Annotated in this window: 44 protein-coding genes and 5 pseudogenes; 38 read left to right on the top strand and 11 right to left on the bottom strand. The window is 64.8% G+C overall.

The window, feature by feature from the left end:
• The 5 genes from AC630_RS26505 to AC630_RS26485 form a co-directional block, all read left to right on the top strand.
• Positions 1-402 (top strand): Holliday junction DNA helicase RuvB C-terminal domain-containing protein (locus tag AC630_RS26505; RefSeq protein ID WP_283808453.1); only part of this gene is annotated, 402 nt, incomplete at its 5' end.
• A 114-nt stretch (positions 403-516) separates the two neighbouring features.
• Positions 517-1,383, top strand: a complete 867-nt coding sequence (locus AC630_RS26500) for a DUF6869 domain-containing protein (protein WP_074121371.1) — start codon at positions 517-519, stop codon at positions 1,381-1,383.
• 105 nt (positions 1,384-1,488) lie between these two features.
• Positions 1,489-2,406 (top strand): metallophosphoesterase, encoded by a 918-nt coding sequence (locus AC630_RS26495; RefSeq protein ID WP_074121369.1) that lies wholly within the window; start codon positions 1,489-1,491, stop codon positions 2,404-2,406.
• Positions 2,407-2,520: 114 nt separating this feature from the next.
• Positions 2,521-2,925: a tol-pal system-associated acyl-CoA thioesterase gene (ybgC, locus tag AC630_RS26490; RefSeq protein WP_074121374.1), complete on the top strand. Its 405-nt coding sequence runs from the start codon at positions 2,521-2,523 to the stop codon at positions 2,923-2,925.
• A gap of 79 nt (positions 2,926-3,004) precedes the next feature.
• Positions 3,005-3,472, top strand: coding sequence for a nuclear transport factor 2 family protein (locus tag AC630_RS26485; protein WP_074121368.1), 468 nt, complete (start codon positions 3,005-3,007; stop codon positions 3,470-3,472).
• A 155-nt stretch (positions 3,473-3,627) separates the two neighbouring features.
• On the opposite strand, the gene AC630_RS26480 is transcribed toward AC630_RS26485, so the two are convergent.
• Both AC630_RS26480 and AC630_RS48095 read right to left on the bottom strand, forming a co-directional pair.
• On the bottom strand, positions 3,628-4,347 hold the full coding sequence (locus AC630_RS26480) for a type 1 glutamine amidotransferase (RefSeq protein ID WP_074121366.1): 720 nt from the start codon (positions 4,345-4,347) through the stop codon (positions 3,628-3,630).
• 38 nt (positions 4,348-4,385) lie between these two features.
• Positions 4,386-4,505: pseudogene (locus AC630_RS48095) on the bottom strand (LysR family transcriptional regulator); the annotation flags it as partial.
• Positions 4,506-4,518: 13 nt separating this feature from the next.
• Between AC630_RS48095 and AC630_RS26470 the strand changes: the two are divergent.
• From AC630_RS26470 to AC630_RS26450, 5 genes and pseudogenes are all read left to right on the top strand, one after another.
• Positions 4,519-4,815, top strand: a pseudogene (locus AC630_RS26470) (ABC transporter permease); the annotation flags it as partial.
• Between the two features lie 8 nt (positions 4,816-4,823).
• A complete protein-coding gene (locus AC630_RS26465; RefSeq protein WP_074121363.1) occupies positions 4,824-5,960 on the top strand; it encodes an NAD(P)/FAD-dependent oxidoreductase in 1,137 nt (378 codons plus the stop codon).
• Between the two features lie 32 nt (positions 5,961-5,992).
• Positions 5,993-6,289 (top strand): (2Fe-2S)-binding protein, encoded by a 297-nt coding sequence (locus AC630_RS26460; RefSeq protein ID WP_028140357.1) that lies wholly within the window; start codon positions 5,993-5,995, stop codon positions 6,287-6,289.
• Positions 6,286-7,704, top strand: coding sequence for an FAD/NAD(P)-dependent oxidoreductase (locus tag AC630_RS26455; protein ID WP_074121362.1), 1,419 nt, complete (start codon positions 6,286-6,288; stop codon positions 7,702-7,704). The genes AC630_RS26460 and AC630_RS26455 overlap by 4 nt, the downstream gene beginning before the upstream one ends.
• Positions 7,705-7,940: 236 nt before the next feature.
• Positions 7,941-9,554 (top strand): ABC-F family ATP-binding cassette domain-containing protein, encoded by a 1,614-nt coding sequence (locus tag AC630_RS26450; protein ID WP_074121361.1) that lies wholly within the window; start codon positions 7,941-7,943, stop codon positions 9,552-9,554.
• Between the two features lie 56 nt (positions 9,555-9,610).
• Here AC630_RS26450 and AC630_RS26445 read toward each other — a convergent pair whose 3' ends face one another.
• Positions 9,611-10,939, bottom strand: a complete 1,329-nt coding sequence (locus AC630_RS26445) for a dicarboxylate/amino acid:cation symporter (protein ID WP_074121359.1) — start codon at positions 10,937-10,939, stop codon at positions 9,611-9,613.
• A 126-nt stretch (positions 10,940-11,065) separates the two neighbouring features.
• Between AC630_RS26445 and AC630_RS26440 the strand changes: the two genes are divergently transcribed.
• From AC630_RS26440 to AC630_RS26405, 8 genes and pseudogenes are all read left to right on the top strand, one after another.
• A complete protein-coding gene (locus AC630_RS26440) occupies positions 11,066-12,385 on the top strand; it encodes a solute carrier family 23 protein (protein WP_074121358.1) in 1,320 nt (439 codons plus the stop codon).
• Positions 12,386-12,458: 73 nt separating this feature from the next.
• Positions 12,459-13,295 carry an SDR family oxidoreductase gene (locus AC630_RS26435; RefSeq protein ID WP_074121356.1) on the top strand — a complete coding sequence of 279 codons (837 nt, stop codon included), beginning with the start codon at positions 12,459-12,461 and terminating at the stop codon, positions 13,293-13,295.
• Between the two features lie 99 nt (positions 13,296-13,394).
• Positions 13,395-14,216 carry an NAD-dependent protein deacetylase gene (locus AC630_RS26430; RefSeq protein WP_074121355.1) on the top strand — a complete coding sequence of 274 codons (822 nt, stop codon included), beginning with the start codon at positions 13,395-13,397 and terminating at the stop codon, positions 14,214-14,216.
• Between the two features lie 140 nt (positions 14,217-14,356).
• Positions 14,357-16,441 (top strand): hydantoinase/oxoprolinase family protein, encoded by a 2,085-nt coding sequence (locus tag AC630_RS26425; RefSeq protein WP_074121354.1) that lies wholly within the window; start codon positions 14,357-14,359, stop codon positions 16,439-16,441.
• 2 nt (positions 16,442-16,443) lie between these two features.
• Complete coding sequence (locus AC630_RS26420) at positions 16,444-18,102, top strand: hydantoinase B/oxoprolinase family protein (RefSeq protein ID WP_074121353.1); 1,659 nt, start codon at positions 16,444-16,446, stop codon at positions 18,100-18,102.
• A 446-nt stretch (positions 18,103-18,548) separates the two neighbouring features.
• Positions 18,549-20,265 (top strand): annotated as a pseudogene (locus AC630_RS26415) (pyrroloquinoline quinone-dependent dehydrogenase).
• A gap of 133 nt (positions 20,266-20,398) precedes the next feature.
• On the top strand, positions 20,399-20,725 hold the full coding sequence (locus tag AC630_RS44260) for a c-type cytochrome (protein ID WP_245330522.1): 327 nt from the start codon (positions 20,399-20,401) through the stop codon (positions 20,723-20,725).
• A 36-nt stretch (positions 20,726-20,761) separates the two neighbouring features.
• Positions 20,762-21,529, top strand: a complete 768-nt coding sequence (locus tag AC630_RS26405; RefSeq protein ID WP_074121350.1) for a substrate-binding periplasmic protein — start codon at positions 20,762-20,764, stop codon at positions 21,527-21,529.
• An 81-nt stretch (positions 21,530-21,610) separates the two neighbouring features.
• Here AC630_RS26405 and AC630_RS26400 read toward each other — a convergent pair whose 3' ends face one another.
• The gene (locus AC630_RS26400; RefSeq protein WP_074121349.1) at positions 21,611-22,255 is read right to left on the bottom strand and encodes a glutathione binding-like protein; all 645 of its coding nucleotides are present in this window, start codon (positions 22,253-22,255) and stop codon (positions 21,611-21,613) included.
• A gap of 116 nt (positions 22,256-22,371) precedes the next feature.
• On the opposite strand from AC630_RS26400, the gene AC630_RS26395 reads away from it, so the two are divergent.
• A complete protein-coding gene (locus AC630_RS26395) occupies positions 22,372-23,016 on the top strand; it encodes a TetR/AcrR family transcriptional regulator (RefSeq protein ID WP_074121347.1) in 645 nt (214 codons plus the stop codon).
• A gap of 65 nt (positions 23,017-23,081) precedes the next feature.
• Here the strand turns inward: AC630_RS26395 and AC630_RS26390 are convergent, their stop codons facing one another.
• Together AC630_RS26390 and AC630_RS26385 are read right to left on the bottom strand one after the other, a co-directional pair.
• Entirely contained in the window at positions 23,082-25,049 is a 1,968-nt protein-coding gene (locus tag AC630_RS26390) for a methyl-accepting chemotaxis protein (protein ID WP_074121346.1), read from the bottom strand.
• Positions 25,050-25,182: 133 nt separating this feature from the next.
• Positions 25,183-26,148 (bottom strand): 2-hydroxyacid dehydrogenase, encoded by a 966-nt coding sequence (locus tag AC630_RS26385; RefSeq protein WP_074121344.1) that lies wholly within the window; start codon positions 26,146-26,148, stop codon positions 25,183-25,185.
• A 144-nt stretch (positions 26,149-26,292) separates the two neighbouring features.
• Here AC630_RS26385 and AC630_RS26380 point away from each other — a divergent pair, with 144 nt between their 5' ends.
• The 4 genes from AC630_RS26380 to AC630_RS26365 all read left to right on the top strand — a co-directional run bounded on the left by AC630_RS26380 (position 26,293) and on the right by AC630_RS26365 (position 29,117).
• Positions 26,293-26,661 carry a YciI family protein gene (locus tag AC630_RS26380; protein ID WP_074121342.1) on the top strand — a complete coding sequence of 123 codons (369 nt, stop codon included), beginning with the start codon at positions 26,293-26,295 and terminating at the stop codon, positions 26,659-26,661.
• Positions 26,658-27,986: an RNA polymerase sigma factor gene (locus AC630_RS26375; RefSeq protein WP_074121340.1), complete on the top strand. Its 1,329-nt coding sequence runs from the start codon at positions 26,658-26,660 to the stop codon at positions 27,984-27,986. The genes AC630_RS26380 and AC630_RS26375 overlap by 4 nt, the downstream gene beginning before the upstream one ends.
• Positions 27,987-28,126: 140 nt before the next feature.
• Positions 28,127-28,663, top strand: coding sequence for an SRPBCC family protein (locus tag AC630_RS26370; RefSeq protein ID WP_074121339.1), 537 nt, complete (start codon positions 28,127-28,129; stop codon positions 28,661-28,663).
• 40 nt (positions 28,664-28,703) lie between these two features.
• Positions 28,704-29,117, top strand: a complete 414-nt coding sequence (locus tag AC630_RS26365; protein WP_074121338.1) for a VOC family protein — start codon at positions 28,704-28,706, stop codon at positions 29,115-29,117.
• Between the two features lie 108 nt (positions 29,118-29,225).
• Here the strand turns inward: AC630_RS26365 and AC630_RS26360 are convergent, their stop codons facing one another.
• The 4 genes and pseudogenes from AC630_RS26360 to AC630_RS26345 all read right to left on the bottom strand — a co-directional run.
• Positions 29,226-29,600 carry a hypothetical protein gene (locus tag AC630_RS26360; protein ID WP_074121337.1) on the bottom strand — a complete coding sequence of 125 codons (375 nt, stop codon included), beginning with the start codon at positions 29,598-29,600 and terminating at the stop codon, positions 29,226-29,228.
• A gap of 725 nt (positions 29,601-30,325) precedes the next feature.
• A complete protein-coding gene (locus AC630_RS26355) occupies positions 30,326-30,763 on the bottom strand; it encodes a hypothetical protein (protein WP_074121335.1) in 438 nt (145 codons plus the stop codon).
• A 161-nt stretch (positions 30,764-30,924) separates the two neighbouring features.
• Positions 30,925-31,713 (bottom strand): SDR family NAD(P)-dependent oxidoreductase, encoded by a 789-nt coding sequence (locus AC630_RS26350; protein ID WP_074121334.1) that lies wholly within the window; start codon positions 31,711-31,713, stop codon positions 30,925-30,927.
• Positions 31,714-31,987: 274 nt separating this feature from the next.
• Positions 31,988-32,266: pseudogene (locus AC630_RS26345) on the bottom strand (methyl-accepting chemotaxis protein); the annotation flags it as partial.
• A 217-nt stretch (positions 32,267-32,483) separates the two neighbouring features.
• Here AC630_RS26345 and AC630_RS26340 point away from each other — a divergent pair.
• From AC630_RS26340 to AC630_RS26320, 5 genes are all read left to right on the top strand, one after another.
• On the top strand, positions 32,484-32,849 hold the full coding sequence (locus AC630_RS26340) for a nuclear transport factor 2 family protein (protein ID WP_074121333.1): 366 nt from the start codon (positions 32,484-32,486) through the stop codon (positions 32,847-32,849).
• Positions 32,850-33,040: 191 nt separating this feature from the next.
• On the top strand, positions 33,041-33,445 hold the full coding sequence (locus tag AC630_RS26335; protein WP_074121332.1) for a YciI family protein: 405 nt from the start codon (positions 33,041-33,043) through the stop codon (positions 33,443-33,445).
• Between the two features lie 49 nt (positions 33,446-33,494).
• Positions 33,495-33,857, top strand: a complete 363-nt coding sequence (locus AC630_RS26330; protein WP_074121331.1) for a hypothetical protein — start codon at positions 33,495-33,497, stop codon at positions 33,855-33,857.
• Between the two features lie 127 nt (positions 33,858-33,984).
• On the top strand, positions 33,985-34,725 hold the full coding sequence (locus AC630_RS26325; protein WP_074121329.1) for a TetR/AcrR family transcriptional regulator: 741 nt from the start codon (positions 33,985-33,987) through the stop codon (positions 34,723-34,725).
• A gap of 121 nt (positions 34,726-34,846) precedes the next feature.
• Positions 34,847-35,332: a DUF2852 domain-containing protein gene (locus AC630_RS26320; RefSeq protein ID WP_074121328.1), complete on the top strand. Its 486-nt coding sequence runs from the start codon at positions 34,847-34,849 to the stop codon at positions 35,330-35,332.
• 126 nt (positions 35,333-35,458) lie between these two features.
• Here the strand turns inward: AC630_RS26320 and AC630_RS26315 are convergent, their stop codons facing one another.
• Positions 35,459-36,637 (bottom strand): acyl-CoA desaturase, encoded by a 1,179-nt coding sequence (locus AC630_RS26315; protein ID WP_074121326.1) that lies wholly within the window; start codon positions 36,635-36,637, stop codon positions 35,459-35,461.
• Positions 36,638-36,967: 330 nt separating this feature from the next.
• Here AC630_RS26315 and AC630_RS26310 point away from each other — a divergent pair, with 330 nt between their 5' ends.
• The 10 genes and pseudogenes from AC630_RS26310 to AC630_RS26265 all read left to right on the top strand — a co-directional run.
• A complete protein-coding gene (locus AC630_RS26310; protein WP_074121325.1) occupies positions 36,968-37,729 on the top strand; it encodes a serine acetyltransferase domain-containing protein in 762 nt (253 codons plus the stop codon).
• A gap of 30 nt (positions 37,730-37,759) precedes the next feature.
• Positions 37,760-38,470 carry an SDR family NAD(P)-dependent oxidoreductase gene (locus tag AC630_RS26305; protein ID WP_074121324.1) on the top strand — a complete coding sequence of 237 codons (711 nt, stop codon included), beginning with the start codon at positions 37,760-37,762 and terminating at the stop codon, positions 38,468-38,470.
• A 473-nt stretch (positions 38,471-38,943) separates the two neighbouring features.
• Entirely contained in the window at positions 38,944-39,660 is a 717-nt protein-coding gene (gene tolQ / locus AC630_RS26300) for a protein TolQ (RefSeq protein ID WP_074121323.1), read from the top strand.
• A 41-nt stretch (positions 39,661-39,701) separates the two neighbouring features.
• On the top strand, positions 39,702-40,151 hold the full coding sequence (tolR, locus tag AC630_RS26295; protein WP_028173005.1) for a protein TolR: 450 nt from the start codon (positions 39,702-39,704) through the stop codon (positions 40,149-40,151).
• A 3-nt stretch (positions 40,152-40,154) separates the two neighbouring features.
• Entirely contained in the window at positions 40,155-41,126 is a 972-nt protein-coding gene (gene tolA / locus AC630_RS26290; protein WP_074121322.1) for a cell envelope integrity protein TolA, read from the top strand.
• Between the two features lie 23 nt (positions 41,127-41,149).
• On the top strand, positions 41,150-42,535 hold the full coding sequence (tolB, locus tag AC630_RS26285; protein WP_208867050.1) for a Tol-Pal system beta propeller repeat protein TolB: 1,386 nt from the start codon (positions 41,150-41,152) through the stop codon (positions 42,533-42,535).
• Between the two features lie 255 nt (positions 42,536-42,790).
• Complete coding sequence (locus AC630_RS26280; RefSeq protein WP_074121321.1) at positions 42,791-45,121, top strand: putative bifunctional diguanylate cyclase/phosphodiesterase; 2,331 nt, start codon at positions 42,791-42,793, stop codon at positions 45,119-45,121.
• 191 nt (positions 45,122-45,312) lie between these two features.
• Positions 45,313-46,038, top strand: a complete 726-nt coding sequence (locus tag AC630_RS26275; RefSeq protein WP_074121320.1) for an N-acyl amino acid synthase FeeM domain-containing protein — start codon at positions 45,313-45,315, stop codon at positions 46,036-46,038.
• A 304-nt stretch (positions 46,039-46,342) separates the two neighbouring features.
• Positions 46,343-46,831 (top strand): peptidoglycan-associated lipoprotein Pal, encoded by a 489-nt coding sequence (gene pal / locus AC630_RS26270; RefSeq protein WP_074121319.1) that lies wholly within the window; start codon positions 46,343-46,345, stop codon positions 46,829-46,831.
• A gap of 190 nt (positions 46,832-47,021) precedes the next feature.
• Positions 47,022-47,527, top strand: a pseudogene (locus AC630_RS26265) (tol-pal system protein YbgF); the annotation flags it as partial.

Below are 47,527 nucleotides of genomic sequence, written 5' to 3'. Positions count from 1 at the left end.
CCGCGCATCGCCGGCCGCCTGTTGCGCCGCGTGCGCGATTTCGCCTCGGCGGCCGATGCCGACAAGATCGACCGCAAAATCGCAGACCACGCGCTGAGCGCGCTTGAGGTCGACGCCGCGGGCCTGGACGCCATGGACCGCCGCTATCTCACGACCATCGCGCTCAACTATGGCGGCGGCCCGGTCGGCGTCGAGACGATGGCCGCAGCGCTGTCCGAGCCGCGCGATGCGATCGAGGACATCATCGAGCCCTACCTCATCCAGTGCGGCTATCTCCAGCGCACCCCGCGCGGCCGCCTGCTTACCTCGCATGCCTTCCGCCATCTCGGCATCGCCGAGCCGTCGCGCGACGCGGCAGCACAGTTCGGCCTGTTCGGCACCGATCAGGCCGAGGACGACTGACTGCCGCAGCCGGTGAACCCACGAGTTTCACTCCGTCACTAATGCGAACGCGCGGCGATCGGGGTCGCCGCTCACGCACATGACTTGAGGGGAACGACATTGGAGTGGGGAGACATGGGGCAGACTGACGCGACATTGCTGGACTCAATCGCGGCTGCGCCGCAGCTGCGCACGCCCGACGAGACCGAGGCGTTTCTGGATCCGATGCCGCTTGGCGAGCTGGCGTCGATGTGGTGTGCGCTTCAGCGCGTCAGCCGCCGCGACCAGGCCGGCAGCATCTGGGCCATCAAACTCTATTTCGATCATTTGCCGCATCGCCGGCCGCACGGAGCGCTCGATCTCGTGCTGGAGGTCCTCAGGACCGAGGCCGACAAGCCCACGGTGATGCAGCTCAACGACAAGTTCCTGCTGGCGCTGTTCTACGCACACGGCGAGGAGATGATGGCGCGGGTCGAGCACGAGGCCGCGCACAATGACCGGCTGCGCTGGCTGCTTGGGGGCGTGCATTTTGGTCCCGACGATCCCTTGAGGCCGCGCATTGCAAGACTTGCCGACAGCGAGGCCTGGCACGCCGACCACCTGGCGCAGCGCACGCCGCGCGAGCCGCTCGATTGCGCCAATATGTCGGTTGCCGAACTCGCCCGCGCCTGGGTCGAGCAATATTCAAGGTCCGAACGCGACCAGGACGACAATCTGTTCGCGATCATGGATTTCGAGCGCGACCTGCGCGAGGACGATCCCGACAAGATGATCGACTGGATCCTTCAGATCTTGAAGATCGAGTCCAATCCGGTGCTGCTGTCGCTGCTGGCCGCAGGCCCTCTTGAAGACGTGATCAGCGTCGGGACGATCGACCGCATCGAGCGCGAGGCGCGCGCCGACTCACGGTTCCGTGAGCTGCTCGGCGGCGTCTGGTACTACCGCGCGTCCGGCGAATTGAAGACGCGGCTGGATGCACTGGTCGGGCAAGGCCGCCGGTAACCATCCGGCAGACATCTGCACGCGGGTGCAGATGGTCTGCACGAGCGCACCCCAATTCCGCTTCAATCGGACGGCATCAAGAGGCTGCATCAGAAGCGGGCTTCCATGATCTCGCGCCGTCACCTCATCCGTTCCATCGGCGGTCTGTCCGCCCTCGGCGTCTCGACCGCGGCCTATGGCGTCGGCGTCGAGCCGGTGCTGCGGCTCCGCGTCACCCGCTATCATCCGACGCCACGGCAATGGCCGGCGGATCTTCCGCTGAAGATCGCGGTGATCGCCGACATTCATGCCTGCGACCCATGGATGTCACTGGAGCGGATCGAGGCCATCGTCGATCGTACCAACGCGCTGAACGCCGACCTCATCGTGCTGCTCGGCGACTATGTCGCCGGCATTCGCCAGGTTACGCGCATCATTCCGTCGAGCGAATGGGCCAGGGTGCTGGCCGACCTCAAGGCGCCGCTTGGCGTCCATGCCGTCATGGGCAATCACGACTATTGGGACGACAAGACCGTGCAGCGGATGGGGCGCGGACCAACGGTGGCGCATCGTGCGCTGGAGGCGGCCGGGATCCCCGTCTACGAGAACGACGCCGTGCGTCTCACCAAGGATGGCCGATCGTTCTGGCTTGCCGGCCTCGGCGATCAGCTCGCCTACTATCCGGCGCAGCGCTATCGCCGCTTGCAGCGCTTCGGCGCCGACGATCTTGCGGGCACGCTCGCGAAGGTTACTGACAACGCGCCGATCATCCTGCTCGCGCACGAGCCCAACATCGCGGCGCGCGTCCCCGCGCGCGTCGCGCTGCAACTGTCCGGTCATACCCATGGCGGCCAGGTTCGCCTGCTCGGCTGGTCCCCGGCGGTTCCGACGCAACACGGCCTTCGGCTCGCCTATGGCCATCTGCGGCTGAAATGCGACGTCATCATTTCCGGCGGCCTCGGTTGCAGCATCATGCCGGTCCGCGTCGGCGTGCCGCCGGAAATCGTCGAGGTGACGCTGGGGCGGGGGGCTTTGGCGGCGTAGCGGCGCTTGCGCGGCCGGCCGTTTTTGCGCAAAACGGACTGGTTACCGAAATGCGAAGAGGCTCGCGACGTGACAGCTCATCTCGACGGCGAGGTCCGCGACGGCCGCCACCACATGCAGGTCCGCGTCTACTACGAGGACACGGATTTTTCCGGCATCGTCTATCACGCCAATTATCTCCGCTTCATGGAGCGCGGGCGGACCAATCATCTGCGGCTGATGGGAGCCGAGCAGCAGGCGCTGTTCGAGCAGCCCGCGACGGAAGATGCCGGCTTCGCCTTCGTGGTGCGCTCGATGCATCTGGATTTCCTCAAGCCTGCGCGGATGGACGACGTGCTCGACGTCGTAACCTGGCCGATCGCGGTGAAGGGCGCCTCCATCATGCTGGCGCAGGAGGTGCGGCGCGGCGAGGATGTGCTGGTGAAAGCCGAGGTGCGCGTCGCCTTCATCAGCGGCGGCCGCGCGCAGCCGATCCCGAAATCGATCCGTACGCTAATGAAGGCCGATCTGATTTCGTGATCGCCCGATAGGTGATGCCCTATCGACTCCACCAACTGCGGCGATAGATTTGCGGCCCCGATCGATCGATGAGGCCATCATGTCGCGCCCGCCGCTTCCGCCCTTCACCCGAGAGACCGCCGCGCAAAAGGCCCGCATGGCCGAGGACGCCTGGAATTCGCGCGACCCGGCGCGCGTTGCGCTCGCCTATACCGAGGACAGCCGCTGGCGCAATCGCTCGGAAGTCTTCCATGGCCGAGAAGCCATCGTCGCGTTCCTCACCCGCAAATGGGAGAAGGAGCAGGACTACCGCCTGATCAAGGACCTCTGGGCCTTCGACGACAACCGCATCGCCGTGCGCTTCCAGTACGAATGGCACGATGCGAGCGGCCAGTGGTATCGGTCCTACGGCAACGAGCAGTGGGAATTCGACGAGCACGGCTTGATGAGACGGCGCGAAGCGTCGATCAACGATATCGCCATCGCGGAGAAGGAGCGCCGGTTTCACTGGCCGGCGCCGGGGCCGCGGCCCGCGGACGTGCCGGGGCTGGGAAACGATCCGTTCTGAGCCGGGACATCATTCTCAACCCTCATGGTGAGGAGCCGCCACCGGGTCCGCGCAATGCGCGGCCCGATGACAGGCTCCGCGGCGTCTCGAACCATGCAGGCCCTACTGCTGCATCTCGGCCTCTATCCTTCGAGACGCGCGCAAGAGCGCGCTCCTCAGGATGAGGGGACAGGTCTGCGTGCGAGAAACCTCGTGATCGCCCCACCCAGCTTCGCGTGGTCCATCGGCTGCGCCAGTGACTCCCTCGCCGTTGCAACGACATCATCCGGCGCCTTTCCGTCGCGCAGCTCGCAGCACAACTGCGCGAACTCCACGTTGAATTCCGGATGCGGCTGCACGGTCAGCGTGGTGCCGTTTGCATAGAGCAGGCCGGCATGCGGGGTGAAGTCGGACGAGAGGATCGTCAGCGCGTCGTGCGGGGCCTCGATCACCTGATCCTGATGCGAACAGGCGATGGCAATCTCTTCGCCGTCAATGACGCCGTTGTCCGCCAACACGCGATAGACGTGCCGTCCAATGCCCCAACCATTATCCGACTTGCGCACGGTGCCGCCGAGTGCCTGCGCGATCAGTTGATGGCCGAAGCAGACGCCGACCATTGGCGTCTTGTTTGCGTAAGCGGTGCGAACGAAGTCTTCCAGCGGCGCGATCCAGTCGAGCCCGTCATAGACGCCGGCGGCCGCGCCGGTGATCAGGATGGCCTCGAGCTTGCGCGGGTCGGGAAGCGCATCGCCATTCGGGATGCTGACGATCTCGACCGTGGCCGCCAGGTCCTCGGCGCGGACCATGCGCTCGAACATGTCCGGAAACGAGCCGTGGCGCTCGCGATATTTTTGCGGGACCTGTCCGGTCTCGATGATGGTAATGCGTGCCATGTGCCCTCAGGTAAAGGGTTGCGCGTGCGGTCGCAAGCTTAGTCTCTTTCTGCCTCATGTCGCTGGTGTGGCGCTGTGCGCTCCAGCAGCGCACTCTCCCGGCGCACCTCGTTGAGAAAGGCCTTGGCCAGGCGCGACAGCGGCTCGGCTTCCGACCACCCTGTCTTGCTCGGGCCGACGCTGTTCCGCCGCGTGACGCTGCCGCTGATCCTGCCCGGCGTCATCAGCGGCTGGGCGCTGGCCTTCATCCAGTCTTTCGACGATCTCGGCATGACCGTCTTTCTCGCAGCACCCGGCACCGAGACGTTGCCGGTGCGCATGTTCCTCTGTATCCAGGACAACATCGATCCGCCGGTGACGTCGGTCTCGGCCTGCGTGATCGCGATCACCATGACCGCCGTCATTCTGCTCTACCGCTTCTACGGGCTCGACCGCGTGCTCGCCGGCAGGTGCGATACGGGACGATAGGAGAACCCATGTCCAGGGATTATGACGTCGCCGTCGTCGGCGGCGGACTGCTTGGCTCCGCCATTGCCTGGGGCCTCGGCCGGCTCGGCAAGAGCGTGGCCGTGCTCGACGAAGGCGACATCACCAAGCGTGCCTCGCGCGCCAATTTTGCGCTGATCTGGGTTCAGAGCAAAGGGCTCGGCATGCCGGCCTACACGGTCTGGACCGTGCGGGCGTCGGAAGCCTGGGGCCGGCTCGCGTCGGAGCTGAAGCAGCAGACCGGGCTCGACGTCAGCCTGCAGCAGAATGGCGGTTTTCATCTCGCGCTCGGCGAGGACGAATTCGGCCAGCGCGCCGATTTCGTCAAGCGCATGCACAATCAGGTCGGCGCGGCCGATTACAAGATGGAGATGTTGCCGGCGTCCGAGGTCAAGAAGGCGTTGCCGCTGATCGGTCCCGAGGTCTCCGGCGGCAGCTATTGTCCGCTCGATGGCCACGTCAATTCGCTGCGCACGTTCCGCGCCTTCCACACCGGCTTCAAGGCGTTCGGTATCGACTATTTTCCGGAGCGTCCGGTCTCGGCGATCAGCAAGAGCGGCGGCGAATTCCGCCTGACCACGCCGAAGGGCGAGCTCCGCGCCGCCAAGGTCGTGCTGGCCGCAGGCAACGCCAACCAGACGCTCGCGCCGATGGTCGGCCTCCATGCGCCGATGGGTCCGACCCGCGGCCAGATCGTGGTGACCGAGCGCACCATGCCGTTCCTGCCGCATCCGCTGACCACGCTCCGCCAGACCGACGAAGGCACGGTGATGATCGGCGACAGCATGGAGGACGAGCTCGACGACCGCGCGCTCAAACTCTCGATCAGTGGCGTGATGGCCGATCGCGCGCAGCGCATGTTCCCGCATCTGGCGCGGCTAAATTTGGTCAGGAGCTGGGCCGGTATCCGCGTCATGCCGCAGGACGGTTTTCCGATCTACGACCAGTCGGAGACGCATCCCGGTGCCTTCGTCGCCTGCTGCCATTCCGGCGTGACGCTCGCATCCAACCACGCCTTCGAGGTCGCGCGCATGGTTGCGCAAGGAGCGCTCGAGCCTGAGCTGGTCGGCGCGTTCTCGGCCAGCCGCTTCGGCGGCGCGGGCGCGGCGAACAACAGCGGCTATTAGAGATTTTGAGGAAGGAGCCAAGAGGCATCCCCATGTTCAGACGATCCGAACAGGACAAGCGACCGCAGGTCGAAATCTTCGTCGACGGCGTGGCCGTCGCGGCGCGCCAGGGCGACACCGTCTCCGCCGCGCTTTTGGCCTCCGGCCGCGACGCGCGGCGCTCCACCGCAGTGAGCGGCGCGCCGCGTCTACCCTATTGCATGATGGGCGTGTGCTTCGATTGCCTCGTCACCATCGACGGCGTCGGCAATCGCCAGGGCTGCCTCGTGCCCGTCGCCGAGGGCATGCAGATCGAGATCCAGAAGGGCAAGCGGGAGATCGGAAAATGACTGTCGCTCCCAAGCGCGAAGCTTACGACGTGGTGGTGATCGGCGCCGGGCCCGCGGGTCTTGCCGCTGCTGCGACATCCGCCGAAGCCGGCCTGTCGACGCTGCTGCTCGACGAGAACATCGGCCCGGGCGGCCAGGTATTTCGCGCCATCGCCTCGACACCCGTGACCGAGCGCAATCAGCTCGGCGCCGACTATTGGGTTGGTGCTGATCTCGTGCGGACGCTGCGCGCGAGCAACGCCGAAATCATTCAGCGTGCCACGGTGTGGAGCCTCGATCGCAACCTTGAGATCGCGGTCTCGATCGGCGGCGCCTCCGCCTTCGCTAGGGCGCAGCGCGTGATCCTCGCGACCGGTGCGCTCGAGCGGCCGTTTCCGATTCCCGGCTGGACGTTGCCGGGAGTGATGACCGCGGGTGCGGCGCAAACGATGCTGAAGTCCTCGGCGCTGGTCCCCGACGGTCGCACAGTGATCGCAGGGCAGGGGCCGCTGCTCTGGCTGCTTGCCGCGCAAATCCTCCGCCTCGGCGGCCGCATCGACCGCATCCTCGACACCACCGAGCGTGGCAACTATTTCGCTGCGCTGCCTCACGCCTTCGCCTTCCTGACCTCGCCTTATTTCGTCAAGGGCCTGTCGATGATGCGCGAGGTGCGGGCCAAGGTGCGGGTTGTCTCCGGCGTCACCGAGCTTGCTGCGGCCGGTGACGGCCAGCTCGCGAGCGTGAGCTATGTGGCCGGCGGCAAGCGCGAGACCATTCCCGCGGATCTCTTGCTGCTGCATCAGGGCGTCGTGCCCAACGTCAATCTGGCGATGGCGGCGGGCGTCGAGCATCGCTGGGATGATCTGCAATTGTGCTGGTCGCCGGTGCTCGATGCGAGCGGCAACTCATCGGTCGCCGGCATCGCGATCGCCGGCGACGGCGCCGGCATCGGCGGTGCGACAGCCGCCGTGGTTCGCGGCCGCATCGCGGCACGCGCGGCAGTGGAAGCACTGGCGCCCGCGGCCGCTGCGAAACTCGCGCCGATGGCGCAGCTCCGTGCCGAGCTCGCCAAGACCGAGCGCGGCCGCATGTTCCTCGATACGCTGTTTCGTCCCGCGCCGCAGTTCCGCATTCCTGCCGGCGACACCATCGTTTGCCGCTGTGAGGAGGTGACCGCGAAGGACATTCTCGATGCCGTTGCGATCGGCGCGACCGGGCCCAATCAGCTCAAGGCCTATCGCCGCACCGGCATGGGCCCGTGCCAGGGCCGGCTCTGCGGCCTCACCGTCACCGAGCTGATGGCGCAGGCGCGCGGCAAGACCCCGCAGGAGATCGGCTATTACCGGCTGCGCGCGCCGGTCAAGCCGATCACGCTCGCCGAACTTGCCGCCGTCCCGAAAAGCGAAGCAGACGTCAAGGCGGTGGTGCGCGGATGACTGGGAACGTGGATGCGATCGTCGTCGTCGTCGGCGCGCTGATCGAGGTGGTGGTCACCGCGCTCAAGGGCTGATGGCACAGACCGACCGGGGACGTCAGCGCTCCACGCGCTGTCGTCCCTTCAGGCTTGATCTTGCTCGTCTGCGAGGCTAGTTAGAGACCTCAATCAGGATATTCGCAGCTATGGACATGACCCCGACCGCAAAGCCGACCTGCCTTGCTCACGGGGAATTCCATGCCTGCTTCAATCATTCTGTCGAATCTGTCGCTGTCCACGCCTGACGGCCGTCCTCTTCTCTCCAATATCGATCTGACATTCGCGTCCGAGCGGACCGGTCTGGTCGGCCGTAACGGCGTCGGGAAATCCACGCTGCTTGCGTCGATTTCGGGGGAGCGCGTGCCCCAGTCCGGGCGCATTCTTGTCAACGCGACCATCGGCCTGCTGCGCCAGGACGTTCAACCGCTTGCGGACGCGACAGTGGCCGATCTGTTCGGTGCACGGCAAGCGCTGGAGCTGCTTCGCCGCGCGGAGCGGGGCGATGCCTCGGCCGACGACATCGCCACGATCGACTGGGCCCTCGAAACGCGGCTACAGGCCGCCCTCGCGCGCCTCGGGTTCGATGCTTCTCCCGACACGGCGCTATCCCGTCTGTCCGGCGGCCAGACGACGCGCGTTCGCCTTGCCGCACTGGTGTTCGCCGAGCCCGACTTCCTGCTGCTGGACGAGCCCACCAACAATCTCGACCGGGATGGACGCAAGGCGGTGACCGATCTCCTCGCCGCCTGGCGCGGCGGTGCGATCGTCGTCAGTCACGACCGGGGCCTTCTTGAAACCATGGATGCGATCGTCGAGCTGACGTCGCTCGGGGCAACGCGATACGGCGGCAGTTGGAGCAGCTACCGGGCGCAGAAGGCCGTCGAGCTCGCAGCCGTCAGGCACGACCTCGCGCATGCCGAGAGGCGCCTGTCCGAGGTCGACGGGAAGGCACAGGAGGCCGCGGAGAGGAAAGCGCGCAAGGACAGCGGCGGCAGGAAGAAGGGTGCGAAGGGAGACATGCCGCGCATCCTGGCCGGCGGGCGCAAGGATCGGAGCGAGGATACCGGCGGAAAGACTGCGCAAATTGCCGAGCGGCGGCGCGCGGAGGCGCTCGATGCCGTCGACACGGCGCGTCGGCGCATCGAGATTCTTCAGCCGCTCTCCGTCAAACTGCCCGCGACGAACCTGCCGGCGGGCAGGGAGGTGCTTTGGCTCGACGGGGTCAGCGCCGGCTATCGGCCGGAGCAGCCGGTCTTGCGCGATCTCTCGTTCGCCATCGTCGGACCGGAACGGGTCGCGCTGGTCGGGCCCAACGGCTCCGGCAAGACGACGCTGCTGAAGCTGATCGCGGGCGAGCTGCAACCTTTTTCGGGCACCGTGCGGGTCAAGCCCGACTTCGCGGTGTTCGACCAGAAGGTCAGCCTGCTCGATCCTTCGATCTCCATTCTGGAGAACTTCCGCCGTCTCAATCCGAAAGCGGACCCGAATGCCTGCCATGCCGCGCTGGCCCGGTTCATGTTTCGCGCCGATGCCGCCTTGCAGATCGTTGCCAGCCTAAGCGGCGGGCAAATGTTTCGCGCGGGCCTCGCCTGCGTGCTGGGCGGACCAGCGCCGCCGTCCCTGCTGATTCTGGACGAGCCGACCAATCATCTGGACATAGCGTCCATCGAAGCCGTCGAAGCGGGCTTGCGGGCCTATGACGGCGCGCTGCTCGTCGTCAGTCATGATGAGGCGTTCTTGCAGGCAATCGGGGTTACGCGCCGGCTCGATCTCGCCACCAAGGTGCTGCGCGCCAAGGACGGGATCATCTGATCCCGCCTTACCGTAGCAAAGGAACCGGGCTGCGCCTGCCTTCGATCTGCGCAGCCTCATGCGCTGCCGCCGGGCTCCAGTGCTTCGCCGATCTCCAGCGGATGGGCCATGGTCTCGTGCAATGCGTCGCGATCGAGCTCGCCTTCGGAGATGCTGATGACGACGCAGGCGACACCGTTACCGATCAGATTGGTCAGCGCGCGGCATTCGCTCATGAACTTGTCGATGCCGACCAGGATTGCGATCGACTGGATCGGGATGTCAGGCACGATCGAGAGCGTGGCCGCAAGCGTGATGAAGCCGGCGCCGGTCACGCCCGAGGCGCCCTTCGAGGTGATCATGGCGACGCCCAGAATGCCGAGCTCCTGCCAGATGGTCAGATGCGTGTTGGTCGCCTGCGCCAAAAATAGCGTTGCCAGCGTCATGTAGATGTTGGTGCCGTCGAGATTGAAGCTGTAGCCGGTTGGAATCACGAGGCCGACCACCGAGCGTGAGGCGCCGAGATGCTCCATCTTCTGGATCATCTGCGGCAGCACCGTCTCAGACGACGAGGTGCCGAGCACGATCAGCAGCTCATCCTTGATGTAGGCGATGAAGCGCAGGATCGAGAAGCCGGCAAGCCGGGCGATCGAGCCCAGCACGATCAGCACGAACAGGATGCTGGTGAGGTAGAACGTGCCGATCAGGGCTGCGAGATTGAGCAGCGAGCCGAGGCCGTAGGCGCCGACGGTGAAGGCCATCGCGCCGAAAGCGCCGATAGGCGCGACGCGCACGATGATGCGGATGATGCCGAAGAACATCTTGGCGGCCTTGTCGATCGCGTCCGCGATCGGCTCGCCGGCCTTGCCGAGGAAGGCGATGGCGAAGCCCGAAAGGATCGAGATCAGCAGCACCTGAAGCAAGTCGCCGCGCGCAATCGCGCCCAAATAGCTGTCGGGAATGATCGCCATCAGATGGGCGACGATACCCTCTTCCTTGGCCTTGGTGACGTAGGTTGCCACCGACCTCGGATCGATCGTGGCCGGATCGATGTTGAAGCCGGATCCGGGCTGAAGGGTTCTGCCGACCAGCAGGCCGGCCGCGAGCGCAACGGTCGAGACCGTCTCGAAATAGATCAGCGACTTCAGCCCGACCCGGCCGACGCGCTTGAGGTCGCCCATCGAGGAGATGCCGTGCACCACGGTGCAGAAGATCACCGGCGCGATCATCATCTTGATCAGCGCGATGAAGCCGTCGCCGAGCGGCTTCAAGGCCTTGCCGAGATCGGGGTAGACGTAACCGATCAGCACCCCGAGCACGATCGCGATCAGCACCTGGACGTAGAGGACCTTGTACCACGGCTGATGCCGGCGATGGATGGCTGGCTGGACCGCGACTTGTGTCATATGGTGTGCCCCGGAACGCATTGATCTTGAATGATTTGCATCATGTGATGGCCGCCGTGGAGGCGACAATCACATTTTTGTCGGATCGCACGAAGATCGATCGTTGCACCGCAACTGGGGGGGAATATGTCGACTGCAACAAGCTCGGACGAACAGACGCAAGGCTACTTTCCGCGTTGGACGTTGAAGACCTCGGGGGTGATCATGCCCGAGGAGCGATTGCCGCTCGGCCAGACCATCGTCTCCGGTCTCCAGCATTGCGTCGCAATGTCGGGCTCAACGATCATCGCGCCGCTGCTGATGGGGTTCGATCCCAATGTCGCGGTCCTTTTCTCCGGTATCGGCACGCTGATCTTCTTCGTCATCGTTGCGGGGCGCGTGCCGAGCTACCTCGGCTCGAGCTTCGCGTTCATCGCCGTCGTCATCGCCGCCACCGGCTATGCCGGGCATGGACCGAACCCGAACATCTCCGTCGCGCTCGGCGGCATCATCGGGGCTGGCGTGCTCTATGGCGTGATTGCGTTGGTCGTGATGTGGTTGGGGGTTGGCTGGGTCGAGCGGCTGATGCCGCCGGCCGTCACCGGCGCTGTGGTCGCCGCGATCGGCCTCAACCTCGCGCCCGTGGCGGTCAAGGCGGTGAGCGCCGGCGCGTTCGACACCTGGATCGGGCTCGCGACCGTTCTGATCATCGGCGTGGTTGCCGTTGCTGCTCCGGGCCTGTGGCGCCGCCTGCCGATCATCCTCGGCGCGATCGGCGGATATCTTTTGTACTTGCTGTTCGCGAATGGCCTCGGCTTCGGCAAACCGATCGACTTCGCGCAACTCTCGGCCGCGCCCTGGCTCGGCCTGCCGAACTTCACCACGCCGACCTTCCAGGCCGATGCGATCTTCCTGATCGCGCCGGTTGCGATCATTCTCGTTGCCGAGAACCTCGGTCACATCAAGGCCGTCGGCGCCATGACGGGCCGGAGCCTCGATGGCTATCTCGGCCGCGCCCTGCTCGCCGACAGCCTCGCGACGATCGTGGCGGCCTGCGGCGGCGGCACCGGTGTCACCACCTATGCCGAGAACATCGGCGTCATGGCGGCGACGAAAGTCTATTCGACTTTGCTGTTCGCGTTCGCGGCCACGGTGTCGATCCTGCTCGGCTTCTCGCCGAAATTCGGCGCGCTCATCCTGTCGATTCCCGGTCCCGTCATCGGCGGCCTCTCGATCGTGCTGTTCGGATTGATCGCGGCGATGGCCGGGCGGATCTGGGTCGAGAACAAGGTCGACTTTGCAAATCCGGCGAACCTGATCACCGTCGCCGTGGCGCTGACCGCGGGGGCCGGCGACCTCACGCTCAAATTCGGTGCGTTCACGATCGGCGGGATCGGCACGGCCACCTTTGGTGCCATCATTCTTTATCAGATCCTGACCTCGCCGCTGGCGCGTCGCGCGGAATGAATCCCAGACCTGCGCTGACGAGATGGAACAAAACTGCCGGTTCCGTCGATGACGATCATTCCGGAGAAAGCCCATGCCGCAGACCGATCGCTCACCCCCGTTTCCCTCGCGCCTCGTCGGCCAATACGCGCTGGTGACCGGCGCTTCCCAAGGCATCGGCCGCGCCGTCGCCATCCGTTTCGCCCAGGAAGGCGCGACCGTTGCCATCAACTATTTCGAAAATGCGGAGCGGGCGGAGGAGACGCTCGCGCTCGCTCGGACAGCTTCGAGCGATCGCGGCCACGGCCGGCTCGATCACTGCATCGTCAAGGCCAATGTCGGCAATGAGCAGGACATCGTCACGATGTTTGAAACGATCTTGGCGCGCTGGAAGCGCCTTGATTGTCTCGTCAACAATGCCGGCTTCCAGAAGGAATCGCCAAGCGATGCGCTCGACGTCGAAACCTATCGCCGCATCATCGACGTCAATCTGAATGGCGCCGTGCTCTGCGCGCAGAAGGCGCTCGCGCATTTCGTGGCGCGCGGCGGTGGCGGCAACATCATCAATTGCTCGAGCGTCCACCAGATCATTCCGAAGCCCGGCTATCTCGCTTATTCGATCAGCAAGGGCGGCCTGGCCAATCTGACGCGCACGCTGGCGCTCGAATTCGCCGGCCGCGGCATTCGCGTCAACGCGGTCGGGCCGGGCGCGATCGACACGCCGATCAACGCGGCCTGGACTGGCGATCCCGCAAAGCGCGGCGTCGTCACCAGCCACATTCCGCTGGGCCGCGTCGGGACCCCGGAAGAGATCGCGGCCGTGTTCGCCTTCCTCGCCTCGGATGACGCGAGCTACATCACAGGGCAGACCATCTATGCCTGCGGCGGCCTGACGCTCTTTCCCGAATTCCGCGAGAATTGGGCGAGCTAGGTGTAGTCTTCAGGAAGCGACCTCGTTCTATCGCGGGGGCGTGCCGCCGGAGCGACGGTGATCTGGCAAAACGCCGCGGTGCAAACTACATCATGTGCCATGACAAATGCTCCGCTGGCAAACCCTCCGCTCCAGGATTTCGTCGACCGGCACGAACGTCTGTTCGTGCTGACCGGCGCCGGCTGCAGTACCAATTCGGGCATTCCCGACTATCGCGACAGCCACGGCAACTGGAAGCGGACCCAGCCGGTCAACTTCCAGGCCTTCATGTCGGAAGAGCCTACGCGCCAGCGCTATTGGGCGCGCAGCCTGATCGGCTGGCGACGCTTCGGTCAGGCGCGTCCGAACGATGCGCATCATGCGCTGGCCCGCCTCGAGGCGAACGGGCGGTGCGGGATGCTGCTGACCCAGAACGTCGACCGGCTGCATCAATCCGCCGGCCACCGGCAGGTGATCGACCTGCACGGCCGGCTCGATCTGGTCCGCTGCATGGGCTGCGGCGGCAAGACGCCGCGCAATGAATTCCAGGAGGCGCTTGGCCGTGCCAATGCGGAGTGGCTGACGCTCGATGCGGCCGATGCACCGGACGGCGACGCTGATCTCGAGCACGCCGACTTCTCGTCGTTCAAGGTGCCGGCGTGCGAAGCCTGCGGCGGCATCCTCAAACCCGACGTCGTGTTCTTCGGTGAGAACGTTCCCCGCGATATCGTCGCCACGGCGCAGGATCACCTGGAGCAGGCCGACGCGATGCTGATCGTCGGCTCCTCGCTGATGGTCTATTCCGGCTTCCGCTTCGTGCAGATGGCGGCGCGCCGGCAGATTCCCATTGCGGCGGTCAATCTCGGACGCACCCGCGCCGACGATCTCCTGACGCTGAAGGTGGAGGAGCGCTGCGAGGCGGCACTTGCATTCCTGCTCTGAGCGGCCGGCGTCGCGAGCACTCTCCTATCGCATAGGTGCCACGAAACCGGCCCCGGCGGCTTCACCATTTGCGCCGCCGCTGGTATGAAAATTGCTGCGGTTTCGACCCCAGTCTGACGATCAGCACGGAGAATTTTGGAATGCTTGAGGGAGCCGAGGTGCGCCTTGCCGTGGATATCGGCGGCACGTTCACCGACATCGTGCTGGACGTGGGTGAGGTGCGCAAGACGCGCAAGGTGTTGACCACGCCGCAGCGGCCCGAGCAGGCGGTGCTGGACGGGATGCGTCTCATTCTCGCTGACGCGCGCGCGCATGTCAGCGACATCGACGTCTTCATTCACGGCACCACGCTCGCGACCAACGCCATCATCGAGCGGCGCGGCGCCAAGACGGCGCTGATCGCCACGAACGGCTTCCGCGACGTGCTCGATATCGGCACCGAGAGCCGCTACGACCAGTACGATCTCAGCATCGACAAGCCGAAGCCGCTGGCGCCGCGATCCCTGCGCTTCACCGTCCCCGAGCGCATCGACGCCCATGGCGCGGTCCGCCTGCCGCTGGATGAGGCCGCGGTGCGCGCGCTCGCGCCGAAACTGCGTGCGCTGAACGTCGAGAGCGTCGCGATTGCCTTCCTGCACTCCTACGTCAATCCCGAGCACGAGCGCCGCGCGGCCGCGATCCTCGCCGAAGAGATGCCCGGCATCTCCGTGACGGTGTCCTCCGCCGTGTGCCCGGAGATCCGGGAATATGAGCGCACATCGACCGCCGTCGCCAACGCCTATGTGCAGCCGCTGATCGACGGCTATCTCGCCCGCATGGCCCACGCCTTGCAGGTCGAGCAGTTCCGCGGCGCGATCTATCTCGTCACGTCCGGTGGCGGCGTGACGTCGATCGAGACGGCGCGGCGTTTTCCCGTGCGTCTCGTCGAGTCCGGCCCTGCCGGCGGCGCGATCTTCGCGGCGCAGATCGCGGCGCGCCTCGGCGAGCGCAAGGTGTTGTCCTTTGACATGGGCGGCACCACCGCAAAAATCTGCCTGATCGAGAAATTCCAGCCTGAGACTTCGCGCGTGTTCGAGGTCGATCGTGCGGCGCGCTTCCTCAAAGGCTCCGGCCTGCCGGTGCGCATCCCCGTGATCGAGATGGTCGAGATCGGCGCCGGCGGCGGCTCGATCGCGCATGTCGACGCGATGAAGCGCGTCACCGTCGGGCCCGAGAGCGCCTCGTCGGAGCCCGGGCCCGCCTGCTACGGCCGCGGCGGCCAGCGTCCGGCGGTGACGGATGCGGACGTAGCCCTCGGCATGATCGATCCCGACGCCTTTGCGGCCGGCACGATCAAGCTCAGCCCCGAGCTTTCGAAGCAGGCGCTGCTCCGCGACGTCGGCGAGCCGCTGGGTCTGTCGGCGGAAACCGCGGCTTATGCCGTGCATGAGGTCGTCTGCGAGAACATGGCGAGCGCCGCGCGCGTGCATGCGGTCGAGCGCGGTGAGATTGTCGGCCAGCATACGCTGATCGCGTTCGGCGGCGCCGCGCCGTTGCATGCGGCGCGTGTGGCCGAGAAGATCGGCGTCTCCAGGGTGATCGTGCCGTCGAATGCCGGTGTCGGTTCTGCCGTTGGCTTCCTCGCGGCTCCCATCGCCTATGAGCTGGTGCGCAGCCGACACGTCCGGCTCGACGATTTCGACACCGAGGCGGTTTCCGATCTCTTGCAGGAGATGGCGGTCGAAGCGCGCGCGCTGGTCGAGCCCGGCGCAGCCGGCGCACCGGTGCGCGAGCGCCGCGCCGCCTTCATGCGCTATGTCGGCCAGGGCCACGAGATCACGGTCGAGCTGCCGAACCGGCGGTTGACGGGGAGCGATCTCGCCGGCCTGCGCCAGAAGTTCGAGGCGGACTATTCTGCGATGTTCGAGCGGCCGATCCCGGGCGCCGCGATCGAGGTCCTGAGCTGGTCGGTGCTCGCGAGCACCGAGGCGCGCAATCCGCCCGCGGTTGCGGCCGTCGCGCGCAAGCCGGCGGGTAAGGCCTCCGGCAGCCGCAAATTCTTTGACGGCCGCGCAGGCGAGGTGATTGAGATCCCGCTCTATCGCCGCGAGGACATGGCGCCGGGCACGACCATCGCAGGTCCCGCCGTGATCGCAGAGGACGAGACATCAACCTTCGTCTCCACGAGTTTTGACGCCCATATCGACGGTGCCGGCAGCATCGTCATGGAACGAAAGGCGGCCTAATTATGAGCAAGGCAAGCGGCGCGAGCCTGATCGACCTTCAGATCATGTGGCACCGGCTGATCGCCGTGGTCGAGGAGCAGGCGCAGGTGCTGCTCCGCACAGCCTTCAGCCCGATCGTGCGCGAATGCGGCGACCTCTCCGCCGGCGTGTTCGACCTTAGGGGACGGATGCTGGCGCAGGCGGTGACCGGCACGCCCGGTCACGTCAATTCGATGGCGGAATCGGTCAAGCACTTCATCGCACATTTCCCGCTTGAGACGATGAAGGAGGGCGATGCCTACATCACCAACGACCCCTGGATGGGCACCGGCCATCTCAATGATTTCGTCGTCACCACGCCGTGCTTCAAGGACGGCAAGGTCGTCGCGCTGTTCTCCTGCACCAGCCATCTGATGGACATTGGCGGCATCGGCTTCGGACCCGACGCCACCGACGTGTTTATGGAGGGGCTCTACATCCCCATGCTGAAGCTGATCGACCAGGGCGTCGTCAACGAGACGCTGATGGCGATGATCCGTACCAACACGCGGCTGCCGATCGACACCGAGGGCGACACCTATTCGCTGGCCGGCTGCAACGACGTCGGCTGCGAGCGCCTGGTCGAGATGATGGCTGAGTTCGGCATCGACACGCTCGACGAGCTCGGCGACTACATCTGCGACCGCTCGCGCGAGGCCGTGCTTGCCGAGATCGCGAAGCTGCCGAAGGGAAGCTGGCGCAACAGCATGGTCGTCGACGGCTATGACGCGCCGGTCACGCTGGCCGCGACGCTGACGATTTCGGAAGAGGGCATTCATGTCGATTTCGACGGCACCTCGGCCGCATCGAGGTTCGGTATTAACGTTCCCTTGTCCTATACGACGGCCTACACCGTGTTCGGCCTCGGCTGTGTCGTCGCATCGCAGATCCCGAACAATGCCGGCTCGCTCTCGCCGCTGACGGTGTCGGCGCCCGCGGGCGCGATCCTCAATGCGCCAAAGCCCGCGCCTGTCGCCTCCCGCCACATCATCGGCCAGATGCTGCCCGACGTGGTGTTCGGCTGCCTGCGCCAGATCATTCCGGAGCGCGTCCCGGCGGAAGGCACCTCGTGCCTGTGGAATCTCAACGTCCGCGGACAGACCCGCTCGGGCGTCGGCGGCAATTACGGGTTCTCAATGGCCGTGACCAGCAACGGCGGCACCGGCGCGCGCTTCGGCAAGGACGGGCTCTCCGCCACCGCCTATCCCAGCGGCGTGCGCGGCACGCCGGTCGAGATCGCGGAGACGCAGACGCCGCTGATGTTCTGGCGCAAGGAGCTGCGTCCGGATTCCGGCGGAGCAGGGCGCACCCGCGGCGGCCTCGGCCAGATCATCGAGGTCGGCACGGGCATCGACGCGCCCTTCGACATCCTGGCGGCGTTCGACCGCATCGATCATCCGCCACGCGGGCGCGATGGCGGCCGGGATGGCGAGGCCGGCTATGTCGGCCTGAAGTCCGGACAGAAGATGCGTGGCAAGGGCTTTCAGACCGTTCCGCCGGATGATCGGCTGGTCGTGATGACACCCGGCGGTGCCGGCATCGGTGCGCCCACGATGCGCGATCGCGCGGCGGTGAGGGACGATGTCGAGAGCGGGCTGGTGTCTTCAGAAAATGCCCTGGCGATCTATGGGCACGCGGGGTGAGGTGGCTCTATCGCCTGCGTCGCCGTTCTATCTCGTCATGATGATCTCGACTTCGTGCTGCTGCTGCTGCTGCTGCTAACGATCGGGCCGGGCAGTGACGCGATCGTGCCGAAAGTGCTTTGCGACTTGCCCGCTTCAGTCCGGGATTTGTCGATTGAGACAAAACGGCAGCGTTGCTGCCGTTTCAAATTCGCCCTCGCGCGTCAAATTCACGCCGTGCGCGCATTCCGTCTTTGCACGCACTGTGATCCGGCGTACGCTATGCCTGCTAGCAGAAGTACAACAGCAACCACTCCAGTGAACGTAGCTCCTTTGGCGATGTGCGCCGAAAGAGGGGGACATCTGTTGGCGGTTCGGAGAACTATCGACGTGTACTGAATTGCAAATACCCCTCGCACCGGCGCTTGCAAGACGCAATCAACAGACACAAGCGGGAGGAAGTGCACATGAGGAAGCAATGGCTTAACTCGGGCTTACCTGTTCTCGTCGCTGCGACACTTGCGACGTCGGCGGCGTGGGCTCAAGCCGTGGATACTGCCCGGATCGATGCCGCCGGTCAGAACGATTGGCTCACCTATCACGGCTCGTACAAGTCGTATCACTACAGCCCCCTCTCACAGATCAACGCCGGCAATGTGAGCAATCTGGGTGTCGCCTGGATCCACATCCCCGGACGTTCGACGCGAGGGCTGCAATCGATGCCGCTCGCGGCCGATGGCGTGCTCTACTACACCGGCTCCTATAGCCGCACCTTTGCGCTGAACGGCGCTACCGGCGAGGTGATCTGGTCCTACTTCCCCGAGCTGGATGAAGCCTTGATCGCGCGGCAGACCCATTCGCCCTACAATCGCGGCGTCGCACTCGGCGAGGGAAAGGTCTATGTGGGGACAATGGATGGCCGTCTCATCGCGCTCGACATGAAGAGCGGAAAGGTCATGTGGGACACCAAGCTGATCGATTCCCAGAAGCTGACCGTTGGGTTCACCGGAGCGCCGCTTTATGCCAAAGGCACGGTGGTGATCGGCGCGCAGGGGGGCGAATGGCCGGGCCGGGGCCCGATCTTCGGTGTTGATGCTGCCACCGGCAAGAAGAAATGGGAATTCCTGACGGTTGCCGGCACCGACGAGGCCATGAAGACCTGGGGCAATGACTCCTGGCGTACCGGCGGTGGCGGCGGCTGGATGCCGGGTACCTACGATGCCGAGAACAACGCGGTCCTGTGGGGCACTGCCAATCCGGCGCCGCTCTACGACTGGTCGGGGGCCGACTACAAGACGCAAGGCGCGCGTCCGGGAGACAATCTCTACACCACCTCGGTGATCGCGCTCGATATCGATACCGGCAAGCTGAAATCATATCACCAGGAACTGCCTCACGACGCCTGGGACTTCGATAGCGCGGTCGGCGAGTTCGTGATGCTCGATCGCGACGGCCAGAAATACGTCGTCCATCCGAACAAGAGTGGATACATCTTCGTCTATGACCGCAACCTCGGCGTCAAGAACGTCTGGCGGATCACGCAGAACAGCAATTTCGTCAAGGACATTGATCCCAAGACGGGTGCGCTGATCGGCCGTCGCGACTTCTCCGCCGGCAAGGTTTCCGAGCCGTTGTGCCCGCACATTTCCGGTGGGGTGAGCTGGAACTCCGGTTCGTACAACCCGAAGACGGGGCTCTATTACAAGCTCGGCCAGGAATGGTGCATGAACCTCGAAGTTCAGAAGACGACCCCGATCGTTGCTCCTCAGGCCCAGCTCAACATCGGCGCCGACTTCAAGATCACGCCGCCCCCCCGGCGGAGAGATCTATGGCCATCTCGACGCGCGCGACCCCATCACCGGCGCCAAGAAGTGGGAAGTCCGCTTCCCTGAGCCACCGCTCGGAAGCGTATTGTCGACCGGAGGCAATCTGGTGTTCGTGCCGGATTCGCGAGGCACAGTTCATGCCTACGATGCCGACTCCGGCGCCGAGCTGTGGAGTCACGGCGACGGCACCGGCCATCAGGGCGGCATCATCAGCTATGCCGTCAACGGCAAGCAGTACGTCGCCGTCGTCGCCGGCTTCGGCGGCATGGCTTCGGATGACTACGCGCCGACCTTCGGCGGTGTCTACAAGAGCATGCCGCGCGACGACGGCGCGCTCGTCGTCTACAGTCTGAGATAAGGCCATCGTGACGCCGGGAGGGAGCGACGTGACGCCGCTCCCTCCCATCGAAGCGGAGCTGATGCGCCGCGACGCATTGGATTCCTGAGAGGTAGGTTTAGCCGGTATGCGATTGGCTCGGGACATCACGACGTTGTCGACGTCGACACTTGCCGCGCTTCTCACGATTTCAGTCTTGCCTTCTCGCGCGCAGCAGCCTCCTCCGCCCGCGCCGGATAGTGGACAGGTCGATGTCGGACAGTTGTTCGCGACGACCTGTGGCTGGTGTCACTCCGACGGCGGTCGCGCTGCCGGCAAGGGACCGCAGCTCATGGACACCAAGCGGGATGACGACTTCATCCGCAACCGCATCAAGAACGGTAAGGAGGGCGCGATGCCCGCCTTCGGCGAAACGTTCAGCGATGCGCAGATCGACGATATTATCAAGTACATCCGCGCCCTGAAGCCACACGAAGGCTAAACCGGGAAACCAGTACTGATCTGCACCGGAAATCTCATGAAGACCTGTCTCCTCCTCGTGGTCGGCGCCCTGCTCGGACTTACCAATGTGGCGCAGGCCCGTTCCCTTGATGCGATCCGCGAGTCCGGCGCGCTCGGACTGTGCGCCCACCCCAACTCGCTGCCCTTCGCCAACAAGGCCGGTAACCCTCCGGGGTTTCAGATCGAGTTGGGCCACGCGCTCGCGCGCGAGCTTGGCGTCTCGCTCAGGCCCGATTGGATCATCACACAGTACCAGATGCGCAGCGCCGGCTGTGACATCGTGCTCGACATCATCGCCGATCGCGAGGCGCAAGGCGAAACCCGCTTGAGGATATCTAAACCGTACTATCGCACGGGCGTCGCGCTCGCGGTGCCGTCCTCCAGCGCGCTGACCTCGTTCAAGAGCCTCAACGAATCTACCAAGGTGGGAGTGCAGGTCGGATCCGTCGCAGCCATGATCATCGGTCAGCGGCGCGTACCAACATCGACGTTCGGCTTCGAGACCGACAGCCTCGATGCGGTGTCAAATCATGACATCGATGCCGCCGCGGTCACGCCCACCGCGGCGAGCTATTTCAATCTGACGCATCCGGACAAGGCACTCCGAATACTGGATCGCGACGAGAGCGTGGCCGATCTCAACTGGAATGTCGCTGTCGGCATGGTCCGTCCGGATGATGCGCTGCGCGAAGCCATCGACCGGGCACTGGAACGGCTGCGCAACGACGGTACAATCGACCGGATATACGGCCACTATGGGATCGTGCTGCAAGCGCCGAAATAGCTGAATTGCTCGAAAGAACGACGCCTTCCCGGCCCAGCCGGGACGACGTCGCTATGTGAAACATCAGATATGGCTTCGGCCTTAGGCTGCCGCCTTCTTCCGCGCCTGCTCGGCCTTGTACAGCTCGAACTCTTCCGCAATCGCCTTCGCGATCGAGGGGCGCTGGCGCAGGCGCTCGTAATAGGCCTTCAGGTTCGGCCATTTCGCAAGCTCGATCGGCGGCGTCGCCATGGTCCAGTTGATGACCGTGACGAGATAGGCGTCAGCCACACTGAAATGGTCGAGCAGGAAGTCGCGTCCCTCCAGGTACTTGTCGAGATAGTCGAGCCGCGACAGGTTCTTCTCCAGCACGTAGGCTTTTGCTTCCTGCGGCGCCTTGCGGTCGAGCACGGGGACGAACAGGCCCTTGTGTAGCTCGGTGCCGATGAAGCAGAGCCATTGATGCAGACGCGTGCGATCAATGCCCTGTGCTGCGCCCAGACCAGATTGCGGGAAGCGGTCTGCGACATATTGCAGGATCGCCGCATTCTCGGTCAGCACCACGCCTTCATCGGTGCGCAGCGTCGGCACGAGGCCGATCGGGTTCACGTTACGGAAGTCGGAGCCGTCGCTCAGCACCTTCTTCGTCGGCGGATCGACTTCGAGATAATTCGCCTCGGCGCCGGCTTCGTACAGCGCAACGCGGGTCGCCATCGAACAGGCGAGCGGCGAGAAATAAAGATCCATCTTGGGGCTCCTTGGGCAATTCCTTGGTGTGACTTTTGGAGTGTCGCTCAACCTGGCCAGATTGATTTTTGTACTGTCTTGCATAATATATCGTCGGTCAAGGATTAAATTGCGAAATGGTACAAAAATCGAAGCCGCCGGCTGTGGCCACTCCCCCCAAGCGTCGCGGCCGCCCGCGCGCCTACGAGCCCGACGTCGCGCTTGGCAAGGCACTCGATCTGTTCCGCCGGCAGGGCTTTGCTGCGACCTCGCTCGACGATCTCAGCGAGGCCACCGGCATGAACCGGCCGAGCCTCTACGGCGCCTTCGGTGACAAGCGCGAGCTCTACATCAAGAGCTACCAGCGCTATCGCGAGGAAGCCCGCGCCGCGATGGTGGAGATCTTTCGCCAGGAGATGCCGGTGCGCCAGAGGCTGGAGCGCATCTTCGCCTCGGCGCTGAACATCTACCTCTCCGGTGAGAGCGGTCCGCGCGGCTGCTTCACCGTGGTGACCGCGGCCTCCGAAGCGGTGGGTGATCCCGAGATCCGCGCCATGGTGCTCGAGGGCCTCACCGAACTCGACAAGGCTTTTGCAAGTTGCTTCCGCCGCGCAAAAGAAAAAGGCGAGTTGCCGGAGAGCGCCGATCCCGCCGTGCTGGCCCAGCTCGCCTCCGCAACCGTGCACACCATCGCCATCCGCGCGCGCGCGCGTGTCCCGCGCAAGGATCTGGAAGCGATCGTGAAGGGCGCGATCGATGTGATGGTGGGCGCCAATAGCTAGGCCGTCGATCCGGACCAGCGCAGCGCCGGGACGACACCGAGAAAGTAGCGCGATCCCGCGCCTGACTACGCCGCCCGGATATGCGCGAGGAAGCGATCGACCTCGTCGCGAAGCCGTTGCGATTGCTTCGACAGTTCGACCGCCGAGCCCAGTACTTCCTCCGCCGCCGTTCCCGTCGCTGCGATGCCGTCGGTGACGCCTGCGATGTTCTGCGAGACTTCGCCGGTGCGGGCGGCGGCCTGCTGGACATTCTGCGCGATTTCCTGCGTCGCTGTGCCCTGCTGGCTGACGGCGGCCGCGATGGCTGCGGAGATCTCGTCGACCTGCTGAATCGTCGCACAGATCGACTGGATGCCGTCAACTGCGCCGGTGGTCTCGCCTTGTACCGCCGTCACTTGCGCGCCGATCTCCTCGGTCGCCTTTGCGGTCTGTGTCGCCAGCGCCTTGACCTCCGACGCCACCACCGCAAAGCCGCGGCCGGCCTCACCGGCACGCGCAGCCTCGATGGTCGCGTTCAGCGCCAGCAGATTGGTTTGCCCCGCGATGCCGTTGATGAAGGAGACGACGTCGCCGATCTTCTGTGCCGCGTCCGCAAGGCTCTGCACGCGCGCGTTGGACCTTTGTCCGTCACTCGCGGCCTTGCCCACCACCTCGGTGGCATGCGCGAGACGGCGGCTGATCTCGCTCATCGACGACGACAGCTCTTCGGCCGCGGCCGCGACCGTCTGCACGTTCTCCGAGGCCAGCGCGGAAGCCGAGGACACCGCATGTGTCTGCGCCTTCGATTGCGCGACGATGGCCGACATCGACCGTGCCGTCTGCTCCATCTCGACCGCCGCGGAGGATACAGTGGCGACGACCTCGCTGATGCTCGCCTCAAAGCTGTCGGCGAGCGCGGCGAACGCCCGCCGCTTCTCCCGCTCGGACTGTGCCACGGTGTCGGCCTGCTGGGCCTGGAGGCGGTTGAAGCTCACGGCGTTGTCGCGGAACACCGCGACCGCCTTCACCATCGCGCCGACCTCGTCGTTCGCCTTGCTGGCGGGAATGGCAACGTCGAGACGGCCGTCTGCGAGCTCGCGCATGACGCTCGTGATCGACAGGATCGGATGCGAGATGCTGCGGGCGATGAGATAGCCGACGATTGCGGCGAGCCCGAGCCCGAGCGCGGCGATGCCGAGCGAAAGCCACCACGCGCGATCGGCGGAAGCGACATAGTCGGCATTGTCCATCACCAGCTCGACGGCGCCGAGCGGCTTGCCGGAAAAGTCCTTGATCGGTCCGAGCAGCGCGGCGACCGGCGTGTCGTCGAGCTTGGCCTGTCGCACCGTGAACTCGCCGCCGGCGGCGCGACCGTAATTGGCCGCATCGAAGAAGCTCTTGCCCTTCAACGTGCCGCCGAACAGCTTGAAGCCCGAGCCGTCCGCGAGGTGGAAGGCAATGTCGACATGGCGGTTGAGCTTGAAGTCGTCGAGGAAGGACTGGCCGAAGGTCAGGCCGAACTCCACGGAGCCGAGATGCTTGCCGGCTTGCGCTATCGGCACCACGCCGCGGATGCCGAGCCCAGCCACGCCGCCTTCGAGGCCGACGACAACCTTGTGCTCCTGGTTGGCGACCAGAACAGTCTTGCGGAAGCTTGAGAGGTCGTCGCCGAATTTGGCGGGCTGGTGGATACGCAGGAACGAGGTTGCTGGCGCCACATGAAACTGGAACTGGTCGACGCCGTATTCCGACTTGGTCGCGGCAAAGACCGGCCCGAACAGGCCGACCAGGGCGTTGCGGTCCTGCTTGGCCATCGCGTCCTGCGTGGCAGGCATCGCGGCCACGACGGCGCTCATGGCGGCAGCGCGGTGAGATTCTTCCGCAATCCGCGACAGCAGCGCATCATAATGGCTGCGCAGCTCGCGCTGGTCGGCGCGGTCGATGATCCCGGCGATGATCCACATCGCCCCGAGCACGGCAAACAGCGCGGTCGCCGCCGCGGTGACCGCCAGGGCAACCGTGATCCGCATCCTGAGGCCGAGGCGCGCGCGCATGTCCGACTCGTTCTTTGAGCGTTGGTTAAGAACGCCTACCAAATTCTCGCTAAGAGAGGGTGAACGGGGAGGCACGGCTAGTGGTTGTGGTCGGTGGGCCGCCGGGCACAAAGGTGTCGTCCCGGCCGAAGCTCTAATACCCCCGCGCCCGGTCCACCACGTTCTCCAGCGCACCGCCCGCCTCGAACCGGGCGATCTGCTCGGCGACATAGGCCGAGATCGCGTCCGCATCGGTGTCGGCCGCGTTGTGCGGAGTTAGCACCACCTTCGGGTGGGTCCAGAACCGGCTGTCCGCCGGCTGCGGCTCCTGCACGAACACGTCGAGCGAGGCGGCGCCCAGCGTACCGTCGTCGAGGCAGGCCAGGATGTCGGCTTCGTTCTGGAGGCCGCCGCGGCCGGCATTGATCAGCACCGGCGCGCCGAGCGGACTCTCGCGGTTGAGTTTTGCGAAGACGTCGCGGTTGAGAATGCCGTGCGTCTCCGGCGTCAGCGGCAACAGGCAAACCAGGATGTCGGTCGCGCGCAGGAACGCGTCGATCTGAGCGCTGCCTTGGAAGCATTCGACGCCCTCGATCGTGCGCGGGCTGCGACTCCAGCCGGTGACGCGGAAGCCGAGGCGCCGCAGCACATCGGCCGCGTCAGCGCCGAGCGTGCCCAATCCCATGACGCCGACCGTGACCGCGCTCGCCGGCCACTGATATTTCGGCTCCCAGCGCTTCTCGCGCTGCGACTGGCGTAGGTAAAGCTCCTGGCGATGGTGCATCAGCACGTGCAGCACGACATATTCAGTCATGCGATTGGTGAGATCCGGCACGGCGACGCGAACCAGCGGCACGTTTGGCAGGCTCTTGTCCGCCATCAGCGCATCGACGCCCGCGCCGAGATTGAAGATGGCCCGTAAATTGGGGAAAGAGCCGAGGTCACCCGGCACCGGCTTCCACACCGCGGCATAGTGCACCTCGGCGGGATCGAGCCCGGCATCGGGCAGCAGCACCACGCGCCGTCCGCCGCAGACCGCATCGAACCGGACCTTCCAGCGCTCCGGCAGCCAGTTCTGCTGCGTGCTGTTGATCAGGACGGCCAGTGTGCCCATGGTCATTCGAAGTGCCTCGTCGGGTTCCGGTTTTGAAGGCCTTCCTTGGCACGATCAGCCGGATTTTTCTCGCAAATTTTTTCCGCAGCGCTGTCGGGGCGAGGCATAGTGGATCGTCTTCACAACAAGAGTTGAGGGAAGGTGCTGCCCATGCTTTATGCGATCCTTTGCTATCACGACGAGGACTTCGTCGGCTCCTGGAGCAAGGACCAGGACGAGGCCGTGATGAAGAAGCTCGCCGTGGTTCAGGAAGGTCTCGCGAAGCAGGGGCGGCTCGGCCCGGTGGCGCGGCTGCTGCCGACCACGGCGGCGGCGACCTTGCGCAAGGAAGACCCGCCGCTGGTGCTCGACGGTCCCTATGCCGAGACCAAGGAGCAGTTGCTCGGCTTCTACATCGTCGACTGCAAGAACCTCGACGAGGCGCTCGACGTTGCGCGCGACCTTGGCGCGGCCAATCCCGGTGGCGCTTATGAGGTGCGTCCCGTCGGCGTGTTCCGGCCCGGAGGGAATTTGACGTGAGCGAGACCGATACCGCCTGGATCGAGACCGCGCTGACCTCGGCGCGTCCGCAGGCGGTCGGCGCGCTGCTGCGCTATTTCCGCGATCTCGATACGGCCGAGGAGGCTTTCCAGAACGCCTGCCTGCGCGCGCTGAAAACCTGGCCGCAGAACGGGCCGCCGCGCGATCCCGCGGCCTGGCTGATCATGGTCGGCCGCAACGTTGCGATCGACGAGGTTCGCCGCGCCCGCAAGCAGCAGCCGCTGCCGGAGGATGACCAGGCGATCTCCGATCTCGACGATGCTGAAGGCGCGCTCGCCGAGCGGCTCGACGGCTCGCACTACCGCGACGACATCCTGCGGCTGATGTTCATCTGCTGTCATCCGCAATTGCCGGCGACGCAGCAGATCGCGCTCGCGCTGCGGATCGTCTCGGGCCTCACGGTGAAGCAGATCGCGCGCGCCTTCCTGGTCTCGGACGCGGCGATGGAGCAGCGCATCACGCGCGCCAAGGCCAAGGTCGCAGCGGCCGGGACGCCGTTCGAATCGCCAGGCGCGGTCGAGCGCTCCGAGCGGCTGGCCGGCGTCGCGGCGATGATCTACCTGATCTTCAACGAGGGCTATTCGGCCAGCGGTGACACCGCCGAGCTGCGCAAACCGCTCTGCGAGGAGGCGATCCGGCTGGCGCGGCTGCTGCTGCGGCTGTTCCAGAGCGAGCCGGAAATCATGGGGCTCACGGCGCTTATCCTGTTGCAACATGCACGCAGCGCCGCGCGCTTTGCCGCGGACGGCTCGCTGATCCTGCTGGACGACCAGGACCGCTCGCTGTGGAACGGCACCATGATCGCGGAAGGCCTCGCTCTGATCGACAAGGCGATGCGCCATCGCCGCAGCGGTCCCTACCAGATCCAGGCCGCGATCGCCGCGCTGCATGCCCGCGCCTCGACACCCGAGGAGACCGACTGGACGCAGATCGACCTGCTCTATGGCGCGCTCGAGGTGGTGCAGCCTTCGCCGGTGGTGACGCTCAACCGCGCGGTCGCGGTCTCCAAGGTGCGCGGGCCGCAAGCCGCGCTCGATCTGATCGAGCCGCTGGCGCCGAAGCTTGCCAATTACTTCCATTTCTACGGCGTGCGTGGCGCCTTCCTGATGCAGCTCGGCCGCAACGACGAAGCCCGCATCGCCTTCGACCGTGCCATCGCGCTCGCCAACACTTCGGCGGAAGCCACCCACATCCGCATGCACATTGATCGCCTGATCCGGGACAGTCAGCCGAAGGGGGGGCGAGCGCGCGTTAGCTGGCGTCATTCCGGGGCATCGCGAAGCGATGAGCCCGGAATCCATTGATCCTCAGAGAGGGTAGCTCGATGGATTCCGGGCTCGATGCTTCGCATCGCCCCGGAATGACAATGAGGCAAAAAATCATCTACCTCCTGTCGGCCCCAGCCACCCTCCTTCGTCCTAAGCCCGTATCGAGGGAGTCATTCATGCTGAAAGCCATTGCCATCATCGCCGTCGCGCTCGCGGTCGGAATTGTGGCCGTTCTCGTCTTCGCCCTCACCAAGCCCGACACGTTCCGCGTCGAGCGCTCGCTCGCCGTGAAGGCGCCGGCTGATGCGATCTATCCGCTGGTTGCCGATTTCCACCGCTGGACGGGCTGGTCGCCCTACGAGGACCGCGATCCCGCCATGAAGCGCACCTTCGGCGGAACCGCGGTCGGCAAGGGCGCGACCTACGCCTGGGATGGCAACAACAATGTCGGCGCCGGGCATATGGAGATCCTCGAGGCAAACACGCCGTCAAAGCTGCGCATCAAGCTCGATTTCGAGCGTCCCTTCGAGGGGCACAACACCGCCGAATTCACGTTTGTGCCGCAAGGCGATGCCACACTGGTCACATGGGTGATGTACGGTCCTGCCCCGTTCATGTCCAAGGTCATGCAGGTCTTCCTCAACATGGACAGCATGATCGGCAAGGACTTTGAGGCCGGCCTCGCCAGCTTGAAGAAGCTCACCGAGAAGTAACGCCCTCACATCGCTCAGGGAAACGAAGAGGAGAGAAACGATGCTCAATCCCTATCTGTTCTATCAGGACACCTGCGAAGCGGCGTTCAATTTCTACGCCACGGTTCTCGGCGGCAAGATCGACGCCATGATGCGTGTCTCGGACGCGCCGCCGGACATGCCGGGCGCGGCTGGCCGCGAGAAGACGATCATGCACGCGCGGATGTCGCTGCCCGGCGGAAGCGTGCTGATGGCCTCCGACGCGCCGCCCGAGCACTTTCACAAGCCGCAGGGCTTTTCGATTTCGCTCACGCTGACCGATGCGGCGGAAGCCGAGCGCAAGTTCAATGCGCTCGCCGATGGCGGCACGGTGACCATGCCCTTCAGCAAGACATTCTGGGCCAAGGGCTTTGGCATGTGCGTCGACAAGTTCGGCATCCCCTGGATGGTGAATTGCCCGGCAGAGGGAATGTGACAGGCGCGATCGCCTGCTGCGCCACGCTTGATCCCTCTCCCTGCCGTTACGGGAGAGGGACACCTATAAAGTCGTGAATGTCGGACGGCCGATCGGCTGTAGGCCTTCTCACCGGATCGATCCGGTTACGTCCTCGCTGGGCGGCGACGACTGAACGCAGCGAGGGCAGATCACGAGCTTCGTGCCGAGCTGCCTGTCATTCTCCGCCTCGATCTCGTCGTGGACCGCCCACCATGCGTCGGAGTAGGGGCGCAGGGTGCCGAGCACTCTTTCCCGTTCCTGATTCGGACCGCTCTCTGCAGCAGTGTGAGTCGGCGCGCGCCGTTTCGAGACTGAAGGCCGGTTCGAGGCTCGGTTCGGGGCTCGGTTCGGGTCTTGGCCGAGGCCATCCCATGCGATTGGGCGACGCTCCTGCGCCGGCGCTACTGCGCATCCCATGAGCGCTGCGCAAAAAGTGAGCAAGACAAAGCCGAGTCGCATCATGCCGGACCTTTGGTGCGGTACGCGACACGCAAAATCCGCGTGGGAAGGTTTGCATCGCGCCGGTTAAATGGAACTTAAGGCAAACGGGGTGGCCGGCATGGCAGAACATGGAGTCTCGATTCGCATCACTTTGCGAGAGCAGTGAGGCCGCTTCGTGAAATGATGCGGACCGCATCGCACAACAACTGGCGCAATATTAAGCTGTGAACTCCGCGCAGAATCGATAATAATTAGTTCATAAACTTTACAAATTGGGGTGGGCGTAACTTGGAAGGGGAGCGACCGATGGCAGCGGCGCTACAGATCAATTTTGCACTTTGGGGCATGCTCATCTGCGCAAGCCTGGAATTGGCGCAGACGATTCAGAGCTTCTATTAGGCCGGACGCAGCGAGCGACCGGCGCATTTGCGCCGCCGAGTCTGCCTGTTAGCTCACGAGCAATGCGAGGAGCGTGAAGCTGACGCTCGCGATCACTGCTGAGATCTAGTCTAGCGATCACTGCTGAGATTATGACGACCCCCGCGGCCATCGCGCCCCGGAGCGGCCTCAGCTTGGCCGGCACCATCATAGACGGTCGGGAAAAGCCGGAAACCGCTTAAATTGGGCAGGCATTGCGAAGCGCTTGAGCGGATTCAGCGCCCGGCGAGTCGGAATTCTGCAGGATTGCCCAATCGCCGGACAGGAGCGGATTCAACCCGGTCCTACTGCTGACGGCCGCCAGATCCTTATCGGCAGCGCGCATAGATCGCGGCGAGGTCGCGCCCTCTGAGCAAAAGCAACCGCGAGGTGAGGCCGCCGTGGCGGTCGATCCAGTCGCGCACCGGGCCGGGATAGGCAGCAAGCACCGCTTCGGATGCTTCCGGTTCGGCATAGAAGCGCCCGCGCCGGTCGACCGAGCGCGCCGCATGGAAGCCGAGCACGGCGCGTTTTGTGACGCAGATGCGATTGCCCGGCACGATGCTCAGCACCAGCGTGCAGGCGGACAGGCAGGGACCGTCGATCACCACGCGGTCGCCGCTCTCGCGCACCTTCTCGAACAGGTCGAGGAACGGTCCGACCCGTCCGCCCGGGCTCTCGATGATGCGGACTTCGGCTCTTACAGGCACGGGCGCGAGCAGGGCCGCGGCCAGCATCAAGGTTTTGGTGAAAGTGACGCGTCGCATGAAGCACTCCACAAACTCGATCCCGTAGGGTGGGCAGAGCCACCGGGTCGCGCGAATGCGCGCCCGATGACAGGCTCCGCGTGCCTACCAAAGCGCCGCGCGTCCGGAACGATGGTGGACACGGCACTTTCGCGCCTTTGCCCACCTTACAATTCTCCTGCCTACCCGTTTCGGCGCTGGCCGCGCAGCGTCGGCAGGCCGATACCCGCCGCATCGAACCCGCCATCGACGGCCAAAATTTGGCCGGTGATGTAGCTCGCACGCGCCGAGCACAGGAAGTAGATCGCTTCGGCGAGTTCCTCTTCCAGGCCGTAGCGGTTGAGCGGAATGGCGTCGTGATAGTCGGCGCGGATCTCCTTGGTGTGCACCTGCTTCGCCATCGCGGTGTCGACCGGTCCCGGCGCGACCGCGTTGACGCGGATGTTGAGCGAGGCGAGCTCGACCGCGAGTTGCTTGGTCAGGTGCGCGAGTCCCGCCTTGCTGGTGCCGTAGGCGGAGCGCAACGTCGAGGCGCGCACGGCCGAGATCGAGGTGATGTTGACGATCGCGCCGCCATTGCCGTCGCGCATCAGCGGCACCGCGGCCTTGGTGCACAGGAACGGGCCGGTGAGGTTGACGTCGAGCACGCGGCGCCAGTCGGCCTCCGACGTCTCCATCATTGGCGCGAACACGGCGATCCCGGCATTGTTGACGAGCGCGTCGAGCCGGCCGAACTGCCGCTCGATCGTCGTCATCGCGGCGCCGACCGCGGTCGCGTTCGAGACGTCGCAGGTCAATGCCAGCGCTGCCTCGCCCCGGCCGAGCTCGACGATCGCACGGCCGAGCAACTCACCCTCGATGTCGAGCAGTGCCACGCGCCAGCCTTCGGCCAGGAATTTCTTGGCGGTCGCAAGTCCGATGCCGCGCGCGGCTCCGGTGACGAGGGCGACTTTTTGCGGGGCTTGCGGCATCGGCTGATCTGTCCTGTGTCGAAAGGGGTGGTCGCGCGCGGGCGCGCGCTCCTTCTACTGCGCTTTCGTCCCGGCGAGAAAGACCCTGGCGAGAGCCGGTTGATTGCGCGCACCGTCACCCTGAGGTGGCCGCGAAGGGGCCCTCGAAGGGCGACGGCCCGGCCGCATCGGGCCGATTCATTCTTCGAGGCTCACCGTGCTTTGCACGGTGAGCACCTCCAGCGACAACCGCTTCGCGGTTGCGCGGGGATGACGGGGGAGTATCTGGGAGAGCCTACGATAGCTCCGCCGACGCGCGCTGTATGTTGGCCGACATGTCCGCCGTCACGATGCTCTGCTCCTCGACCGCGGCGGCGGTGGAAGCGATGAACTCGCTGACGCCGGCGATCGCGGCCTTGATTGCGGTGAGCGAGCTCGCGACGTCTCCGGCGATGGTGTTCGGCGCGTTGATCTCCGCGGAGATCGTATCGGTCGCCTGCTTCGCCTGGCTCGCGAGGTTCTTCACCTCGGAGGCGACCACAGCGAAGCCGCGACCGGCTTCGCCCGCGTGCGCTGGGTGCCGTCCGTAGTTTCCCGAGCATCTCATTCAGTTCACGAGCGTTCTCTATTCATATGCACGGCGGAATTCATAAACTTGCCGCGCTGCACCCGTAGTTCCACGGGCGCGATCTGAAAAATATTCGCATTCCGCGCACCAGCGGCTGCGACAGGCTGTCGGTGTTGCGGCTTGCGGATCGTCTTGCAGAGGACTGGCCCCTGGAGACCGACCGATGCCCGATGACTTCGAACGCCTTATTCGAAACCTTTTCGCCGCCTATCTCGCCAACGACCGGCAACAGGTCAGCGATGCACTCGCCGATGATTTCCGTTTCACCAGCCCGTTCGATGACGACCTCGACAAGGCGACCTATTTCGAGCGCTGTTGGCGCGACACCGGCTGGATCGCCCGCCACGATATCGAGCGCATCTTCGTCCGGGGCAATGAGGCCTTCGTCACCTATCACTGCCTGGCAAGAGATGGCAGGAGCTTCCGGAATACGGAGTTCTTCACCTTTGAAGGCGGCAAGGTCCGGCGCATCGACGTCTATTTCGGCGCGGCCTGGCAGGACGATCGTTTTCTCCCGCAGTCGCGCTAGCGGTCCGGCACGATCTTCAGAAAATGACCTCCGAAATAATTTCCGCGGCCCTGTCGGTTCTGTAAAACCTCGTTCGTCTTACGAGGGAGCACAGGCCAGTTCGGCCGGACCCAAGACAATGTCGATCGATCAATGGTTCCGGACCTGCGCCTTGCGGCGCATTCCGGGATGAGAGTGAAAACAGGACCCCCATGCGTTTCATGATGCTGATGATCCCGCTCGGCTACGAGAGTGCGCCGGCGGACGTTCAACTCGATCCCGAGCGTATCGCCGCGATGATGCGCTACAACGAGGCGCTGAAGGATGCCGGCGTGCTGATCACTCTCGACGGCCTGCATCCGCCGTCCACGGGCGCGCGCGTCTCGTTTGCGACCGGCGAGCCTATTGTGACCGACGGCCCCTTCGCAGAGGCCAAGGAAGTCCTGGGCGGCTACTGGATGATCGAGGTTGCCTCGCGCGAGGAAGCGATCGCCTGGGCCAGGAAGTGTCCGGCGTCGCCGAACGAAATCATCGAGATCCGGCAGGTGCAGGAGATCACGGATTTTCCGCCTGACGTACAGGAGGTCGTGGCTGGCTTCGACGACCTCAAGAAGTAGTCAGCAACGACCCACCGCGTTCAATCGACAACAAAGGGAGAAACGACCGATGAGCACCGATACCTATCTCGCCGTTTTCCTCGGCAGCAAGAACAGCCCGAAATGGGCCGCGTGGAATGCGATGTCCGACGCCGAGCGCAAGGCGAAAGAGCAGGAGGGCATGGCGGCCTGGAAGGGCTGGGTCGAGAAGCACCAAGGCGCGATCCAGGCCATGGGCGGCCCGCTCGGCAAGACCAAGAAAGTCGACGCGAAGGGCGTCGCCGACATCGCCAACGAGATGGGCGCCTTCACCGTGGTCCGCGCCGCCTCCCATGAAGCCGCGGCAAGAATGTTCGAGAACCACCCGCACTTTGCGATCTTCCCCGGCGAGCGCGTCGAGATCATGCCGGTGCTGCCGATCCCGGGCGGTTAGCTCGGCCTCGGGGGCGGCTCGACAGAGCCGCCCCCCGAAGCGCGAGAACGACCCGTGAAAGTACGGGTTAATCACCCGCGATCGCCGCTAGTGACCTTCACGCCCGGCTCATGTAAAAGTCGTTCACATGAGCTGGCGCAAGGAGCAGAGCCGCGCCGAGCGCGGCTATCATCACGGTAATCTCAAGGAAGCCCTGTTGCAGGCCGCCCTCGGGTTGATCGCCGAGAAGGGCGCGGCTGGCTTCACCTTTGCCGATGCCGCGCGCATGGCCGGCGTCAGCGCGGCGGCGCCTTACCGGCATTTCCGCGACCGCGACGAGCTGTTGTCCTCGATCGCCCAGCGCGGCTTCGAGCAGTTTGAGCAGCGTCTGACCGCAGCCTGGGACGACGGGCGGCCCGATACGGTCACGGCGTTCGAGCGCGTCGGCAAGGCCTATCTCGCCTTCGCTCGCGAGGAGCCCGCCTTCTACAACGCGATGTTCGAGTCGGGCCTGCCGGTCGATGCCAATCCCGCGCTGCAGGCCGCGAGCGAACGCGCCTTCAACATCATTCGCGCTGCGGCGGAGCGCCTCGCGGCACTCGCACCCCTCGGCACGCCGCGTCCTCCCGCGATGATGATGGCGCTGCACATCTGGTCGATGGCGCATGGCGTCGCCTCGCTGTTTTCCCGCGGCGATGCCGCGCGCCGAAAACTGCCGATGTCGCCGGATGAGCTGCTCGAAGCCGAGGTGCTGATCTATCTGCGCGGTCTCGGCTTCCCGACCGATCGCCGTCCCCCGGGCAAGGGCGCCGAGCCGCCGCCGGTGCCACCGGAGGCTTCCTCCGGTTCTGGCGTGCCTCCCGGCGGCCCCTGGGGCAAGCCGAAATAAAATTGCGCAAATAATTCGCCCGCCCTGTCTGGCGGTCGGCTTGACAAAATCGCGGGATCGTCTAGCTATGTAAATGTTATTTACATTCACAACGGCGCTGGTGCCGTGATGGAGATGGGAAATGGCCTACACCGCTGATGTCAATCGATGGCGCGGCCCTTCGGACCAACACTATGAGCGCCCCCACATGCTCGATACGCCCTGGCATCCCGGCTGGATCGCCGTGACCATCCTCGGCTTCATCATCTGGTGGCCGATCGGACTTGCCCTTCTCTTTTTCACACTCGGGAGCAGAAGAATGTCGTGCTGGAGCAACCAGGATCGCTGGCAGAACAAGATGGAGCGGATGCAGTACAGGATGGATCGCATGCGCGACCGTATGGAGCGCCGCGGTTTCGGCTTTGGCTTCGGGCCGCCGTCTTCCGGCAATCGCGCCTTCGACGAGTACCGCACTGAAACGCTGCGCCGGCTCGAGGAAGAGCAGGTCGAGTTCAGGAACTTCCTCGACCGTCTGCGCCACGCCAAGGACAAGGAAGAGTTCGACCAGTTCATGGCGCAGCATAAGACGCGCCCGACGCCGCCGCCGACCGACCAGCCGCAGGGCTGATCTGGGACCCACATCTCAAAGCCTTCAGGCGCATGCCCCCATAGTCCTGATGGCCCCGAGCCGCCCGCTTGCGCAACCCGCAGGCGGGCGGTTTGGTTGTTGGGGCGCGGCTGGCAGCCGCGACGTTCAGATCGCCTTGGTCAAGCTCACCGTGGCGAGTTGCGCGCGAACCGACGTCAGGAAGTGTTCGTAGGCGTGGTCCACGATCTCGTTAAGTGATCGCGTTCGCGCGAACGTCGCCTTGGCCTCGGCGAGAAACTCGTCGCGGGTCGGAATTTTCGGCAAATGCAGATGTGTCAGCGCATCGACGCCTTCATGCGCGCGATTGAAGATGTCGTGCAGCGTTGGCAGTTGCAACTGGGCCAAATCGGCTCGGCGCAGCGCCGACGAGATAGCGTGCGCCAGAGCCTGCGCGTCGAACCGTCCCGCAAGCTCGCGGGCCGCCCGATGGATGACCCGCGAGCCGAGCGGCTGCTCGTTGCGCAGCACCAAGTCGGGCGGCGCCTTCATGTTCCAGACGACGCCAAACCAGGACAAGGCCTTCAGGATGTAATAGGTCACGTCGACTTCCCACCAGCGAAAGCCCTGTCGTACGCTGCTTTGGTAGGCGTGGTGATTGTTGTGCCAGCCCTCACCCAGGGTGAATAACGCCAACAGCCAGTTGTTGCGGGAATCATCACCCGTCACATATCGCTTGCGTCCATGCACATGCGCGAGGGAATTGATGCAGAAGGTCGCGTGATAAAGCAGCACCGTGCTCCACAGGAAGCCGACGACCAGACCCGACCACCCCGCAGCGAGGAAGCAGAGCGTTGCAAGCGCAACGGCCGGCAGGAGTTCCAGCCGATGCAGCCACATCAGTTCCGGATAGCCCGCGAGATCGCCGACTTTCACGAGGTCGGTCGCGTCGTGCTGGCGGGAGAAAATCCAGCCGAGGTGGCTGTACAGGAAGCCGCGGTGACGTGGTGAATGCACGTCGATTTCGGTATCGGAATGCAGATGATGGTGTCGATGCTTGGCCGCCCACCATAAAACGCTCTTCTGCGCGCTGCTTTGCGCGAGCCAGGCCAGGATGAACTGAAACACCCGGCCGGTCGCAAAAGCCCGATGGGAGAAATAGCGGTGGTAGCCTGCGCCGATTGCAAACATGCGCACGATATACAGTGAACCGCAGATCGCTACGGCTTGCCAGGTGACGCCTGTCCAGATGGACGCAACACAGCCGAGATGGACCAACAGGAACGGCACGGCAGAGGGGTACATAATGTCGTCGTGATGGTCGTCGGCAGGGGCGTTGGGCGACATGTGTCAGCGTGACCTCGGGTGAGGGGGATCAGGGATTCGCGTCGGCAGCGCCGAAGGCGGCCGCGCACGAAAAACCCGCGGATGGCGGACCACCGCGGGGACTTGAACGAGATGCTTTGCGTGTGCACCCCTGGCCAAAGCAGCGTCGGCCTAAAGCTCGACTGACTATATGGTTGCGGATGCCTGGCATGCAAGCTCGTAGCCTCACGGGGAGCAGCGGCGCGGCGCTTGGATAGCCACGCGTGCCGCTGACGCGGCGTGGCGCGCGGGCTGCCCACGGCCTATATTCGACACGTCAGAAGAAAAAGAGCCAAAACACCGGAGGCGGCGATGATGGCAGCTGCGACCGTGACGAACGACGGCCTCTGGCAGAGGATACGCGGCGAGGCGCAGCGCGCGGCGGACGCAGACCCGATCTTCGGCAAGGCTCTTGTCGGCGCCATTCTTGCCCACGATGATTTTGCCGCAGCTCTGGCCGATCTGATCGGGCGCCGGCTTGGTGCCGGCGCGGCCGAGCGCGCGTGTTTCACAGCTTTTTCCCTCGACGCCTTTCGCGGCCAGCCGGAACTGATCGAAGCGGCCGGCCATGATTTGCAGGCCATCGTGCACCGCGACCCTGCCATCAGCGGCCTGTTGCCGCCGCTGCTGCATTTCAAGGGCTATGTCGCGCTGCAGGCCTGGCGCGTCTCGAACTGGCTCTGGCGCTGCGGTCACATCGATGCGGCGCTGCTGTTTCAGAACGAGGCGTCGAACGTCTTGCAAGTCAGCATTCATCCGGCCGCCAGCATCGGGTCGTCCGTCTATCTCGACCATGCCACGGGCATCGTGATCGGCGCCAACGTCGTCATCGGCGACGAGGTCACCATCCTCCAGAATGTCAGCATAGGTCGCCGCAGTGAACTGCCGACGCCGCGCATCGGCCGCGGCGTTTTCATCGGAGCTGGCGCGACCATCCTCGGCGACATCAGCATCGGCGATCTTGCGAAGATCGGCGCCGGCACCGTCGTGACCAGCGACGTGCCGGGCGGTTGCACCGCGGTCGGCAATCCCGCGCGGCTGACCAATTGCCCTGAACCTGTCTCGGCGGCCTGAGCCATCAATCGATCTCCAGGAGACGTGCAAATGAAGACGGCAATCGTGATCGGCGTCGGTCCGGACCGCGGGCTCGGGGCCCGGCTCTGCAAGCGCTTTGCGGCCGACGGGCTCAAGGTGATCGTCGCGGGGCGGACGCAGTCCGCATTGCAGGCGGTCGCCGGCGATATCGGGAAGGCGGGCGGGGCGGCTGTCCCCTTCGTCGCGGACGCGACCAAGGAGAGCGACGTCGCCGCGCTGTTCGATGCAGCCGGCGAAAACCTCGACCTCGCCATCTACAACGCCGGCAACAACACGCCCGGCAAGATCATCGAGATGGAGGCCGACTATTTCGAGCAAGCCTGGCGCGTTGTGTGCTTCGGCGGTTTCCTGTTCGGCCGCGAGGCGGTGCGCCGCATGGCGCCGAAGAAGGCCGGCACGCTGCTCTTCACCGGCGCCAGCGCCTCGCTGCGCGGGCGCTCCGGCTATGGCGCCTTCAACTCGGCCAAGGCCGGCCTGCGTACACTGGCGCAGGCCATGGCCAAGGAATACGCGCCCGACGGCATCCATGTCGGCCATGTCGTGATCGACGGCGCGATCGCCGGCGACAAGATCTTGACGCGCTTTCCGGATGCGGCCGGCCGCGAGGACAGCCTGATCGACATCGACGGCATCGTCGATGCCTTCGCCTTCCTCTACCGCCAGCCGGAGCGCGCGTGGTCGTTCGAGCTCGACGTCCGCACCTCGAAGGAGAGGTGGTGAGGGAGGGCAGCCCGAGCCGCCCTTCGTCATAGCGCGCAGCAGTGCCACTCGGCGCACTGCGCTCCCTCCCCCGCAAGGGGGGAGGGAACTGACCAGGCCCGGAGCTGGCGGCTCCCGATCCGATGGCATCCTTGGATCGCGCTTACCGCGGTCAGATGGCCAACCCCCTGCGCTGCCTGTCTTTCCCGCAGCCAATTTCGCCCCTGGTAACCCCGCATTAACTATCGCCGGGCTCTGGTAATTGCGGACAATCGCGCCCGGAGCCCGAAGGCAAGGCCCCGGGTCGAGGCCCTTAGTTTTGACATCTTGGCAGGGAATGCAGGCGGCCGGCTTTGGACGAGCCCCTGCACCCCAGAAAGACAAGGCTTAGAGCGGGCTTGCCGGCCGCGCCGGTTTGCGCGGCTGTTGGGGAACCGGCGGTCATTTACTGGCCGGAGACATCAGGTAACGACCGCCTTGAGAGGATACTGCTTATGAATCCGGCCGACGTGGCTCAATCAGCCCTTCCGGTTGCCGCTTCCGCGGACGTGTCGCTGATCGCGCTGTTCTGGCAGGCTCACTGGATCGTGAAAGGGGTCATGCTGGGACTTCTGTCCTGCTCGGTCTGGGTCTGGGCGATCGCCATCGACAAGATCTTCCTGTTTGCCCGCACCCGCCGCTCGATGGACCGCTTCGAGCAGGCCTTCTGGTCCGGCGAGTCGATCGAGGAACTCTATCGCACGCTCTCGGCCAAGCCGACGCATTCGATGGCAGCCTGCTTCGTCGCGGCGATGCGCGAGTGGAAGCGTTCCTTCGAGAGCCATGCCCGCTCGGTCGCGGGTCTTCAGATGCGCATCGACAAGGTGATGAACGTCTCGATCGCGCGCGAGGTCGAGCGGCTGGAACGCCGGCTCCTGGTGCTTGCGACCGTCGGCTCCGCCGGCCCCTTTGTCGGCCTGTTCGGCACGGTCTGGGGCATCATGTCGAGCTTCCAGTCTATCGCGGCGTCGAAAAATACCTCCCTGGCGGTGGTGGCCCCCGGTATTGCCGAGGCGCTGTTTGCGACCGCCGTCGGCCTTATCGCCGCCATTCCTGCCACTATTTTCTACAATAAGTTCACTTCCGAGGTGAACCGGCAGGCCCAGCGGCTTGAGGGCTTCGCCGATGAATTTTCAGCCATCCTGTCGCGTCAGATCGACGAGCGGGGCTGACGGACGGCATATAGTGTGAAGGGCAATTTGGGCACCAGACCATGGGCATGAACGTCGCGAGTTCGTCCGGAGGCGGCGGCCGCCGCAGCCGGCGCAAGCCGGTCATGGCCGAGATCAACGTCACGCCGATGGTCGACGTGATGCTGGTGCTGCTCATCATCTTCATGGTGTCAGCGCCGCTGCTCACGGTCGGCGTGCCGCTCGACCTGCCTCAGACCCAGGCCAAGAGCCTCGAGCAGAACGACCAGAAGCCGATCCAGATGTCGGTCGACATCAAGGGCAAGGTGTTCATCAACGACGCCGAGATCGCGATCAACGAGCTGGTGCCGAAGCTCAAAGCGATCACGGACGCGCGCGGCGGGCTCGAGGAACGCATCTACCTGCGCGCCGACAAGAAGGCGGATTACGGGACGGTGGCCAGGGTGATGGGTCTCTTGTCCGGCGCGGGATTCAAGAAGCTGGCGCTCGTCACGGAAGCGGATCAGGGGTAAGCCGTGAACGTGAAGGTCGACAAGACACTCGTTGCGTCGATTGCCCTCCATGTCCTCGTGATAGGCTGGGGGCTCATCACCTTTAGCAGCAGAGCCTATGTGGCGCCGGAAGAGTCGCTTCCGATCGACATCATCACCACCGACCAGCTCGCGCAAATCACCGCCGGGCAGAAGACCGGCAAAAAGGAAGAGCCGAAGCCCAAGGTCGAGAAGATCTCCGACGCGCCGCCTGACGAGGATGCCGTCGGCAAGGTCACCACGAAGAAAGAGCTGATCAAGACCACCTCGACGCCCGAGCCGCCGCCGAAGCCCGCCGAGAAGCCGGTCGAGAAGAAGCCCGAGCCGCCCAAGCCGGTCGCCGAGGCCAAGCCCAAGGAAGAGCCGAAGCAAGAGCCGAAGCCGGAGGAAAAGAAGCCTGATCCGGCCAAGGAAGATCCGATCGCCGAGCTCCAGAAGAAGCTGGAAACGAAGAAGCCGCCGCCCAAGCCGCCCCAGCCGAAGGTCGCGGCAGTGCAGCCGCAGCAGCAGCCGAAGCCCAAGGAGCGCACCTTCGACCCCGCGCAGATCCAGCGCGACCTCGACAAGCGCGAGCCGACCCGGCACGAGCTGACCGGCTCAGCACTGAACGCGTCCGCGTCGCTTGGATCGAACACCGGCACCGCGGTCAGCAACGTTGCGACCTGGCGGGGCGCGTTCCAGGGCGCGGTCAAGCGCTGCTTTACACCGACCTATAACGGGCAGGATGCCGACCAGTACGAGGCCGACATCGACATTCCCATGAAGATCGACGGATCGCTGGCGGCCGAACCCATCGTCGTCGCGGTGCGAGGACCCTCGCGGTCGATCGCCCAGGCTGTCGCCGAGAGCGCCAAGCGCGCCATCGTGCAGTGTCAGGTCTATTCGTTCATGCCGAAGCAGCAGTACGAGAGCTGGAAGCTCATTCCGATGACTTTCGGCCTGAAAGATATGTTGTGACATCCGAACAAAAGAATTTTGCGATGAAAGACGCTCGATCAATCACCCGCCGCCGCTTCATGACCGTCACCGGATCGGCGCTCGCTATGCTTGGGGGCGGACAAGCCTTGCTTGGGAGCGGACAAGCCTTCGCCCAGGCCCAGCAAGGGCGGCTTCGCATCGACCCAACCGAATTCCAGCCGGTGCCGATCGCGATCACCAACTTCCTGCCGGGCTCGCCGTCCGACGGCGATGTCGGCAACGGTGTCACGCAGGTGATCACCAACAATCTGAAGCGCTCGGGCCTGTTTGCCCCGATCGACCAGGCCGCCTTCATCGAGCGCATCAACAATATCGACGTCGCGCCTCAGTTCCAGAACTGGAAGACCATCAACGCGCAGGCGCTGGTGACCGGCCGGATGACGCGGCAACCGGACGGACGGCTCAAGGCCGAATTCCGCCTGTGGGACGTGGTCTCCGGCCAGCAGCTCGCTGGCCAGCAATATTTCACCTCGCCGGAATACTGGCGGCGCATCGCGCACATCATCTCCGACCAGATCTACGAGCGGATGACCGGCGAGAAGGGCTATTTCGACAGCCGCGTGGTGTTCGTCGATGAGACCGGCGCGAAGGAGCGCCGGGTCAAGCGGCTCGCGATGATGGACCAGGACGGCGCCAATGTGCGCTATCTGACCCGCGGCTCCGACCTCGTGCTGACGCCGCGCTTCTCGCCGAACTCGCAAGAGATCACCTACATGGAGTTCGGCCAGGGCGATCCGAGAGTTTATCTCTTCAACATCGAGACCGGGCAGCGCGAGATCGTCGGCAACTTCCCGGGCATGACCTTTGCGCCGCGCTTCTCGCCTGACGGCCAGCGCGTCATCATGAGCCTGCAGCAGGGCGGCAATTCCAACCTGTTTGTGATGGACCTGCGCTCGCGCTCGACCACGCGCCTCACCGACACGCCGGCGATCGACACCTCGCCGTCCTATTCGCCCGACGGCACCCGCATCTGCTTCGAATCCGATCGTGGCGGCAGGTCGCAGATCTATGTCATGGCGGCGGGCGGCGGACAGGCGCAGCGCATCTCCTTCTCCAAGGACGACACCAACGCCACCTATTCGACGCCGGTGTGGTCGCCGCGCGGCGACTACATCGCCTTCACCAGGCAGGGCGGCGGGCAGTTCTCGATTGGAGTCATGAAGCCGGACGGCTCCGGCGAGCGGCTCCTCACCTCCGGCTACCACAACGAAGGCCCCACCTTCTCGCCGAACGGCCGCGTGTTGATGTTCTTCCGCGATCCCGGCGGCAATGGCGGACCCTCGCTGTTCTCCGTCGACATCTCCGGCCGCAACGAGTTGAAAGTGCCGACGCCGGGCTTCGCCTCCGACCCGGCGTGGTCGCCGCTGCTGTCAGCGACGCCCGGCTAAAAACATTGGGGTAGAAACATCGCGCGTTTGGACGCGTGATGTTTTCGAAAGAGGCACGCCGATTTTTTCGGGTTCGGCGCCGGACGCAAGCTTTCCTTTACCTTGTGCCCGGCAGCGTTTGCCTAGTTGCTTGATATTTCAGCAGAAACAGGTTCGCTATTGCCGAAAAACAACTCGACTTTAACGACGTTCCCTCAGAAAGGCTTCATCTCGGCTGGGTAAAAGTACGCGCCAAACAGGACGCGTAACAAGCCAATGCAACTGGCCGACCAGAAGCAGAGCGATCGAGACGAGCTGGAGCCCATACTCTACGCCGCTCTCATCAACTCTATGGTGCAGAATTTCTGGGCGATCTTCCTGGGCTCGGCCTCAGCGGCCGTGGCCGCGGTCATGACTGCGCTGAAGACCGGCGATGTCTGGCTGTGGCCGATCGCGTTTCTGCTGATCGCCATCGGCACCGGGCGTGCATTCCAGATGCGCGGATACGAAAACCGAACGCACCCACTGTCATTCGAAGAGGCCAAGCATCTGGAGCCGCGCTACTGGATCGGCGCGCTCAGCTATGCCGCGGTGCTCGGCCTGTGGGCCTTCGTCGTCATCTACAATAACGAGGATGCGATTGCCGACATGCTCTGTGTCGCCATCGGCATCGGCTACACCGCGGGCGGCGCCGCCCGCAATTACGGCCAGCCCCGGGTGATCCAGTGGCACGTCGCGCTCGCCTGCGGTCCGATGTCGCTGGCCCTGCTGCTGCATGGCGGCTTCTACCATGTCGGGCTCGCCATCCTGCTCGTGTTCTTCTTCATCGGCATGAAGAACATCAACCTCAGCCTGCACGCGATCTTCGTCAAGGCGCTGACCTCGAGCTTTCGGGAATCCGCGCTGGCGAGCCAGTTCGACACTGCGCTCAACAATATGCCGCACGGCCTGTGCATGTTTCGCGCCGACGGCCGCCTTGCGGTGATGAACCATCGCTTCGGCGAGCTGATGGCGCTGCCCGAGAACCTGGTCAAGCGCGGCGCCACTGCCGCCGACATCGTGTCGGCCTGCATCGCTGCCGGGTCGATCTCGGCGGAGAGCGGCAACCAGGTCCTGGCCGAGATCGAGCATGCGCGGATCTGCGAGATCGTCACCGCCGATCCGGATCCCTCACGCGGCCGCACGCTCGCCTGGACGTTCCAGCCGATGGCCCGCGGCGGCACCGTGCTGCTGCTGGAAGACATCACCGAACGCACCAATGCGGAGGCGCGGATCAGCCATCTCGCCCGCTATGACGAGCTCACCGCGCTCCCTAACCGGGTCAGCTTCCGCGACGAGATCGAGCGGCTGCTGGCGAACGCGCACCATGCCGAACGGCTCTCTGCGCTGCTGTTCGTCGACCTCGACCAGTTCAAGCAGGTCAACGACACGCTCGGTCATCCCTGCGGCGACCAGCTGCTGTGCGCGGTCGCCAACCGCCTGCGCGAGATGCTGCGGCCGGAGGATTTCGTCGCCCGCTTCGGCGGCGACGAGTTCGTCGTGTTCCAGCAGAACATCAGCGCGCCCGAGGACGCCGCGGCGCTGGCCCGCCGCATCGTCGAGCGGCTGAGCGAGCGCTACCGTATCGACAATCATCTGGTTGAGATCGGCGCCAGCGTCGGGATCGCGCTGACCTCGCCGGGCCGCGTCAGCGCCGATACGCTACTCAAGAACGCCGACATGGCGCTGTACCGCGCCAAGGCCGACGGTCGCGGCACCTTCTGCTTCTTCCGCGACGAGATGGCGGCGACCGTCGAGGCCCGCCGCATCCTCGAGCTCGACCTGCGCAAGGCGCTCGCCAACGAGGAGTTCGAGCTGTTCTATCAGCCGCTGGTCAATCTGAGATCCGGCAGGATCACCACCTGCGAGGCGCTGCTGCGCTGGAACCATCCGGTGCGCGGCACGGTCTCGCCGGTCGACATCATCCCCGTCGCCGAGGACATGGGCCTGATCGTCGATCTCGGCCGCTGGATCCTGCGCCGCGCCTGCATGGAATGCATGAAGTGGCCGGAGAGCGTCAGCGTCGCCGTCAACTTCTCGCCGCAGCAATTCCACCAGCGCGACGTGCTGAGCGAGATCCGCTACGCGCTCGAAGTGTCGGGCCTGCCGGCGCATCGGCTCGAGATCGAGATCACCGAGTCCTCGCTGCTGCGCAACACCCAGCTCACCCACGACATCCTCTCGCAGCTCCATGCCCTCGGCGTGCGCATCTCGCTCGATGATTTCGGCACCGGCTATTCGAGCCTCAGCTACCTGCATAATTTCCCGATGCAGAAGGTGAAGATCGACCGCTCCTTCCTCGAGGGCATCGACAGCGACCGCCCGCTGACGCTTCTGCGCGGCGTGGCGCGGCTGTCCGCCGACCTCGGCATGTCGGTCGTGGTCGAGGGCATCGAGACCAACGAGCAGCTCGAGCTGATCAGCGCCGACGGCACCGTCACTGAGGCGCAGGGCTATCTGTTCAGCCGTCCGGTGCCCTCCGTGCGGATGCGCCAGCTCCTCAACGCCTCGCATGGACGGCGCGGCGAGAGCCTGCTCCAGCTCGTCAGCTCGCGCTCCTTCGCCTGAGTCTGTTTCCCGAAACGTCCCGTCATTTCAGGCTGTTGCTGGGTCGCTGTAGTCCTAGGGGGTTAACCCTAACCCCTCGAATGCTTTGCATCCTTGTTAAGGGGGTGTTAACAAATCATCACGCGCGCACAGGTTGTCTTGTGTAAATGCGTAAGGCCGGCGCGTCGTGAGTTGTGGGGTAAGGAGTTGGAATGCGGTCCTCAGCCAGATCTGTCATTTCGGCTGTTGGACGGGGTGCGGAGCTCCTGACCGACGTCGACTATCATCTTGCGGAAACGGCCGAGGAGAAGGAGGAAATCTACAACCTCCGCTACCGCGCCTATCTGCGGGAGGGCGCTGTCAAGGAATCGACGGAAGCCCGGGTCACCGACCGCTATGACGAGTTGCCGAATGCGTGGACCTTCGGCGTCTATCTCCGTGGCCAGCTCTGCAGCTCCGTGCGCATCAGCGTGCTGACCTCGGAATGGCGCGAGTCCACCTCGGCCGATGTCTTCCCGGAGATCCTGCTGCCGCGGCTCGATCGCGGCGAGGTCATGATCGATCCGACCCGCTTCGTTGCCGATCCCGACCAAGTGAAGCGGGTTCCGGAGTTGCCTTATCTCACGACCCGGCTCGCCTATATGGCCTGCGAACATTTCAATGCCGATCTCGGCCTTGCCATCGTGCGTCCCGAGCATCAGGCCTTCTACCGGCGGGTGTTCCTGCACGAGACCATCGCCGAGCCCCGGCTGGTTCCGGGCCTCACCAAGCCGTTCGGGCTGATGGCGGCGGACTTTCCGACCTTCCGCAAAAAGGTGTTCGAGCGCTACCCGATCATGCGGTCCACCGCCTTCGAGCGGCGGATGCTGTTCGGTCGCGGTGGCCAGCGCCAGGTCCCGCAGCGGCCGGTGCTGGTGGCGGACGCCGCTCTCGTCTGATTCTGCTGATTCTGCGACGGGCATAGTTCCGGGTCGCAGCGCGCCTTTCGGCCGGGCCTCTCGACGCCTCACATCGGCCTTTAAGCCCAAAATTCCGGCAAACGCAGGCGTTTTTGCCGACCACGCGGCTTGCCTTCACCCTCGCGCCACATTTACAACCCATTAACCATAGCGGTTGCTTTTCGCCGGTGGGGGGCATTTGACCGGCTTTGGCAACGTCCCATCAAGGTTGACGGAACGTTCGCTTAACCAACCCCCTGTAGACCGGACAGCAGTGGACTAACGCGAGCGTGGAGGCTCCGGAATGAAACATCCTATGCGTATCCTCCAGGGATTGAAGCTGGCCGCGGTGCTTGCCGTTGCGCTGTCGATGGGCGCCTGCGCCAACAAGAACCTGGGTGCCGATGCGATGGCCAGCGCGGCGACGCCTGGCAGCCAGCAGGATTTCGTCGTCAATGTGGGCGACCGCGTGTTCTTCGAAAGCGACCAGACCGATCTGACCCCGCAGGCGATCGTGACCCTGGAGAAGCAGGCGCAGTGGCTCCAGACCTATCCGCGCTACAGCTTCACCATCGAAGGTCATGCCGACGAGCGCGGCACCCGCGAATACAACATCGCGCTCGGCGCCCGCCGCGCCCAGTCGGTGCGGTCGTTCCTCGCCTCGCGCGGCATCGACCCGAACCGCATGCGCACGATCTCCTACGGCAAGGAGCGCCCGGTGGCCGTCTGTAACGACATCTCCTGCTGGTCGCAGAATCGTCGCGCCGTCACCGTGCTGAACGCGAGCTCCTGACGATCAGTCAGGCGCCGTTCAGCTTCAGAAACGGATTATGCCGGCGCCCCTCTCGGGCGCCGGTTTCGTTTCAGCGATCCGTGACAGAAACCCCTTGGTGGCAGTCACATTTTTGGCGTACTCCCTTCTTCATTGTGTGGCGCGGCGAATGATCTGCCGCGTGACGCGTCGCTTTCGTCGTCAGGGCAAGATGTCATCGAAATTCAAGGCAATTACCGGCACCGTGGCGACCGCCGCGCTGCTCTCTTTGTGCTCGCCCGTCTTCGCGCAGTCGGAGGATGCCGATCCTGAGATGCGGATCGAGCGGCTGGAGAACCAGCTGCGCCAGCTCACCGGCCAGAACGAAGAGCTGCAATACCGCAACCGCCAGCTCGAAGAGCGCCTGCGGGCGCTCGAGGGCGGCGCGCAAGCCGCGCCCGGCCAGGCGCCGGTCCAGCCCAATGTCGCGGCGGTGCCGCCCGCCCAGGCCGCACCGGCCTATCGCCAGCAGCAGCAAGCCGTGCAGCCGGGTTACGAGCAGCCCCAGATCGCTTCTCCCGCGCCGATCGTTCAGGAAGCGCCGCAGCCCGGCGCGCCCGGCGTTCGCCGCCGCGGCGATGCATTCGACCCGAACCAGAATCCGAGTGCTCCGGGTGCGCCGCGCGCGCTCGGCGGCGGGCAGCAGCCGATGTCGGCAGGCGCCCCTGGCGGCACTCC

The organism is Bradyrhizobium sp. AS23.2 (assembly GCF_001908185.1).
Lineage (GTDB): Bacteria > Pseudomonadota > Alphaproteobacteria > Rhizobiales > Xanthobacteraceae > Bradyrhizobium.
Note: the sequence above shows the minus strand (reverse complement) of the source record. Positions and strands in the feature narration are given on the sequence as shown.

Bases quoted from the DNA above. Each gene is read 5' to 3' on its own strand.
- AC630_RS26450 (WP_074121361.1), top strand. From the start codon at position 7,941: ATGCCTGCTTCAATCATTCTGTCGAATCTGTCGCTGTCCACGCCTGAC.
- AC630_RS26315 (WP_074121326.1), bottom strand. From the start codon at position 36,637: ATGTCGCCCAACGCCCCTGCCGACGACCATCACGACGACATTATGTAC.
- AC630_RS26465 (WP_074121363.1), top strand. From the start codon at position 4,824: ATGTCCAGGGATTATGACGTCGCCGTCGTCGGCGGCGGACTGCTTGGC.
- AC630_RS26480 (WP_074121366.1), bottom strand. From the start codon at position 4,347: ATGGCACGCATTACCATCATCGAGACCGGACAGGTCCCGCAAAAATAT.
- AC630_RS26350 (WP_074121334.1), bottom strand. From the start codon at position 31,713: ATGCCGCAAGCCCCGCAAAAAGTCGCCCTCGTCACCGGAGCCGCGCGC.
- AC630_RS26500 (WP_074121371.1), top strand. From the start codon at position 517: ATGGGGCAGACTGACGCGACATTGCTGGACTCAATCGCGGCTGCGCCG.
- AC630_RS26425 (WP_074121354.1), top strand. From the start codon at position 14,357: ATGCTTGAGGGAGCCGAGGTGCGCCTTGCCGTGGATATCGGCGGCACG.
- AC630_RS26365 (WP_074121338.1), top strand. From the start codon at position 28,704: ATGCTCAATCCCTATCTGTTCTATCAGGACACCTGCGAAGCGGCGTTC.
- tolB (WP_208867050.1), top strand. From the start codon at position 41,150: ATGAAAGACGCTCGATCAATCACCCGCCGCCGCTTCATGACCGTCACC.
- AC630_RS26380 (WP_074121342.1), top strand. From the start codon at position 26,293: ATGCTTTATGCGATCCTTTGCTATCACGACGAGGACTTCGTCGGCTCC.
- AC630_RS26310 (WP_074121325.1), top strand. From the start codon at position 36,968: ATGATGGCAGCTGCGACCGTGACGAACGACGGCCTCTGGCAGAGGATA.
- AC630_RS26305 (WP_074121324.1), top strand. From the start codon at position 37,760: ATGAAGACGGCAATCGTGATCGGCGTCGGTCCGGACCGCGGGCTCGGG.
- AC630_RS26430 (WP_074121355.1), top strand. From the start codon at position 13,395: ATGACAAATGCTCCGCTGGCAAACCCTCCGCTCCAGGATTTCGTCGAC.
- AC630_RS26455 (WP_074121362.1), top strand. From the start codon at position 6,286: ATGACTGTCGCTCCCAAGCGCGAAGCTTACGACGTGGTGGTGATCGGC.
- AC630_RS26460 (WP_028140357.1), top strand. From the start codon at position 5,993: ATGTTCAGACGATCCGAACAGGACAAGCGACCGCAGGTCGAAATCTTC.
- AC630_RS26405 (WP_074121350.1), top strand. From the start codon at position 20,762: ATGAAGACCTGTCTCCTCCTCGTGGTCGGCGCCCTGCTCGGACTTACC.
- AC630_RS26390 (WP_074121346.1), bottom strand. From the start codon at position 25,049: ATGCGCGCGCGCCTCGGCCTCAGGATGCGGATCACGGTTGCCCTGGCG.
- pal (WP_074121319.1), top strand. From the start codon at position 46,343: ATGAAACATCCTATGCGTATCCTCCAGGGATTGAAGCTGGCCGCGGTG.
- tolQ (WP_074121323.1), top strand. From the start codon at position 38,944: ATGAATCCGGCCGACGTGGCTCAATCAGCCCTTCCGGTTGCCGCTTCC.
- AC630_RS26400 (WP_074121349.1), bottom strand. From the start codon at position 22,255: ATGGATCTTTATTTCTCGCCGCTCGCCTGTTCGATGGCGACCCGCGTT.
- AC630_RS26330 (WP_074121331.1), top strand. From the start codon at position 33,495: ATGAGCACCGATACCTATCTCGCCGTTTTCCTCGGCAGCAAGAACAGC.
- tolR (WP_028173005.1), top strand. From the start codon at position 39,702: ATGGGCATGAACGTCGCGAGTTCGTCCGGAGGCGGCGGCCGCCGCAGC.
- AC630_RS26440 (WP_074121358.1), top strand. From the start codon at position 11,066: ATGTCGACTGCAACAAGCTCGGACGAACAGACGCAAGGCTACTTTCCG.
- ybgC (WP_074121374.1), top strand. From the start codon at position 2,521: ATGCAGGTCCGCGTCTACTACGAGGACACGGATTTTTCCGGCATCGTC.
- AC630_RS26280 (WP_074121321.1), top strand. From the start codon at position 42,791: ATGCAACTGGCCGACCAGAAGCAGAGCGATCGAGACGAGCTGGAGCCC.
- AC630_RS26385 (WP_074121344.1), bottom strand. From the start codon at position 26,148: ATGACCATGGGCACACTGGCCGTCCTGATCAACAGCACGCAGCAGAAC.
- AC630_RS26370 (WP_074121339.1), top strand. From the start codon at position 28,127: ATGCTGAAAGCCATTGCCATCATCGCCGTCGCGCTCGCGGTCGGAATT.
- AC630_RS26395 (WP_074121347.1), top strand. From the start codon at position 22,372: ATGGTACAAAAATCGAAGCCGCCGGCTGTGGCCACTCCCCCCAAGCGT.
- AC630_RS26335 (WP_074121332.1), top strand. From the start codon at position 33,041: ATGCGTTTCATGATGCTGATGATCCCGCTCGGCTACGAGAGTGCGCCG.
- AC630_RS26275 (WP_074121320.1), top strand. From the start codon at position 45,313: ATGCGGTCCTCAGCCAGATCTGTCATTTCGGCTGTTGGACGGGGTGCG.
- AC630_RS26495 (WP_074121369.1), top strand. From the start codon at position 1,489: ATGATCTCGCGCCGTCACCTCATCCGTTCCATCGGCGGTCTGTCCGCC.
- AC630_RS26420 (WP_074121353.1), top strand. From the start codon at position 16,444: ATGAGCAAGGCAAGCGGCGCGAGCCTGATCGACCTTCAGATCATGTGG.
- AC630_RS26435 (WP_074121356.1), top strand. From the start codon at position 12,459: ATGCCGCAGACCGATCGCTCACCCCCGTTTCCCTCGCGCCTCGTCGGC.
- AC630_RS26360 (WP_074121337.1), bottom strand. From the start codon at position 29,600: ATGATGCGACTCGGCTTTGTCTTGCTCACTTTTTGCGCAGCGCTCATG.
- AC630_RS26445 (WP_074121359.1), bottom strand. From the start codon at position 10,939: ATGACACAAGTCGCGGTCCAGCCAGCCATCCATCGCCGGCATCAGCCG.
- AC630_RS26325 (WP_074121329.1), top strand. From the start codon at position 33,985: ATGAGCTGGCGCAAGGAGCAGAGCCGCGCCGAGCGCGGCTATCATCAC.
- AC630_RS26320 (WP_074121328.1), top strand. From the start codon at position 34,847: ATGGCCTACACCGCTGATGTCAATCGATGGCGCGGCCCTTCGGACCAA.
- AC630_RS26355 (WP_074121335.1), bottom strand. From the start codon at position 30,763: ATGCGACGCGTCACTTTCACCAAAACCTTGATGCTGGCCGCGGCCCTG.
- AC630_RS26340 (WP_074121333.1), top strand. From the start codon at position 32,484: ATGCCCGATGACTTCGAACGCCTTATTCGAAACCTTTTCGCCGCCTAT.
- AC630_RS26485 (WP_074121368.1), top strand. From the start codon at position 3,005: ATGTCGCGCCCGCCGCTTCCGCCCTTCACCCGAGAGACCGCCGCGCAA.